The sequence below is a fragment of the Streptomyces colonosanans genome (assembly GCF_001866645.1).
Taxonomy (GTDB): Bacteria; Actinomycetota; Actinomycetes; order Streptomycetales; family Streptomycetaceae; genus Streptomyces; species Streptomyces colonosanans.
Window position 1 is genome coordinate 1 of sequence record NZ_MLYP01000025.1, and the last position, 49,904, is coordinate 49,904.

The following is a 49,904-nucleotide window of genomic DNA, read 5'->3' on the forward strand; positions in this document are numbered from 1 at the left end:
GTCTCCTCCGGAGACATGACGCGCCGTCACTACGTGACGGAGCGTTGCACCGTCGCTCCGCGACGGCCTGTAACGCCGCAAAGCGGCGTTACAGAGCTGGCTAGGAAGGCGTAGGGCGCCACTCCGTGCTGGCCGTTACATAATTGTGGAGTGGCCGCATCGTTCTCTGATGTGTCGTCAGGCTGGATTTGGTGTCCTTTAAGCCTCTGAGCTTCGATTATATCTCTATCTTGGCTCTCGGCTGCTGGTGGAGATGGAGCCGCCTTGCGCTGAAGTGCTCTCCGGGCATCTCCCTGCCTTAAATGTGTACCCATTATGTAACGCACCTGGGTCGGAAGCTTAATTACGTAACGACTACTCTTCGTGTTCAAAGTACGTGGTCTGGACCTCTTATGAAACACTAGATGTCTGAAAAGACCGACACAAACCTCCCGAAGGGGTTAGGTTACTCGTCAAGAGAGTGACCTACATTTTTGGTGCATTCACTCGCGTTACATTATCTGTGGTGGAGGTGTTGGATATTCTGTACCGATTCTCTCCGGATGGTGTTCTCCAAAGGCGTGAATCGTTGTGTCGCAAAGCAGAATATCAGGCCTGATTCGGGGCTCGTTTTTCTTGTGCTCGGGCTTCTTTGGTCGGTTCTCGGGAGGTGTGTGTGGGAGCTGGTGGGAGGCAGTAGCGCCTTTGTGTCATCCGCCGGTTTCGTCGCCGTGGTACCCCCCAACGGTGCTTTCGAGCAGTCTGGCGGTCGGCATGAGACGGAACCGTCATCGCCATCACCACCCCCGCATCTGACCGCGCTCGCGTTCCGGACGCGCTGCCGGCGCCGCGGCACGGTCGTACGGGTCGTCGTGCCCGGTGCCGCAGGCTCCCACCCGACACACTGGTCCAAGCCGTCCTGGCCCCGAGGCGGACCACGCTCTTTGTAACTCTCTCGCCGAGGTCACCCGGGCTGACCTGGGCCGGAAGGGTTACCGCCCGCGGAAACCGCCCGCCTTCCCCCGCCCCTGCGGGCCGTGGTCAGTGCCCTGGGGGTACCGCACCCACGACCGCGCTGCAGCCTCACCACCCGTTCGTCGACGGGGAGTTGAGTACCCGGGCGCTACCGGTGGCGGCGGCGGTCTCGCCACCAGGCGAGCCGGTGCGCGGACTCCTGGGGGAAGACCGACTGCAGGGCCACGACCCCCAGGCCGAGCGCGAGGCAGCCGAACGCGGTGGCGGCCAGCCACCACGGGGCGCCAGTCAGCGCCACTACTAGGCCAGTGACGCCGGCGGCCAGCAGTAAGATCAGCGGTCGTGCATTCATTGCGAGGGCTCCCCCCATTTCAGACGGGCACCCCGATGGGGGTGCGAATACCGTGCCCGGATTGTGCGCTGACCGTGCGTCCGCTTCACAGGCGAGAGGGTCGTTTTGTGTATCGGTGGGTGTCACACACGGAATCCGTACTGGTCGAAGGCGCGCTGCCAGGCCGTCTCCATCGCCTGCTCCAGGAGCAGGGAGCTGCGCCTGTGGGCCGCGCCGACCAACCACCGGAGCAGCTCGGGCGGGGCGCCCACGACGAGTTCGGCGACCACCGACCGGCCGGGCCATGTCCAAGAGGCCCGGGGAACAATGAACTCTTGTGCGAGGGATAGCTCCGGGTGAGGCGGTAAAACGCGCGGGCGCTGCCGCGGGCCTCCCGCAGCTTGTGGAGGTAGTTCTCGCTGGCCCCGTCGTCCGCGGCCCCGGCGGCCGCGGCGGCGATGCGTTCGAAGCCCAGCATGGGCTGGCGCCTGGGTGCGCCCTCGCACTGCAGGTGCGGCCAGAAGGCCAGCCGGTTGCGGTAGAGGAAGGCCAGAAGCCGGCCCTTCGCAGCCCAGGCGGCGTACGGTCCGGAGGCGGACGGGGCGGGGGCGTGAGCCAGGCGGGCAGGATGCGCAACAGCCAGCCTGGCGAGACGGGTCCCTCCATCACGCCGGCGGCCGGATCGTTCCGCGTGCGCTCGACCAGCCAGTCCTCGAAGTACTCAAGGTCCACCCGGCTCTGGGCCCGCCAGACCGCCGTGCCGCCCCGGCCTGTCCAGTCGTAGCTCGTGCTCCCCCGCTGCCTGCGCCAGCGCCGTTCTTCCCTGTCGTCGACCTCTAGGAGACCCTGGTACGGCTTGTCCGACGGCTTGTCTTGCTCCCACAGGGCCTGCTCCCGCTCCTGGGCTCGGGGACCGGTCAGGAAGCGGCGGGCAAGGCCGGTTGCCGTCTCAAAACGCGTCAACGCGTGCCATGACTCCTCCCGTTCCAGGGCTTCCGCGACGCGCAGGATGTGCCGGTCGTCGTAACCGAGCGGAGCGTCGGTCAGCCGGTATGCGGCCCGGACGGCCCTCGCTTCCAGCAGCCAGGCCTTCTCCGGCCGAGTGCTGGTGGCAGCCGCCGCCAGCCACCACAGACCGAGGGCGGCGCCGTGGCGCAGCAGGGGCAGCAGGCCGGTGAGGAAGTCGTCGTCGAAGGGCTCCGCGCGATGGCGGTTGTCACCGCGTCGGTGAGCATGCGGCCCTGGTAGTCGCGGTAGGCGCGCGGGTGCTGTCCCGGCAGCCGCAGGGAGACGGCGCGGGCCCGCTCCAGCAGGTCGGCGGGGGCCCTGACCCGCAGGGGCACGTCCGTGCGCGGATCTCCCCGCCAGCGCGGCGGGCGCGGGTAGCGCAGCACGGTGGAGATGTGGGTGAGCCGGTCCTCGGGGTGCTCCTGTTCCTGCGAGGCGACGTGCTCGGTCAGCAGCCGGCGGACCGTCTCATCGCGGGAGGTGCCCCGCCGGACCGTGATCCGGCTCAGGGCCTCCAGGGCGCAATGCGCACGTTGGTCTCTACGTTGCCGGACACCTCAAGCGTCGTCTCCTGGCTGCGCGACGGCAGGCGGCCCCGCCCCCGGCTGTTCGTTCTGTCTCGATGGCCTCGCCACCGGCATAGCCGATGTGCGAGAGGACCGGTCCCGTGATCGGGGCCGGTCCTCGTGTCCGCGGGCACGCGTCACCGTGACGTGCGGAAGGTGTCCCTGTCGCGTCGGTTTGCGGCCAGTAGCGGGTCAGGGAACCCGGAGGTCGGTGCTGCGTTGGGGGCCCGGACCATCCGGTCCGGGCCCCCAACGCCGCGCCGACGACCGGGTTGTGACGCAGCATCAACGGGCGGCGGGCTGCGGGCAAGACATGCTGGAACGCCCACGGACCGGGGCAGTCGGAGCGCGGCGGACAACATGCTGGTCGCGGCAGATAAGGACGCGAGTCGCCCGGGGACGGCGGCCGGAGGTGTGCTGGAACACCCGCAGACCAGCAAACGGACATCACGCGCACATGGCATTTTCCTGGCGAGCGGTGCGGGGCGGGACGTGCCATTCTCTTCCGCACCGGAGGACGGCAGCCGTCAACTGCCGCCCGCCACACCGGTTTTTGCGGCCAGTAGCACCTCATCCCCACAGCCGCCGGATCCCGTTCGCGGACCGGCGGCTTGGGCACACCCTCAGGGAGGATCCACCGTCGTGTCCACGCACCACCCCGGCGCGCCCGCGCCCCAGCCGTCGCGCGCTGTAGCCCGTCCACTCACCGCCGCGCAGATCTGCGGCATCGTCGTCTTCCCGCTCCTGGGCGCCGGTCTCGCGCTCGCTGGCATGCCCGTGGCCGCCGTCCTCACCCTGCTCGCCGGGTGCGGCGCGATCGGTGCGGCCACCATCGCCTCCGCCGGCGGAGGACGCCGCCTGCTCACCGCACTCGCCACCACCGCCGTCCGCGCGGCCGCCGGCACCGACCTCGGCGCCAAGTAGGAGGCGGCTTCGATGACTTCACCGGCTCCGTCCCCGCACGCCCGCCGCACCGGCCGGCGCCATACCCACCTCATCGGCCTCCTGACCGCACTCAAAGTCCGCAGCCGGCTCACCTACGCGCAGCTGGCCGCCCGCGCCGCCGGGCTCGAGGACACCGTCGCCGTCTCCGCGAGCACCCTCAAGCGCGCTGTCGACCCCCGCACCGTGCCCCAGGAGCACGTCGTGACCGCCTTCGTCCGCGCCTGCGGCGCCGCGATCGAGGACGAGCGCGACGCGCTGAAGGTGTGGCGGGCCGCCCGTGCCGAGGACCGCGGCATCCTCGCCGCGCTGCGGGCCCCGTCCGTCTCCTCCACCCGCACCCGCGCCGACTTCCGAGCGGTCCTAGTCGCCGCCTACGAACGCGCCGGCGCCCCGCCCCTGCGCGTCCTGCAGGACCGCGCCGGCACCGACGAGGCCGACGGCGCATTGCTGCTGCCACTGACCACCGCCTGGCGCATCACCCGCCGCGAGGGCCAAGGCCCCGCCAACTGGACCCAGTGCGAGGCTTTCCTGCGCGGCTGCGGCGTCCACCCCCGCCGCATGGGCCCCTGGCAGGACGCCTGGAAACGCACCCGGACGCTTCCGCGGGCCGAGCTCGGCTCCACCGCCGCCGACATCCGCCGGACCACCCGCGGCGGACCAGACACCGTCGCCCGCCACGACGCCGCCCGGCTCGCCGCAGGCATCAGACCAGTCGTAGAAGCACTCGCCGCAGACCCCGGCATCCGCAACGCCCCCGCCACACTGGCCGCAGGCGTCCAGGTGCTCGCGGACGCCCTCGTCGTCATGTACCGGTCGGCCAGCCGGGAGGCACACCGCAACGGCACCACCCCACCCGACTGGATCACCGCCACCAACCTAGTCCCAGAACCGCCACCACCCGCAACCGCCGCCTGAACACCACGACGACGAGTAGCAGCCGACCGAACACCCCCCAGCGTGCCTGACCACAGGCCGTGTCACCGCCCCACAGCCCGGGCACCAGGAGGAAGGACATGAAGCCACTCACCCGTATCGCCGAGGCCTCGTACAGCGGCGAGCAGCAGACCAGCCCCTGAAGAACCAGGCTGCGACCTCACTGCCCAGTCAACGACGGGTAGTTGAGCACCCAGGCGCTACCGGTGGTGGCGGTCGCGCCACCAGGCGAGCCTGGTGGTCGGCGTGAGAATGACACACCCCTTCGTCACTCATGCCAGCAACGAGTGAGCCCCACCCGTCAGTGCCAACGACCAGGTCACTGCGCCTGCGCCAGTAGCGCTCAGACGACGACGTTCAACTGGGCCTCCCCTGCAGACCATCAGCGTTACGGGGCGCCGAGCGCCGCTGTGGGTCGGTCAGTTCGGCCACGGACGGTCGTGTCAGGCTCCGATGCCGATGTAGGAGACGTAGGTGTAGGCGCCCCAGTCGGAGTCGAGTTCGGCGATGACGTCGTCCCAGAGGTCTTCCATGGTGTTCAGGTCGCTGGCGACGAGCGCGTCGACGGCGTCGTCCCAGATGTAGCGGACCTGTCGGTGCTGGATTCTCAGGTTGCTGCGGCGACGCGGTTCATCGACGGCGGCCTGGTTGACGGGGTGGATCTCGATGCGGGTGCCTCGGCCGTTGCGGTTGAGGTGCTGTTTGAGGGCGCCAGGGTTGGCGAGGACGTTGTGGGCGCGCAGGTTCCAGTAGGCGGTGTCGATGGCTTCGAGGTTGGCCGGGCGCGGACGCCGGGTGCCGCGGGTCCAGGCGCGGATCGTGGCGGGGGTAGCGATGACGCCGGCGTCGGCCAGGGCTTGGGGGCCGCCTTTGGTGGTGGTGAGGTAGCGCATGCGGGCTTTCAGGCCGCGGCGGGTGTCAGCTGGGGATTTGATTCCACCGTCGATGATCATGCGTTCGAGGGCGTCTTCAAGGGCGCGGGCGAGGGCGATTTTGCCGTGGACGTTTCCGGGGTCGCGGTCTGCGCCGTAGTTGCCGAAGTTTTTCCATCCGTCGGTCGACATCTATCGGGCGCCCTTCCTCGGCAGGGGGTATTGGTCTTTTTGTTTCATCTGGGTGGTGAGGCGGCCTTCGGTGAAGACCGTGCGCCAGTCGCCGGCTACGTGGAGTTCGTCGGTGCCGCGGACGCGGACGACGGTCAGGCCGTTGCTGTGGGCGCGGTGGGATTTGTACCAGAGGTTGGCGAATGCCTGGGAGCGGATGATGTGCATCCAGTCGGGTCGGCGAATTTCGCGGTTGACGCTTGATTCTCCGATGGTGGACGTGAATTTTGAATACATTGCCTTGATGTATTCGACGGTCACTGTGTCGTCGGTTTCGATGGATTTTGCGCGGGCCTCGGTCAGGACGCGGCGGAATTTTTCCAGGAGGCCTTCGCTGGCGCCGGAGGTCCAGCATTCGGTGATGTGCGGGGCCTCGCACAGGCCGAGGCGGGCGCAGCGGATGAGGAGGCGAATGGTGGCGTCGTCGAGGAGGACGGGGCCGTCTTCGCGGCGGTTGCCGATGGGGTCGGGCAGGTGGGAGTGGTGCCAGGTGGGGCGGGTGGGGAGGCGGTAGATGCCGGAGCGTTTGGGGTCGAAGCCGCCGTCGGGGTCGTGGATCAGGGCGCCGATGGGCAGGTGAGTCTTGAAGGCGGACAGGAAGCTGGCGTTGGTGTCGAGGGCGTTGACGGTGATTGGGGGGTGGGTGCCGTTTTGGAGGGCGTCCATGAGGTGGGTGTTGGTCCAGTTATGGCGGCCTTCCCAGATTTCGTCGGCGCCGTCCTTGGTTTTCTTCCGGAGGAATTCGAGGGTTTCCGGGTAGACGGTGTGCTCGTAATTCCCTCCGACGCGGGTTGCTTCGAACAGGGCCATGGCGTTCGGTACGGCCTTTTTCACCAGGGCTTCGGTTGTGGCAGTGATGTCGCCGTCGTGGTCGTGGAGGGCTTCGTCGACGGCGCGGGTGATCATGCCGGTGAAGTAGCTGTAGTCCCGGTTTGCATAGCCGCCCTCGGAAGGAGGTGGAGCGGCGGAGCGGCGGTGCGATGGCCTGCGTGGGGCGGCGGTGTGGCCTGTCGGGGCGGGCTCGGTGGGCGTGGGGTCCGGGGACGGGCTGGTGGGGGTTTGGAGAGGCGCCTGCGGGGTCTGTGCGGGGGTGTGCAGGCTCGCGGTCGGTGGCGGCGCTGGGGTGGTGGGGCTGGTGTAGGGATTGGTGAGGTCGGTGATGCGGGCGTGGGCGAGGTCGGCGTGGAGGGTGAGGGTGGCCTGCGGACCGAGGTCGCGTTCGGTGATGGTGGCGTGGATCTGGTCGGCGTCGCGGGTCAGGGTGATGGTGATGTCGAGGCTGAGGGCGGCGATCAGCTGGGGGTCGTCGGTGTCGACGGCGGCGAGGACGGGGAGATCGTGGGTGCGGGCCAGGTGGGCGAGGGCCTGGGCGGCGTCGGTGATCTGGGGCGGGCCAGACAGCGGCAGCCGGGGGTCCTCGGTGGTTTGCAGGCGGTCGACCACGACGAGGGCCAGGCCGGGCAGGTCCGGGACGCTCTCGGCGATCGCGTCGGTGGTCAGGTCGGTGCCATCGTCGATGTACAGCGGGGCTTGGGCCAGGTGGTGGTGGAAAGCTGTGGTGTCGTCCCGTTCGGTGGGGGTGAGGCGGCCGGCTCGCAGGCGGCGGTAGTCGACGGGCAGGTGTGCGGCGACGATGCGTGCGGCGATGTCGGCGCGGGTGAGTCCGGAGGCGGCGTACAGGACGGGTTGGTGCTGGTCGAGGGCGCTGGTGCGCGCGGCGGTCGTGGCGATCAGGCTGGATCCGGCGCCCGGGGCGGCGGCGACGAGATAGAAGCGGCCGTGCTGGAGGCCGCCGAGGGCCTCGTCCAGGGTGCGGATGCCTGTCGGCAGGCCCATCAGGGGGGTGGGTGTGGTGGTGTCACCGGTCGGGGCGGTGTTGGGGAGGACGGTGTCCAGGGCTTGGGCAAGTGCGGCCAGGCGTCGCGGGGTGCGCGGCGCAGTGATGGCTGGTGGGCCGCTGGCCGGGATGGCGGTCTCGTGGCCGGTACCGGGCGTCGCTGGAGTGAAGGCCGGCGGGCCCGGCTCGGACGGGGCCGAGAGGGGTGTGGGGAGGGCGGTCGGCGCTGTGGCCGGCTGCTGGAGTGCCAGGGTGCTGGGTGTGGGGGTGGCGGGGGTTGGAGCGGTAGCGGCTGGCGAGCCGGTACGGGTGGCTGGGGTGGTGCCGGGTGAGGCGGGGGGTGTGTTGGCAGGTGCAGGCGCGTCTTGGGCTGCTGGCGCCGATTCCGGCTGTGGTTCCGCGGGCATGGTGGCTGCAACGGCCGCTTCGGCAGGGATAGTTGTCGGCGCGGGTGCGAGGTCTTTGGCGGCCTCGGCTGCTGCTGTGGCCGGAAGGGGATTCTGGACCGCTTGCTGGCCCTCAGGAGGTGTGGCGGAGTCCGGGGCTGCTGTGCCGGGTGCGGGTTCGGCTTGAGGTGCGGGCGGGGTGGGGGCGCTGTCCGCGGCTGCGGGGAGCAGTACGGCGACGGGGGTCTTGTGGCGGCACAGCACCTGAGGATGGCCCTCGGCGCCGTACTGGATCAGATCCCCGAGCTTTTTGCGGGCATCCGCGAAGCTGTGGGCTGGGGCTTGAGTGAGGTCCCAGCCCAGCTCGGTTGCGTGGGCGGGGGTGGTGAGCAGTGCATGGTGCGGGCCGCGCGTCAGGGGTGTGGGTTGTCCTTCGATGGCGGCGTCGATCATCTGCTTGAGCGTGCTGCGGGCCTCGTGCAGCGTCGCCGGGCCGGTGCGTGCCTGGGCATGTGGTGTTTCCGCGTCAGGGGCAGCCGAGGTTGTTCCCGGCTCGTCCTCCGGGCCCTCAACTGACTCGGGTTGACTGTCCTCGCCGTGCCGGCGGCCGGCTTCTTCGGAGGCCGCCTTGGCCACTGCGGACGGGGTGAGGGGTGTCGGGAAACTCAGCGGCCAGTTGCCCGCCCAGCGCGGAGCCGGGTCGGACGGCTCCCTCAGGGCTGCGTGGGCGGGGTAGTCCGGTACGTCAGCGGCGGAAGCTGCCTCACCGGCGGGGTGGGACGAACGCGAGGAAGACACCTGAGGACTCCAGGGCAGAAGCGGCAAGCGGGTTCGCGGGGAAGGTCGAGTTTCGACTTGGCTGCGGCCGTCAGCAGGCGCGGCGCACCGCGCCACCAAAACGTAACGCTACCGCCCAGCTTAGCTGACGTTACATCACACTGTCCAAGGTTACGTAACGTCGAGGACGGGATTATGTAACGTCGGAGTCGAGGGTGATCACGAGTCCGGCCCTGCCTTGCAGGAGGAACGCCGGCGGGCGGCAGGCAGTCGGCCCGGGGAACCGTCAAGGCCGTTCGGTAGCCGGCTCCGCGGGACTGTCGGGTTCCACAAGGGCCTTGATCCGGGCGCGGAAGGCGGCGTGCTCGGCGGCCCGCGCCTGCTTCTCGGCCTCGTCCTCCGGCTCGCCGTTGTTCTCGGGTTCCTCGTAGTACTCGTACAGCCACTCGTCCTCGGCCTGCCGCTGCGCCCTCTCGTACATCCGTTCCTCGTAGTCCTCGTACGTCTCGTCCGGATGAATCTGCCCGGTGCGGCGCTTGATCTCCTCGTCGCGGTCCCGGCGTTCGAGGTACTCCTGCACGGCCGGGTTGTCGTCCGCGCACGTGTAGCCTCCCCGTCCGGGCGGCGGGGGCGGCTGCCGGCGGTGCTCAATGCGGTCGAGGACCGCGTGCCACTCGACGGCCTCCGCGGCGGTCACGTCGAAGGCGTTCAGGAGCGCGGCCAACTGCTCGCGGCTGGGCAGGACGTCCCCGCCCAGGATCAGATGGGCCGTCGATCGCGGCACGCGATGCCCGCTGGCGTCGGTCGCCCGCTCGACGGCGCTGTATGAGGGCTGGCCGGCCCGCACGCGCAGCCGCGTGAGGGCCTGGCCCAGGAAGGCCGTGGTGCGGATCTTCCGGGTCCGCGGGCCGCGGCCGACCAGCTGCGGTCGGGCCTTCTCGATCGCAGCCGCCTTCCACAGCTTCTGGGCTGTCGCTTCCCGCTGCTGCACGGCCCGGCTGCCGGGGTCGCCAGCAGCGCGGGCATAGGCGAGGACGGTCCCGAGCGGGGGCAGTTGGGTGCCGCGGGCGGCCTGGCTGAGGGTGGAGGCTCCGCGGTACCCGGGCATGTTCGGTGGGCCGGTGCGCTCGGACAGGGTGGTGTAGGTGGTGCAGGTCTCGTCCTTGAGCTGACGCAGATACACGGCCAGGGCCCGCAGTCGGGGGCGGGCACGGGCTGCGACCGGTTTGGTGGGGCGGCCCATCGTCACCGGCCGCGGCCGCGGGAGGGCCTGGCGGCGTCGCTGGGGCGTCGGCCGGTGATCAGGTCGGCCGCGGCGGCGGCCACCACGACCAGCGCGGCCGGAACGGGCCGACTGCCGGCGGCCAGCGCGGCCGATGCCAGGACAACCACGACGATGACCACGACCTCGGGGATGCCCAGCCGACTCGGCTGGGTGCGGGCGGGGAGGTGGCTGGAGCATGACGCCGGCGGCTCGGGGCTGGCGGCGGACAGGGCGGACATGAGCGACTCCAGGCAGGTCAGGGTACGGCACCCAACTCGGGTGCTTAGGAGAGGGATTGGTGCGGGTTCTTGCCCCGCTGCTGAGGCCTCATGGTGCCCGTGCAGATGCCCTCACGGCCAGTCGGACCGTTGCCCGTCCACGCCGACGTCTTCACCGGCCTGGAACGCGGATACCTCGTTCGTCCCTGCTCAGGGCACATGAAAAATCGAGTTAACCCGAAACCGTCCAGAGCGTGCGCCGTCCCGAGTGCAGCTGGCCGGGAGCGTGTTCGTCGTCTTGTGCGCGCTGCCAGACGACGGCGGGTGAACCGGGGTCCACCGGCTGCATGAGCTTGTGCAGGGGTGGGGAACCAGCTGGCGATCTTGGTGCCCCGCGGCCCGGGCAACGTACTGGTTGTCGCGCGAACTGGCACCTGCCCCGCCTTGCGTGCGCCGCGCCGGCGGGTGCAGCGCATGAGGCCCCCCGCAACCGAGGCCACCGCATGGCTATCGGCAGGGCCGGCCGTGGGTGCCTGTTCCGGTCACGTAGCCGAGGTGCAGCGGGCACGAGGGTGCCTGGTTTCCGGTCCTTGGCTGGCCCGGGGTTGGGTGACGGGGAGCGGAGTACCTCGGCCTTTCAAGTACCGTCCTTGCCCCGCACAAGGCAGGATGGTCTTCGCACAGTAAGGCCGGGGGAGGCTCGTGGTGGGGACGGCGAATCCGCAGCTCGTGTTCGTTCACGGGATCGGCGGACTCCGCAACGCGGAGGCGGAACGAGAGCAATGGCTTCGCGCATTGGCCACCGGTGTGCGGGCCGCCGGGCAGGCGGAGTTGGTCTCGGCACTCACCCAAGGCTGGCTGGCCGAGGTGCGTTTCGCCGACTACAGCGATCTGTTCAACACGCGGGGAGCCCAGGGAGGCGCGCTGGGCAGTGAGTTGGACCCGTCCGACGAGCAGGTGCTCTCCGGCTTGCTGGAGGCGATGGTGGATGAGCTCACCGAGCAGTATCCGCCGGATTCCGGTACACGCGACGCCACGGTCATCGAACAGGCCCGGCACCATGTCGATGCGCTCTCATCCGGCAGCCATGCGCAGGGCGTGGGCGAGTTCGCACGGCGACTGGTCTGGGTGACCACGACGCTGCTCCAGCTGCCCGGTCTTCGCCAGGGTGCGCAATGGGCGAACGGTCGGGCGTTCGCGTTGTATCTCTCCCAAGTCGCACGCTACTTGAACCGGCACGGGGACAGGGCCGCGCTGGGTTCGGCCATCCGCTCCCGGGTGCTGGAGGGACTGGATCCCGCTCGTCCCCTCGTCGTGGTCTCACACTCTCTGGGCACGGTCGTGGCCTACGAAGCCCTGCACGATTACGAGGGCCCGGTGGCCCTGTGGGTGACGCTCGGCTCCCCTCTCGCGCTCGGCGGCGTGGTCCTGCAGCGGTTGGTGCCGCGGCCGCCGTCCTGCCCGGAAGGGGTAGGGGTGTGGCACAACTTCTGGGACCGCAACGACGTGGTAGTCGGACGTCCACAGCTGGCGGACTGGATCGCGCCGAGCAGCAGGGGGGTGAAGGCTCAGACCGCGCCCGTGAAGTCCGGTGGGGTGTGGACCCATACAGCTACCAGGTACCTGGAACACGCGGAGGTGGCCGGGCCGATCGTTAAGGCTCTTGTGCCGTGACAGGCCTCGTCATATCAGCGGTACGCCGCCATGTGCTGGTGGTCGGCGCCCAGTGCAGCGGCGCGGAGGAACTGCCGGGCCTGGAAGGCGCGGCACGCCGTCTCCACAGGGCGCTGGTGGACCCGGATCTCGGTGCCTGTCTGGACCGGGGTGAGGGCGAAACAGGGTCATTGCTCGTGGGCACCGCCCTGGGCAAAGAGGCTGTCGGAAAGGCGATCACCGCTGCAGCCGACCGGGCGAAGGAGGACCGCGGCCCGCTCGTCCTGGCGTTGCTGGGCCATGGAACAGGCGGCTGCGGTGGCCCGCTGTACTTCGTCACCTCGGGCAGCACGCAGGACGGAGCGATCCACCAACTGGACGTGGCGTCCACAATCGGTGCGGTGGCGAACGAGCCAGGAGTCGATGGCGTGATAGCAATCGTCGACACCTGCCACGCGGCCGCCGCGCTGGTGAATCCGCAGTCCGCGACGGCCGGGCTCCAGCAGGGCAGTCTGCATCTGTCGGTTCTGTTCGCCGCTTCCGCTCACCTGCCGGCATGGGACATGAATCTGAGTGTCCAGCTTGCCGAGCTGCTGGAGAACGGGGTGGCGAATGCCGGGGAGCTCTTGGCCGTCGACGCCCAGCTGATCAAGGAGCTGCGCAGCCGTATCCGCGGCCAGGAGCCCGGCGGCTTCGTGTTCGACGGCGCTCCTGTGTCCGGTGAATCACTGTGGCTGGCCCGCAACGCCCAGGCAGCCGTGAGACGCTCCGCCGGCTCTCTCGGCGCCGTGGCGTGCGACAGGCTGCGCAAGCTGCTGCGTCCACTGGAAGGCACGGAAGGCATCCACAGCAGGGAACAGCTCGCGGACTGGCTCGGCGGGCCGGGGCAGGAACATCTCGGCCACCCCGCGCTCCAACGCGTCCTGGAGTTCGATCGCGATCTGGATATCTGCACGTACGCCGTCGCCGTCCTCGAGGAGACCTTCGGGGGCGCTCTGACCGACGATTTGCTCCGCAAGGCGGCGGCGCGCGCCGGGTTCCCCCTGGAAGTGGTGGTCCGGGTGCCCTGCCCTTCCCTGCGTGACCTGGTGGAGCACGCGGTCCTCGACCAATCGGCCGTCACTGCTGCAGGACAGCACCGGACGCTGGTGCATTTCGTCGCCGCACTTGCCCACCTGATCGGTCCACCAGGCGTTCTTCCGCAGCAACTGGCCGTCTGGGCGGCTAAATCGGGAGCCACCATCGCTCTGAACAGCCGGCTGAAGGAACTGGGCGGGGCGACACCCTGCCTGGTCCTGGTGGCCGCCGACGACGGCAGTGAGGACGTCGTCCGTGTGGAGGCATCGCTTCTCTACGGCTCGGCCGTGGTGCACACCGCAGAATTCCCGTGCGAGCCCGGGTCGGGCACCCTGGTGTCCGCACTGGATAAGGCCCGCCTGTGGGCACTGTCCTGGCTGGGGACAGCGGGCGAGCGGCTGGTGCAGGTCGATGTGTCGGTTCCGACCTTTCTGCTGCTGGATTCCCCGCCGGAGGAATGGCGGGTGATCCGGGGCAAACGCATGCTGGGCGTCGACTACGACGTCACAACCCGCTGGTCGGGTCTGCTCACACCCCCGTCCGGTGTCCCCCTCGACGACATGCTGCACACCGGCAGCCAGTTGCTGTCGTCCTTGAAGACCAAGGCTCAAACCGGGCCGTCGTGGCTCGGCTCCGGTGATCTCAGCAGCATTGAGGCACTGCAGGTTGTGCTCGACCGTCGTCGTATGGGCGACTGCGTATGGGGAATGAGCACCCTGCCGGAGAAGGACTTCGACCTCATGCTCGAGGAACTTCTCATCCACACCCCGGCCTTGATCTGGCCCCGGCGTGGGAGCGTCCCCGACACGCAGGCGCTTCAGGATGCGGTCGCGGAGCACTGGGAGTCTCTGCCGGACAAACTCGTCCGCGCCTTCCAGGAGCGGCCGGAGAACAGCCCTGGCGAGGGCGTTCCCGGTCATCTGGCTGATATCCGCACGACATGGCACGACGTGCACTGGCAGGACTTCTGCCAGCGCCGCGCCGGCCGGGCGGTCGTCGCCCCACAAGACGTGACGCCGAAGGAGCAAGCATGAACTGGACGCCGTACTACACGGGTACGGGGAGCATCCCCGAGCGGCCTCGGACGCTGCCTCCCCCGCCTCCGTGGCGCGCGCCGACGGGCAACGCCGGCGCGACAGCCGCAGCACAGTCACCTTCCCCGGCGAGCACCTACCGGGCGGATCCCGGACTGGTCGACGCGGTCAACGCCGCACTCCATCTGCGTCGGCCCCTGCTGCTGACCGGGCCGGCGGGCTCCGGGAAGTCCTCCGTCATCGAGCAGATCGCCACCGAACTCGGTCTCGGGAGTGTGCTGCGCTGGCACATCACCTCCCGCAGCACCCTCGCCGACGCGCTCTACCGCTACGACGCCCTGGGCCGCATCCACGCCTACAACCTCCGCGCCGTCGACCGTCCCGCCGTCTCCGCGAACGGGCGGGCTGCGCGCCGCGCCACCCGAGCCGCGCGCGACGACATCGGGGACTTCGTCCAACTCGGCCCTCTCGGGACTGCCTTGGTGCCTGCCTGTCTCCCCCGCGCCCTGCTGATCGACGAGATCGACAAGAGCGATCTCGACCTGCCGAGCGACCTCCTCGACGTTCTGGAACGCGGCCGTTTCGAAATTCCGGAACTCGCCCGGCACTCAAGGAGGCACGTCACCGTCCGCACCGCCGATCCGGGCGTCCGGCATGAAATCGAAGACGGCCTGGTGGAGTGCGAGGAGTTTCCGGTCATCGTCCTCACCAGCAACGGTGAACGCGACTTCCCCGCCCCGTTTCTGCGGCGCTGTGTACGGTTTGACATGCCCGCCCTCACGGTCCCGACCCTCACGAGCATCGTCGAGGCCCACTTGGAGAAGGTCGAGGAAGACACCACGCATATCCTGGTGAACGCTTTCGTGGACCGGCTGAACCGCGGCGAGAACCTCGCTGTCGACCAGTTGCTGAGCGCCGTCCATCTCCTGCGCGGCAACCGCATCCAGGACGACGAGCAGCGGTCACGGCTGCAGGAGCTGCTGCTCCAAGGGCTCGGGCGTGGCTGAGAACCGGGCCGCACAGCTGCTGGCCGCCCTGGCCCATGCCGGCCTGGGCGACCTCAGCGGCAGCACGGAGGGCGACATCCGCGATGCCCTCGACACTCTTCTCCTCGCCGCCGCCAGATCCGGCACCAGCCGGACCTGTGGCCTCCCCACCGATCCGCCTCCGGCCGACGAAGAGGCGCCTGACGAGGCGTTCCTTCAGCCCGAATCAGCAGCAGACGACTCCTGTGACGATCCACCGGCCCCTGAAGCCGGTCCGGAGGGGAACGCTCCCGGGACCGCCTCGGTCTGGCTGAAGGACGACAGCAGCAGCCACTCGGTCCCCGGCCGGCCCTTGAGCATCGGCCGCGCCCCGGCCCTGCCGAACGCGCTCGACATCGGCCGTGCACTGCGCCCGCTGCGCCGCTTTCGGCCGTCCCGGGTTCACCGGCGTCTCGACCTGGGTGCCACCATTGATCACTACACCCGAACTGGCGTCCTCGTCCCCCAGCTCGCGCCAGCCGCGGAGCCCTGGCTGGAGGTCGTCGTGGTCGTGGATCGCGGCACCTCCATGGCAGTCTGGGACGACACCTCACTCGCACTCACCAAGGTGCTGCGCACCCTGTCCGCCTTCCGCAGCGTCCACGTTTGGCACCTCGAGCATCCGCCGGAGGCTGCACCCGTACTCCGCAACCACCACGACCGGCCCCTCCCCCTGGATCAGTCCGACCCCCGACATATCCAGCCGGCCCACCGGCTCCTGCTCGTCGTTTCCGACTGCGCGGCTCCCGCCTGGCGCCAGAACGACCTGTGGCAGACGCTCCACACGTGGGGCCGAACGGCTCCCGTGGCCTTGATCAACCCGCTTCCCAAACGCCTCTGGCAACGCTCCGGCCTCGACCTGCCCCGGACTACCGCAACCGCCTCCACCCCGGCATCCCCCGGCCGACTCCTCGCCTACCGCCGTCCCCGCCTCTTTCGCGACGACGCCCCAGAGACGCGGCCCTGGCAGGCATTGCCGGTGCTGCAGGTGGATGCCCACCAGATCCTCGCCTGGGCACGCGCCATGATGCGCACTGATCCGAGCGGCTGCGAGGCCGTCCTCGTCCCGGCCTCAGGGCGAGTGCCCTCCAGGAACCGCAGTCCGCGACCGCGTGCCGCCTCGCTCGGTGCGCCAGCGACCGACACACAAGTCACAGCCGCCGCGGAGGCCTTCACGGACAACCTGCGCTCCCCCGCCGTCCGACTGGCGATCGCTGCCTCGTCGCTCGACGCGTTCACCCTCCCCGTTCTCGACGTGATCCGTGAGCGCATCGTCCCGGACGCCGCCCTGGCCGACACCGCGGAGTTCCTCACCGCCGGACTGCTCACAGCTGCACGCCACGAGGACGCAGACATCGTGTACCGGTTCCACCCGGCTGCGGCGGAACATCTGCGCGGGCTGCTGAGCCGCGACCAGGTGTGGGACACCCACTTCGCCCTCACCGAGCATCTCGCAGCCCACCCTCAGGCCCCGCACGGAATCGTTGCCGCACTTCACTCGCCCACAAGTCAGGAAATGCTGCCCACCGGGCTCCAGCCTGTCGCCCAAGCGGCTGCGGCAACGGCGCGGCTCCTCGGGATCAAGTCCACCGAGCCTCGCTCCGGCCCCAACGAACAGGCCAGCCTCCCAGTCGAGTCCTCCGATGACGAGAACGACGACACCCAGCAGGCTCCTGCCCCAGCTATCCCAGACGATCCCTCAGAGCCGGAACCGGACAGGGAGGTCGCCCCGGACGGCCCCCAGATCGACGGGGCGGTCATGTTGCATGTCCACCAGCGCGACATGCTTGATCGTCTGCACGCTGAGCGCGAGATCCACGGCCGGCACCGCAACCTCCTCGTCGCTCCCCCCGGCACCGGCAAGACTTTCATGGCCGCCTTCGACTACAGGCACCTGCGCGAGCAGCACCAGCGGGACCTGCGCCTTCTCTTTATCGCGGGCACCATGGAAGCACTGCACCGGGCGCACCGGACCTACCAGGGCGTCCTCTTGACGCCAGAGTTCGGAGAGCGCCTGTACAGCGGAGGGATCCCGGGGCGTTGGAATCATGTGTTCGCCACTTGGCACTCCCTCGAACGGGTCCCGGACGAGCTGCCACCCGATCACTTCGATGTGATCGTAATCGACGAGTTCCACGGGGCAGGATCGCCGACTTTCACCAACGTCCTAGAGCGCTTCGCGCCGATGGAGTTGCTCGGTCTCTCGTCGGCCCCCGAGCGGACGGACGGCCCGAGCATCCACGATGCGTTCTTCGACGGTCGTATCGCTGCAGAGATGCGGCTTCGGGACGCGCTGGCCAGTGATCTCTTGTGCCCCCTCCACTACTTCGGCATTGCAGACGGCACCGACCTTCAACCACTGGGCTGGGAGCAGGGAACGTACGACGCGGCTTCGCTGAAAGCCGTGCTAACCGGCAACGACGCACGAGCGCGGCTGATCGTCAACGCTATCCGGGACACGGTCCCTGATGTGAAGGCCATGCGAGCCGTGGGCTTCTGCGTGTCCGTGGCACACGCCGAATTCATGGCTCAGTTCTTCCGCTCCGCCGGCTTCCACGCCATGGCTCTCACGTCGGCGAATCCCGCGACAGAGCGTGAGGCAGCACTTTCTTCTCTCAGGAACGGCGACTTGCAGGTCATCTTCAGCGTCGAAATGCTCAGCCACGGCTTCAGCATCCCTGAGGTGGACACGCTGCTCCTGCTACGCCCAACGTCGAGCGGCATGCGGTTCCTGCAGCAGCTGGGTGTCGGCCTTGCTCACTCCCCGGGCAAGCGCGTACTCACCGTTCTCGACTTCATCGGGCACCACCGAAAGGAGTTCCGCCTCGATATCCAGTTCCGGGCAATGACGCATCTGACCGGTAAGCGGCTACTCAACCACGTCGAGCACGACTTCCCCCGACTCCCCAGCGGCTGCATGATCAGCCTTGACGAGAAGGCCAAGATCCTCGTCATCGAAAACCTCAGGGAGCAGATGCAGAGCACCGTCACCGACACAGCCCGCGAAGTCGCCCAGTACGGAGAGCTGGGCCTGAGGCAATACCTGCAGGAGAGCGGGCGGGAACTCAGTGACCTCTATCGCGGCGTCGGCACATGGACCAGGGCCTTACGCCGTGCCGGTGTACTCGAAGGCGAGGCTCCCGAAGGAGAGACAGCGCTGCTCAGGCGTGTACGTTCCTTTCTCCATGTGGACGACCCGGAGCGCGTGCAGGCGTACACCCGCATGCTGGAGGACGACGCTCCCCTCTACAACGATCTTGACGAGCGGAGCCAGACATACGCTCGGATGCTCTTCTTCCAGCTATGGCCCCACGGAGGCGTTGAGCACGCAGGGTTCAGCAGCTACGAAGACGGATTCGCGACTCTGCACCAACAGCAAGCGGTACGGAGCGAGCTGCGTCAGGTACTGGCACACAACCTGGAAAACGCCGCGCGCGTCCCGATCCCTCTGACCGGAATCGGCGACGGGCACAACGTCCCCCTCACTATCCATTCTTCATACACCCGGGCGGAGATGTTGTCCGCACTCGGACTGGCCCAAGTCGGTGGACACGCCCCGGCCAAATTCGCTCAAGGCGTAGCGTGGTGCGACTCCGTGAAGACTGACGCACTGTTCATCACGTTAGAGGAAGACGACGAACCAGTCTTTTCACCCCAGAGCCGCCTGCACGACTACGCATTGAGCAGGACGCTGTTTCATTGGGAGTCCCAGAGCACGACTTCCGAGACCTCATCCACAGGGCTCCGGTACCGGAACCACGTCGAGATGGGTACCAGCGTGCTTCTCTTCATACGCCAGTACAGGAGCAGCGACATCGGGAGCTCTCAACCCTGGGTTCTTCTCGGGCCAGCTGAGTACGTCGAGCACACAGGCAGCAGGCCGATGGCCATCTGGTGGAAGCTGAGGCACGAACTCCCTGCGGACGTCTGGTCCTACGCCGGCATTTCTTGATCTGAGACGCAGCCCCGCAAGGACGTGGCTGGATTCCCGGCCTGGGGCCCTTTCCGAACTCAAGGAGCTGCGCATCCACCAGGGCGGCCCAGCACCGGTGCTGGGCCGCGGCCTCGGCAACCGCCGGCGCCTGGGGGCCGCCGCGGACAGGGTTTCTGACGTCGGCCCCCGGGGTCACAGCGCCCTTGGATCAATGAGCTTCTTCAGCGTTGCCGCTCCAGTGTGAGGATGGCTTTGGCGATTGACGTCATGCGGTTGGGGCTGCATCGGGACCTGCGGAAGATGCGCCAGGACTTCAGTCTCGCGACGCCGCGCTCGACGGGCGCTCGCGCTGCGGCCAGTGCCCGATTGCGGGACTTTTCGGTGGGGCTGAGTTCCTGCAGGGGCCTGCGCTTGATGCCGGTGGTCAGCCACGGGCCGGCGCCCTGGTAGGCGAGGTCGGCCAGGATGGGAACGCCCTGGCGCTCGCAGATTCGGATGATCTTGTGCGTGCGAGCGGCGGTCAGGTCATGGGTGCGGCCCGGCAGGGCGGGCGAGAGCCACAGCAGCCGGCGTTCGGGGTCGGTGACGACCTGCACGTTCACGCCGTGACGCCGGTGCTTGTGGGAGTAGTCGACCCGACCGTCGCCGACCCGGTCGCACTCGGCGAGGGTGCCGTCGAGCAGGACGAAGTCGGGTTCGTGTTCGCGCAGCGTTTTCAGCAGGCCCGGGGCACGTTCAGCAAGCAGGTCGATGACCGCGTTGGTGTAGGCGTGAGCGGTGGACTCGCTGATCCGGAACCCGGCGGCGATCTTCGCGAGAGTGATGTGTTCGCGCAGGTACACCAGTGCCACCATCGCGCGCTGGGACGGATGGAGCTTGCAGCGCCGGTCGCCCTCACGGGTGACGATCAGCATGGTGACCCACTCCACCAGTGCGTGAGGCAGGTCGAGTGCGCCAGGATGGATGACCAACGAGGCCCCCGAGCAACGTGATGGAGACGTCAGACATCTCGATCAATAGTCCGGGGGCCTCGCTCGTTGCGCTTCACAGTCCATCACCCGATCAGTGGCCAACTCGAAGAAGCTCAATGCTGAGGGCGAACCTGGTCGCGTCTGTCTCCGGGGGAAGCAGGTCAGGCGCGTCCTCGATCAGGGGTCGTGTCACCTTCCGGGGCCGGCCAGCCAAACGGGTCCGTGTGCTCGATGTCGTCCGTCCAGTAGCCGTACCGCTCACCGAGTACCGACAACAGTGCCTGAGGGTGGAGCGGGCCGGGGCGGACGGCGAGGCCGAGGCCGCGCGCGGTGCTCACCGCAGCCACGACGAGGTGTGAGCGCAGGGCAGGTTCGGTGAATGCCTCTGCAGGAACAGGCGGGTCGTCGGGACGCTCGGGTGCCTGCATGGCGGCGAGGATGCGGGCTCGGTGCTCCGGGGAATCGCCCGGCGAGGGGCGCAGGCCCTGCTGCTGGGCGCGATGGTTTCCAACCGCGTTGGCGATGGCGGTCAGCAGGTGCCAGTCGCGCCATCCTTCCTGCCTCAACTGCGTGGCCGTATGCCGGAAGCCAGGGTCCGCGGCCAGGCGGGGAAGGGTGTAGCGCACGATGGGGAGCATGACCGTATAGCGGTTGCGGACAGTGTCGAGGGCTGTCTCGTGCTCGTAGCTGGACCCAGGCCCGGTCCGGGCCGGCAGGGCAGCCGGTTTCGCCTGGCCGCGCGGCGTGCCTGCTCCGACGGCCGGGTCGGCGAGCGCAGCCATCGTCTGGTAGTCGTCGGCTCTCAGGAAGTCGGCCAGTTCGTCGTAAGGGCGGCCGACGAAGAGCTTGTGCCAGAGGCCGCTGGCGAGCGCCTGCTCAACGAGGTGCATAAAGGATTCATCGGAGAGCAGCGACTGGGAGAGCATCACCTTGATCAGGGCGGTGAGCAGACGGGACGGTTCTGTTTCCAGGTCTGCGGGAGCGGTTGTGGGCAGGCGCAGCCTCCACCGGTTGGTGTCCCGGTCGGTGCTCTGGTCGCAGACAGCGGGCTGGTCGTGGGGCACGGTGGCGTCTGCGCGGATCTCGACGCTCAGGCTGCCGGGCAGGAACAGCGGGTCTCCTAGGGCGAGTTCACCGAGGAACACCTGGAGTGCTGCGGTGTAGCGTTCCGCGGCCAGCACCGACAGTCGTTCGTTCGGGCAGGTGATCTCCCAGTCGACGCCGAGCGCGTTCCAGGCATAGCGGCGTGTGGGGCCGGCATCGCTGAAGGGCCGCCCCATTCCGTGGGTATCGGCCTCCTCGGCGCACGCCTCTTCGGTTGTCGTGGGGACGTCGGCAATCGGGGTGAGCATCTCGTCGATAACGGTGTCGATGCCCACCGAGGCGGTGATTGTGCGGAGCAGGGGGACGAATCCGGGCCGCACCGCGCCGGCCACGCGCAGGGTGAGCGCCTGGTCGGCCATCATCTCCCAGACATAGGGGTAGCGTTCGCTGTTGTACGGCTCGTCGCAGTAGTCGGTTTGTGCCATGAGGCCGATGCAGAACAGGCGGGTAGCGGAGATCCAGTTTCCGGCTTGGCGGTCGTACTGGGCGGCGTGGATGATGCCGCGGGGGACGAAGCGGCTGAGTTCGGGGTTAGGCGCGGACTTTGCGGCGGTGGCGGCTGCGAGCGCGTACTGCTTGGCGGCGATGGGCAGGCCGAGTTCGCTGTAAAGGCGTGCGCACAGCAGCAGCATGATCAGGCCGCCCTCGAGGGTGTCGCCGCGCAGCCAGTTGGCCTTGGCTTCGTGGATCTCCTGGAGTGCTTGCGGGATGCGGCCGCTCTTGATCAGGGCGTGGCCCCGGGACTGGGCGCGTTCGCCGCGTGCGGTCTGGCCGGTTACCCGGTCGGTTGCCTGATCGAGCAGGTCACGGACCTCCCGGTACAGCGGATGGTCCACCAGTACGGGGGTGAGGTAGTCGAAGAGGTCGGCGGTGTGCTCGATGGGGAACAGCGGCGCGTTGTCCAGGTGGTGGCCCAGCCGGAGCAGGATGTTCATGGCGGTGTCGAGGTCCGTGAGTGGCGGCCGCGTCTGGAGAGCAGGTACCGGTTCACCGGCTTCCACCGCTTCGAGGACGGATGCGGTGGCCTCCGCGACGGTCGGCAGGTCCTCGGGCAGGGATACGGGGTCGGCGGTCATGTCGGTGTGCAGGGCCAGGCGGGCCCGCATGGCCAGCAGATGGGCCATGGCGTTGGCCGGCGGGCCCACGTCCAGCAGGCGGTCGATCTTGTCGGCCAGCAGGCGCTGCCAGCCGCACAAGTCGTCTGCAGTCAGCGCGGTGAGATTGCGCAGCAGTGCCCCGAATCCGTATCCGAGGAGCACGACGGCGTCCTCGAGGATTCCCGGCTCGGTGAGGGTGTCGTCGGCAGTGACCGTGTCGAAGAAGTCGCGGGCCAGCTGGTCCGCCGGGCGCATGTCGCCGAGGCCGCGCAGGGTTGCCACGACGATCTCGTAGCGGGCCCGCAGTGCGGTGTGCTCCCCTGCAGCGGCGGCCAGCAGAGCACGTGCGTGGCCGATCCACTCCGGCAGGTCGGCTCTCGCCTCTTCGTGGAAGGTGGCGTGGCGCAGCGGGCCCCGCAGGTCCACCAGGTCGCCCAGGGTGCGGGCCGGCTCGTCGTTGGCCTGCCATCGCCGGCGGGCTTCGGCATACCAGTCGGGCAGTTCACCGGCTCCGTCCGGGCGCGGTGGAGCGAGGTCGGAGGGCAGGTGGAGGTACTGGACGGCGAGGTAGAACAGGTCGTAGTCGGCGAGGTGGAGGGCGAGGGCGGCCGCGTCCCAGATCTCCAGGTCGACCTGGTGCGTCCGGGCGGCTTCTTCGATCAGGTCGTGCCGCTTCCTGGTGGGCACGGCGGTCACCGTGAAGTAGATGACGCGGTCAACGGGGGTTCCCTGCCCGCAGATCGATGCCAGGTCCTTTCGGATCTTGCCGGGGATGTCGGTGCTTTGGATGGTGCAGGCCATCACCACCCGCTGGGTGGAGGCCAGCGACGCGAACAGGGACGTGTCGGGCAACTCCCGGGGAATGTTGCTCCAGTGGCTTTCGGCGTCCCGGCCCTGGTCCCCGCCGCCGCTGACGGGGCCGGTCGCCGGCAGCAGATTGCTGGTGATCCTCCGGCGGGCCAGGCCCAGGCACAGGGCCTCGAACTCGTGGTGGCTGTTGCTCTCGCCGAGGGTGCTCAAGGCGAAGCGGATACGCTTCTCGAGCTGGACGGCATCGTCACTCACGTCGTTCCCCCTGGTCTCACTGCCGCAGTTACGCACGACCAGTGTCCAGTACCCCACTGACATCCCAGGGCCATGCACGCGTCTGCGGTGCTGAGTGAACACGGGTTCAGCCGCCGGGCGCTTGCTCATGCGCATCATGTACCGGCACCCCTTGTGGGCTGAGCCTCGGCAACGCGCGGTGCGCGAGGATGGGGCAATGGCTGACGACCCCGCTGCCCCTGATGCGCGCCCGGTACAGATCCCTGCGCGGATCCACGCAGTAGGTCCGGGCTGGCGGGGGCTGCTGGAGCGTCTGCATGAACAGATTCGCGCGGCCTTTCGCGGCTACCGCCTGCTCGATCTCAAAGAGAAGCTCAGCGGCCTGCGCGTCTACGTGGAAGGGCCGCCGGGCAGCGGCGACAGGCTGCGGAGCCTGATCGCCCCCGCCGAGGAGGAGGCGGAGCGCACCTGTGAGTTCTGCGGCGCACCCGGCCGTATCCGCACCCGCGACAACTGGCCGGGAGGATGGCGCAAGACCGTATGCGACACCTGCCACAGCAACTGGTCGACACGCCGCATCATGATCGTTTGTGGTGTGGTGCGCGGCCGCGGGTGAGGCCACCAGCCTGGCGGCGCCCCGGACAGGCGGTTTGACCAGGCACAGCGAGAACCTGTTGGCCTGTCCTGCCGCCTTCACGAACCACCGATCAGGGCATCGCTGCGCTTCGGCGTCTGCAGTGCACAAACGGGAACGGGCGGCTCGTACGTGCTCTTTACACCGAACCCGGTTGCTCTCACCATCAATGGCCAAGGGGTGCGGCCGGCACATGCTCGCCCATCGACCTGGAGGGGGCCGGGATGGGTGTGTTATGGAAGCTGGAACCGGCGACAGCCGCCAAACACCGCCTGTACCAGCGCTACTTGGATGCCTGGTGGCCCATTCTGCTGCAGACGTCCCAGCGCACTGGTTATGCCCGCCCCCGCGTCACACTCCTTGACGCCTTCGCCGGTCCCGGCCGCTACCAGGACAGCGAACCGGGCTCGCCGGTCTTTCTCCTCGAACGTCTGCTGAACCACAGCGCGGTCGACCGCATGCACCTCAGTCCTCGGCGCGTGCACCTGATCTTCATCGAGAAGGACCCTGCCCGGCACAAGCATCTGATGGGCGAACTCCACGCCCGCTTCGGGCCGTTGCGTGACCTGCCAGTCCACCTCGAAGTCCAGCGCGGCGACGCCGGCACCGACAGCATGCCCCTACTGACCCGGCTGGGTGCCTGGGGCCACCCCATCCTCGGCATCTTCGACAGCTGGGGCAGTGTCAATGTTCCGCTGGACGTGATGAGGCGCATCGCCCGCAATCCCTCCAGCGAGGTCGTAACCACCTTCGGCCCCAACTGGTTCAGCCGTCGTGAGAACCTCAACCTGGACGTCCTCGACACCGTCTTCGGCGGCCGGGCGTTTTGGACGCCCGCGGATGCTGAACTGCGCCCCGACGAGCGGTGGCGCGTGTGGCTGTCGACCTACCGGGATGCCCTGCGCCGGTCGGGCTTCCCCGACCAGCTGCAGTTCGAACTCGTCCCCCGCACCGGACAGCCTCTCTACCTCGTCTTCGGCACCGGCAGCACGGCCGGCCTGAAAGCGATGAAGGACGCCATGTGGAAGGTCGACGACCGGGACGGCGAAAGCTTCCGCGACCCGCGCACGCGCGGGGCCATCCCTGACGGCCAGATCGACCTTTTCCAGGCGGCAGGGCTCGCCGACACCGAACTTCTGGAGCTGGTCGCGCAGCGCCTGTCGATGGGACCGGCCACGGTGGAGACGAGTGGTGAGTGGCTGCTGCCCAAGCACGCGCTGCAAGCCATACGTGAGATGCGGCAAAACGGCCAGGTGACCCTGCTCTCCAGCGGGAAACTCACGACGAAGAGCCAGGTCAGCCTGCCCGCCTGAAACGGCATCCCCTCAAGGGCGCCTGCTGCGCGGATCAGACGCGGACGCGTTCCTCGGGGTATTCGCGAACCCGCAGAGCGGCAGGGAACTGGCTGATCTCCTTGTGTTCCTTGCCCCAACGGGAACCGAGCTGCTTCACGAACGGGGCGCAGCCGGACTGGCGGGGCCTGGCCACCACGTCCGCTGCCCAGGCCAGGTCCATGGGGCGGGCCCCCGGCCCGGATTCGCCGCCCACGATCACCCAGTCGATGCCCGTCAGATCCAGGCCGTCGAGGGGACCGAGCAACGGCTCGCACGACAAGAACCTCACCGTGGCCGGCACCTGCCGCAGATCCTCGATGCGGGGCAGTTCCTGCGCGCTCTCCACCGAGACCCCCATCCACAGATTCGCTGGCCACTCCAACCGCCCGGCGATCTGCCGCAGGCGCCGGGCCCGTTTGGTGAGGACCTGGTAGGTGTGCTGCGGCGTCTCAGCGATCACCTCGAAGACCTGCTGGACGTAGTCGAGTGGCACCCGGCGTGGAATAAGTCGCTCATCGAGTTCACGAACACTGTCCGCGGGCTCTTCCACCCGTACGGCACCCGCAGCGTGTCCGGATGCAGCGTCAGTGCGAAGCCCGGCCCGGAAGTACGCGGATCACCGTCGGCCTGGTACTTGGGAGAGCCCATGGCCTTCAGCCGCTTCGCCAGCGTCAGCGCATAGCAGTGATCGCATCCGGCGGAGATGCGGTCGCAGCCCGTCGTCGGGTTCCACGTCGCCTCGGTCCACTCGATCGCGCTGCGGTCACTCACTGGCCGGCGCTCCATCCCCTCGAACCGCACCTCACCCCGGCGGCCCGGTCACAGTCGCTGCATCCCCAACGACGTGTCGCATCACCGGACACCGTCATCCAACCATCTGACCGGCGCACCGTAGCCGCTAACCCGATAATAGAACACGTGTCTGAATTTTCGGAGTTGGCAGGCCGGTGCAAACCAGCCACCCTGCCAGCCGCCGCAAGCAGTTCCGGCTTGCTGACGGCGTTTCCCACGGCTGGAACGCACAGCGCCCGCAGCCCGGCCGATGCGCGCATTGCGTGCGTGGTGCCGCGTGCTGCTCATCCGCGTCGGCGGCCGTACTGTGCCCGGGCGTCGATGGTGTGCCCGGCCAGGTGGGCGAGGACGGCGTGGTTGGCCTCCCAGCCGTCGGCAACCTTGGAGGCGGCTCCGGGGTGTACGGGGTCGTTCGAGGGGTGAGCGTCGAGGAGTTCGGCGATGCCGACGCGGGCCACGACGATGCAGGCATGGCGGTGTCGTGAAGTGAGGACGCACAGGCGGCCGGCTTCCAGGTGGAAGGCGGAGGCATCGCCGCGGCCGGAGAGGGGATGCAGGACGATGGTGACGCGGAATTCGCAGCCCTGGAGTCGGTTGGCGGTGTCGACGGTGATGCCGTGCAGTTGAGGGTAGTGGCGGGCCAGGAGCGCGCGGATGTGGTGGGCCTGGCTGCGGTGGGCAGTGCCGATGGCGACGTCACCCGGCAGCAGGACGTGGGCTTCGGGGGTTTCCCCGCAGGTGGTGATGGCGCGCCGGGCCAGCAGCCGCTCGGCGATGCCGAGGACGGCCTGGAAGGCTTCGATGTCGTGCGGGCCGGTGATGCGGGCGGGCAGTTCGAACAGTGCCCATCCGGTTCGGGCGGCGTGTTCGATGACCTCGTCGGTGGGGGTACGCATGCCGCGGATGGAGAACGTGAGGGTGCGGTCGGCTTCACGGCTTCCGGCGTGGAAGGGCGTGAAGGGGTAGAAGGCGTCGCTGATCAGGGGGACGGCTGAGGGCGGCAGGCGCCAGGACACGGGCAGGGAGTGGACGGGCAGGTCGCGGTTGTTGGCGAGCAGGACGGCGACCGCGCTGTTCATGGGGTCATGGAACAGGCCTTGGAAGCGGTCGGTTTCGACCGCGGAGAAGGGGTCGAGTTGGCCGGGATCTCCGACGAAGAGTGCCCGGTCAAAGAGGCCGGCGGTCCACAAAAGCATGTCGGAGCGCATCTGGTAGGCCTCGTCGATGATCGCCCATGGCCATCGGCGGTCGGTGACCGTGGCCCATTTCATGGCGGTTCCCACGATGACGTCGGCCGTCTTTTCGAGGGCTTCGATGCGGGTGCCGATCTGGATGCCCGGATGTGCCTGTAGGTCGTGCGGGACTGTGTGTTCCGTTGCGGTGAGCCGGGCGGTGCGCAGATGCGGGTGGTGCCGGGCGAATCGCCGCACGAGATGGTCGACCTGGCTGTTGGTCTGGGCGATGACGGGGCAGGGGGCGCTGGACTGCGCGAGGGCGTCGGCAGCTCGGGCGACCAGGGTGGATTTGCCGGCGCCGGGCGGGGAGTCCACGACGATTCCGCGGTGGGTGAGCGTGGGGAGCTGCTCCAGGATGGCGCGGGTGGCTTGGTCCATCTGCTGCGGCGGCGATGGGGGCTGGTGGGGAGGTGTCACTGTTCTTCCTCGCCCTCGCCCTCGTTGCTGTGGTCCGGATGGTCGGCGGGAGGCCCGCCGTGGGTCCAGGGTGTCTGGTCTCGTGCGGGGAATTCCGGCATCCGGTAGGGGTCCGGTGCGATGGTGAACACGAGGAAGGCACCGGCTTCGGGCAGGACGTCGTAGTTGGGACGGTCGGCGTGGCCCATGCCCGCGGTGATCTCGAGTTCGACGAGAGTGTCGTCGTCGGCGGGAGTGATCTCGCAGATCTTGTAGCCGGCCTTGCGGTAGGCGTGGCAGGCCAGGAGCTGGCCGGGTTCCATGCGCAGCAGGTCCGTGGTGGACACGGTGAACCGGGGCCGCCATTGCGGCCGTCCGGTGGGCCCGCGAAGGGTGTGCTTCGAGTCGATCGCGGTGACGGTGCCGCCGAAGGCTTCGCCGGTGGTGCGCAGTTCGGCTCGTGCGAAGGGGTCGTCGGCGGCGCGTTCCGCGGCGAAGGCGGCAGCTCCGTGTTCCATGCGGGCCAGGCGGACGGCGGCGGCGACGGCTTGGTCGCGGGCCGGCCGGGGGCGCCCGTCCTGGGCCAGGTAGACGCATTCGTCGGTGAACACGGTGCGCTCGTGGTCCCAGCGGCGTGTGCTGCTCTTGGCTTCGGGGAGGGCCTGCAGGAGTGTGTAGGCCTGCCACATCAGATCCCATGTGGGGTGCAGGTAGGCGGCCAGCAAGCGTTCGAGTTCTTCCAGGGTGCGGGCCTGGTCCTGCCCTTGGGCCCGGGCACGGGCGTAGGCATCGAACAGGGGCGCCAGGTGGTCGTTGTCGAAGGCGGCGTCGGTGGCTGGTCCCGCCGGGCGGTGGGTGGCCGGGTCTTCTGCCTCGTATGCGGCATCGCGTCCCGAGGCTGCGTGACGGGGCGGGTCGATCCAGGCCAGCAGAGTGGCCAGATCCTCGTCCTCCTGGGGGCTTTGGCCGGTGACCCAGTGCATGCTGAGGAAGCTGGTCATGGGGATGAGGGCGGCTGAGCCGGGGATGTCGGCGCGGTCGGTGAGATAGGTGAGCCAGTGTCCCAGGCGCTGGACGGCTCGGGAGTCGGGGTTCTGGTCGTCGACGCGGCGGAATCGCAGGTCGTCTCCGAGGACTTTTAGGTGCTGCACGGTCTGGGGGTTGGGAACGAGGATCTGAGGGGCGTCGGTGTAGCGCCGCCGTGCTGGCTTGTTGTTGATGGCGGGCAGGTGTTCGCTGTGCCGCTGGCAGGCGTCGATGTATGCGGTGACGGCGTCTGCCAGGGTGGCGAGCATAGAGGTGGTGCTTCCTGAGGGCGGAGCGACCAGGAGCTGAGGGCGGTGCGGGTCGGTGCCCAGCATGACGGCCAGTGGTCGTGCGGCGGGGCCGGTTCGCGTCATCGCCAGCAGCATCAGCGGCTGGTCGCTGAGGTGGAGGTGGCGCAGTTGGCTGGCGCGTAGGGCGTTGCCGGTGTCGGCGGCTCGCATCTTCAGCAGTGAGGTGAGCAGGCTCATGCGATGCCTGTTTGAAGTTCTGCGTAAATGCGCTGTGCTTGCTGCAGGGCCTGGGTGATGTCCTTCTGGTCCCGTGCCGGGTGCAGTTGGCCGTCGGTGAGGGCCAGGGCCGTGTCGATGGTGTCGATTCCTGCCAGGTCGTCGCGGACTTTGGTGCCCAGGGCCGCGGTCCTGCGCTGGTTGCGGGCCTCGGTGCGGCAGTGGAAGGCCAGGTCGCAGTGGTGGCGGCAGCCTGGGGTGTAGCGGGCTGGCACGGTGGCGAGTGCGGCAGCGAGTTCACCGCGGGGCCGGGTCGGTTTCCCGTCGGGGCCGGGGGCCAGGTCGAGGGTGGTGTGGGGCGGGAGCTTGTCCAGCAGTTCGGGCAGGCGCCTCAGTCTGCCGAGGTGGCGGCTCAGGGACTTGATCTGCTGGTAGGCCTTGTAGGGCGTGGCGGTGGGGTGCTGGGTGAAGTTGCGGGGGTTGACCAGGATCACGGTGTCGGAGACACGCTCTGGTGGGAGACCGTCGTCGGCGAGGAGTTCACGCAGGGCCAGGACGTAGGCGGCGGCCTGGGTCAGCGCTGCGTCGACCTTGAGGGGGTCGGACTGTCCGTGGATGACCGGGAAGGATTTGATCTCCACGACGTGGAAGACGCCGTCGCGATGAAAGGCGATGATGTCGGGCTCGAGGTAGGCCTGGTGGCCGGCGACGGTCAGGTGCAGTACGGGGTGGTCGAGCAGGGTGCGGTGCTGGCTTGGCCTGCGGTGTGCTGCGCTGAGGATGCGGGACCGGGTGTGGGCGTGGCGTAGCTGCAGGGAAGACTTGTCGTCGTCGCTGCCGACGCTGTTGACGTCCTGGTAGGACGCCTCGGGCAGGGTCAGGGCCAGGGCCTGGCGGAGCAGCGGCACGAGGGGTGCTCCGGCTTGGGCGGTGACCTTGTGTTCGAAGGCGAGGCCGTAGTCGAGGGCGAGCTGGGATTTTCTCAGCGGCTGCGGCAGGTTGAGGTGGGCGGCGAGGGCGGCTTTGTCGATGCCGGCGGCGTCTATCAGGGAGCGGCGGTCGCAGGTCGGGTTGGCGGTCAGCGCTGCCAGGGTTCGTGCACTGTGCGGGATGGGCGGGGCGGTTCCGCGTAATACGCCCAGTCGTGCGTCGAGCGAACTCACTGTTCTTCCTTGGAGGGGCAGGGCACAGCCGTGCAGGTCGTAGGAGCGGGTTTACGAAGTACGGCGCAGGCGAGAGACGTTGCGCAGGATGTTGCCGAAAATCTGCTCCGCGTCGCCGAGTTGCTGGCGCGCGCGCCGGGCCGCTTCGGCGCGGGTGTCGGCGTCGTCGTCGGCGTGGATCTCCAGTTCCGCTGCAGCGGCCCGGCGGAGCGCGTCCAGGTCGAGCGGGCCCCGGGTGGTGTCGCCGTGAATGTTGCGGCTGTAGTGCAGCAGGAGCTGCTGGAGTGGCTGGGGCAACTCGGTTTCGCCGACGAGGTGTTCCGCGGCGTCCGCGAGCCGCAGGGCCGAGGTGAGGAAGTGGACGCGCTGGGTGAGTGGTCCCACTAGGCGCTGCTCCAGCGGCCAGGTGCTCAGGGCGAGCAGTGCGCGGGCCGGGGAGAGCAGGTCGAAGGTCAGTGCGGGACAGATGTAGTAGGCGCGGGCGTAGGGGGCGGAGCGGAAGGAGCGCTCCTCGTCGCGGCGCAGGGTGGTCAAGCGTGCGGTGTTCAGCGGGCCGGAGAAGAACGCATGGTGGACCTGGCTGAGCAGTTTGGGCGAGGCGGGGACGGTGAGCAGGGTCAGTGCCTGGTGGACCTGGTCGCGTACGGTCAGGCCGCTCGGGACAGTCTCGGCGTCGGTCGGGGCGGGCGCCGACTGGACCGTGTCCGGGCTGCCGCTGTCGCTGATCCCGCACAGAACGTTCCAGGCGCGTTGAGTACGCGTCAATTCCTCACCCAAGAGGTCGACTTGGGCGGAGTCGTGTTGCGTGAGCGCCTGCCGGATCGCTTCCTGCAGCTGTTGCATGTGTTTCTCGAGAGCGACCAGATGCTCGTCCATGCTCGCATGCTAGCAGGGTTCCGATGGCGCCCAGTTTTCTTCCAGTGATTTTGGTGTAGTGTCCCGGGCTCGTAAGGCACCACCGGTGCCCTCCTACGCCTCGCTTCCCAGAAGGGCGCATGAAGGCATGAGACTGCTCCACACCTCCGACTGGCATTTAGGCCACATCTTTCACGGGCACCCGCGCGAAGAGGACTTCGACGCCGTGCTGGCCGAGATCGTGGCCATCGCCCAGGAAAGCCGGCCGGATCTGATCGTCCACAGCGGCGATCTGTTCCACCACTCCCGTCCCACCATCCGGGCCATGTCGCGCGCCATGGGCACCCTGGTCGAACTCGCCGCCATCGCCCCCACCGTGGTCCTGGCCGGCAACCACGACTCCCCCGCGTACTTCGAGTTCTTCGGCTCCATGAATGGCCCCTCCCGGGGCCGGGGCCTGTTCTTCGCCGACCGGTTCCGCCCGGCGGAGGACGGCGGTGTCCTCACCTTCGACGCCTGCGGCGGTGAGCAGCGAATCCGCCTGGCGGTCCTGCCGTTCGTGCATCCGAACCGCTTCTGGCAGCACTCCGCGACCGGCACGTCGTACGCCGACTACGCCGAGGGGATGCGCGAGCTGCAGGCGGAGCTGATGAGGGCAATGCACGAGGGGTACCACCCCGACCGGGACATCTTGCTGTTCGCGGCTCACGTGTACGTCACCGGCGCCAAACGCTCCCCGAGCGAACGGGCCGTGGACGACGGCTTCGAAACCGGCCCCGAGAATCTTCCGGAGGTCTCCTACGCCGCCCTCGGGCACATCCATCGCCCGCAAACGGTGCGGGGCGCCAAGTGCACCGCCCGCTACGCCGGGAGTCCGCTCGCCATGGACTTCGGCGAAGCAGACGAATCCAAGAGTGTCGTGATCGTCGACGCCGATCCCGGGCGACCGGTCAGGGCCCTGCCTCGCCGGCTCTCGAGCGGACAGCGCCTGACGCGCTTCACCGGAACCCTCGACGAACTCAGGGCCTCAGCTGCCCAGTACGACGGGACCTTCCTCAAACCGGTGATCACCGGCGAGGAACCCGACGGAGTCCTCAGCCACAAGATCGCCGAGATCGTCCCGGACGCAATCCTCATCAACCCCGCACCGGCACGAGAGGCGGCCGCCGAGGCTGTCATGGACGGTGACCCCGGCGATGAGCCGGAGCTCCCCGACGCCTTCCGCGCCTACCTGGCATCCGAGGGGCTGAGCGGCGCTACCGCAGAATCCACCGTCACCGCATTCACCCACCTTCTCAACGAGCTCGACGACGAGACGCTGCCCCCGGTCCTGGCCGAGGAAATGCTCCGCGCTGCGCTGGAAAACACCTGGACGGAGGCGTCGTGAAGCCCAGCCGGCTCATCGTCAGCGGAATGCGCAGCTACCCCGGCACCTGCACCATCGACTTCACCGGGAAGCGCCTGTTCGCCATCCTGGGCCCTACCGGCGCCGGCAAGTCCACTCTCCTCGAGGGGATCACCTTCGGCCTGTACGGCGCGAGCTCATGGTCGAACAAACCCGAGGAAGCCTACGAGCTGATCAGCACCGGCTGCCCCAGCATGCACGTGACGTTCGAGTTCTCTGTGAACGGCCGCCCGTGGCGGGTGCGGCGCACCCTGTATGCAAACCGCAAGAAGCCGCAGGCTGTTCTGGAGTCCATGACCGAAGGCAGCGCCGACCTGCGGGTCGACAACATGCGCGCGGTGACAGAAGCCGTCACCCAGCTCATCGGGCTGGACTGGAAGGGCTTTGTCAGCACGGTCCTGCTGCCTCAGGGGAAGTTCGACACCCTGCTCAAGGCGAACAGGGGCGACCGTGCCGACATCCTGCGGCACGTCTTCGGCATCAACGAACTGGAACGTGTCCGCAAGCACGCCAGCGTTCGGCTGGACCGCTTGAGCGCGGGCATCCTCGACGCCAGGAGCGCCCGGGCGGACCTCCTGCGATATCCCCAGGATGTCGCCACACAGGCGGCGCTGGATGTGGAGCGTACTCGTGGCGTCGCGGCAAGCCGGCGCGAGCGGCTGGCCGCTCTGCGCGCGGCACAAGGGCGGGCCGTCGCACACAAGCACCGCAAGGCCGGTCTGGACAAGGCGGCACGGCTGCTGCGTGAGCGCAGCGTCCCGGATGCGGCTGTCACGCTGGCCACGCTGGCCAAGGTGAAGACGGAGCTCGATGCCGAAGCCGCAACGCAGGAAGAGACCGGACGCGATCTGAGCCTGAAGCTGGACTCGGCGCAGGCCGCCCTGGAGGCGGCCACGCAGGCCGGTGACACGGTCCGGTCCCTGTCCAGTGCGGTGACTGTGCTGTCCCACCTGCCGGGCCGTACAACCGAGTTGGACGCCCTGCTGCAGCGGCTTGAACAGGAGCAGCTGCAGCACGGCGAACATGAGCAGGAGCACACGCAAGCACAGCAGGAGCTGGCCGAACACGAGCAGCGCCTAGCGGTCCTCGTCGAGGAAGCCGACCTGGCACAGCACGCCGTCACCCAGGCCCGCGCACACACCGACCAGATCCAGGAGGCCGTCCGGGGCCCGCTGCAGGAAGCCACCGCCGCGGCGACACATCTGCAGTCGGCCAACACGACGCTCGAGACAGTCGAGGAGCAGCGCGGCCGCGTCGACAGGCTGGAAGCTGAGCTGCGCGAACTGCGCAGGGCACGGAAAGAAGCTGAGGAAGCTCTTGCTGCAGTGCAGCGCGGCGAAGCAGCCCACACGGCAGGTTGCGCTCTGGCGCCAGGAGACGCCTGCCCGGTCTGCATCCGACCCCTCCCAAGCAACTTCACTCCCCCGTCCCCGTTGGACGGCAAGGCGCTTGGGAAAGCCAAAGGCAAGCTCACCAAATCCTCAAAAGCCGTGAACACAGCCGTAACCGCCGCGGCGGAGGCAACAGCCCAGCTGAGCACGGCCGAGCAGACGGCCCAGAAGCACCAGCGCGCACACCTGGCCGCTCTCGAGCGCATGGACACTTCACTGCTTCAGCTGCAGGAGCTGGTGGACGCGATGCGGTCGAACGTCGTGCCGGGCGTGGCCACAACTCTGGACACGCTGAGCCGGCAGACGGCCGTGCAGGCGCGTGCCCTCGCGGGCAGCGACCCCAAGATTGGGGTCCAGATCACCCGTGCGGTCAAGGCACTCGTCCAGCCGCTGCGCGATACGGAAGCAGAAACGCTCGCGGCCCACACGAGCGCTCAGGCAGAGCTGGCGACGGCGCAGGCCGAGAAGGAGGCGGCCCGGGCCGACCTCAAACGCCAGCGCGGCCGCTTGCAGCGTGAACGCAAACGGCTGGAGAAGACCCAACTGCAGTATGAGAGCGGCCTGCAGACACTGCTGACCGAGGTTACCGGCCTCCCGGCCTCGATACGACCCGCCCAGGACACACCGCAGGACCTCCCCTCCCCAAAGGACATCGCCTCATCGCTGGAGACAGCCGGTCAGCGCCTCGCACAGCTCGAACAGACGGCACAGGCTCGCGACGAGGCACAGCAGGCCCTCACCGAGCACGCCGAGCACCGGCAGGCCCTGGACGGACGCCGCCAGCGCAAGGTTGAGACTCCCACCCGGAATCTCATCAAAAAGCTGGAGCGTTGGGCGGACGCCGCCACCGATGCCGAAAGTCTCCTTGGCTGCGAGGCGCCCAAGGAACTACCTCCTGCCCCCGACGGATCCGACCTGGCCTTTGTCGACGCCTACTACCTGGCCCTCGCCTCGCTGAGTCAGCAACTGGCGGGCGCACTGAAACAATCCGGGCAGCGGGCCATGGACGAGATCCACGCGTTCGAGAAGGAACTCACCCTCCAAGCCGGGGCCGCCGCCGACGAAACCGACCATGACCCGGGCTTCCCGGTGCCGGAAAAGAGCGACCTGCTGGCACCCGCCGTTCTCGACCCGCTCAGCCGCAAGACAAGCGACGCGGAAACGGCGCACGACAAGGCCAAGTCCGACCTGCGTACCGCGCAGTCCCAAATCCCCTACGCCGAGGCACTGGACGCTGCCATCACCGCCGCGGAGGAGCAGGCCGTAGCGTGGAGGAGAGTGAGCGAACAGCTCACCGACACGAAGTTCCTCACCTATCTCACAAAGCAGCGCACCCATTCGCTGCTCCGCTACGGAAGCAGAATCCTCCAGCAGATCTCCCCAGGGCTCTATGCGTTCACCGAGGACTTCAAGATCGTGGAGTCCGCCACGAATCTCACGCGCGGCCCAGAGACCCTCTCTGGCGGGGAGAAATTCCAGACCTCCCTCGCGCTGGCACTGGCACTCGTGGAACTTCACAACCGCAGCAACAGCAAGCTGGAGAGCCTGTTTTTGGACGAAGGGTTCGGCTCGCTGGACTCCGACCGCCTGGACACCACCCTTCCCGTCCTGAGCGGCACTGCGATCCGGGACAAGACCCTCGCGGTCATCAGCCACCTGTATCCAGTGGCCGACGCCGTCGAAGACGTGCTGTTCGTCGAAAAGACCGCCAAGGGCTCCACTGCCACCTGGCTCACAGAGCAAGAACGCGCCGCAGTCATCCGCGACGGGATCCGGCGCCTGCTGGAACACACCTGAGCAACACCGGGTCGGCCAGCAGTAACGCCAGGAGCCCATCCGCCCTCGGGACAGCCTCTTTGGAAACCGGTGGCTCTCCTTCCTTCCCTGCGCCCGGCCAATCCCGTGCTTCCTCCCGGCGCATCCGGACACCCTGGAAGCCCTGCGGCCGGCGCTGACAGGCATGCAGCTCAGCGCCGACCGCGGTCATCCGCCCCATGGCGCCATAGCAGGACCGGCCGGCGCCGGGCCGTCTTTGATGTCCCGGCGCAAGAGTCTCCTTGGAGCAGCCGGGCCATCAAGGAGCACGCCCCGTCTCGCAAAGTCCCCGACGTTCGTACCCGGCGCGGGCTTACGGCTCTGCCGTGCCCGCCTTCCCTGGCATGACGCCGTGTCACGGCGATGACGACGGCCGGGGAATGCCCGTGCCGTCCACCCTCTGTCACCGCCAACGCCCGGGGTAGGCACGGCACTTCTGACCCTTCCACGATGCGTATCCATGTAAGGAGCAGACCCGCATGAGTGACTCTTCTGCCAGCACGCAGGGTGCCTACAAACCGGTGTTCACCGCCCGCTCGGGGCGGCTGGCCGCGCTGCCGCGGCTGCTGTCGCTGGACCAGAGCGGCGAGCTGACCAGCGCGCACGTGAAGCTGGTCGCCACGGCCGTGGGCCGCTCGGAGCGGGCGGTGTGGCGGTGGGTAGCCACCGCGCGCACCACCGGCCACGTCGATGCGGCGTCCCGGACACGGTTCAGCGTCACCCCGGAGCTGCGGCGGCTGCTGGTGGTGTGGGGAGGCAACGCCTCCGCCGTGCACCGTGAGTTGCAGCAGCGGGCCCTGGCCGATCCCCGGCTGCCTGCGGCCCCGTCGCTGTCGACGATCCACCGGGCGCTGCGCCGGGACCTGACGCCCGGGGAGCGGGCCGGGCTCGCCAAGGGGGAGGCCGCCCGGCGGGCCTTCGACGTGTTCGGGCAGCGCCCTCCCACGCACCGCAACGCCGCCTGGGAGGGCGACCACAAGTGTGTGCCCGTGCGGGTGTTGCTCGAGGACCAGCTCGTGCAGCCCTGGGTGACCTGGTTCATCGACTGCCACACCAAAGTCGTCACGGGGGTGGCAGTGACGCCTCACGCACCCAGCGCGGATGCGGTGCTGGCGGCCCTGCGGATGGCCCTGGACCGTGCCGAGCCCTTCGGGCCGGCCGGCGGCCTGCCGGGCCTGATCCGGGTGGACCGCGGCAAGGAGTTCCTGTGTGCCACCGTGGCCTCGGCCCTGGGCGCCTTCGCCGTGCCCGTCGTTGATCTCCCGGCCTACAGCCCGCATCTGAAGGGCACCATCGAGGCGCTCAACGGTGCGGTCGAGGACATGCTGTTCGTCTCCATGCCGCGCTACGTGCACCGGCAGACGCTCACCGGCGGCCGCACCGCGGATCCGGACGAGCCCGCGCTCTCCTTTGAGGCGTTCGTGGAGCTGCTGCTGAAGTGGGTGCACTGGTGGAACACCGAGCACCAGCCTAGGGCGCTGGGCGGCCGCACCCCGATGGAGGCGTGGCGCTGCGACCCCACTCCCCTGCACAACGTTGCCGCCGAACAGCTGGCCCATTTCGGGCTCGAGGACGACGGACGCACCCGCACCATCACCACGCAGGGCGTGCGGTGGCGCAACCGCCACTACATCGCCCCCTGGATGGTCGGCCAGGCCGGCGTCCGTGTCGCGGTGCGCCACCTGCCCCATCACGACATGACCATCGAGGTCTTCGGCCTGGACGGCGCGTACCTGGGCAGCGCCGTCCTGGCCGAGGCGGCCAGCGAGGAGCAGGTCCGCAAGGTCCGCAACGCCCGCACCGCCAAGGCGCGGCGGCTTCGCGCGGACATGAAGGCCGCGGCGCGGCTGCGCCGCGAGCGCTTCGAGGCCGTCACCACCGCCGCCCCGCCCGAGCGGCTGGGTGCGCTGACCGAGGCGGAGGCCGAGGCAGAACTTGCCGACTCGGCCGCCACGGACCTGCGGCGGGCCGATCCCGACTACATCCCGCACCAGCCCGTCCCGGACGGCTGGGCCCGCCCGATCCCACCGGCCGCGGACGGGCCGGAAAACGACACCCCCGAGGAGAATGCGTGAGCGGCGACATGGACTACGGCAGGCTGCCCGCAGAGGACGAGGACCACTTCCACCGCCTCGATGCGCATCTGGTGGCCACCGACACGCTCATGACGACACTGGACGACGTCCAGGCGACGATCGACGCCAAGGCCATGATGGTCGCCTACGGAGCGGCCGGATACGGCAAGACGATGTCGGTGAACTCGGCGCTGCGCAAGATCGCCCCCGACAACACCTACCGCCTGGAGCTGCGTTCGGGGCCGACCCCCCGCGACATCCGCCACGGGCTGTTCCACGCCCTGGGGCTGCCCGGGGAACCGCCGACCCGGCCGATCGAATTCGACACCCTCCTGAAGGAGACGCTGTCGCAGACGTTCCGCGTGCTGGTGTGCGACGAGGCCCAGTGGATGGGCCGCAGCTCGTTCGAGTACTGGCGCCACCTGTGGGACGACCGCAACACCGACATCGCGGTGATCTTCGCCGGCGGCGACAACTGCTACAAGGTCCTCAAGCGTGAACCGATGCTGGCGTCACGGATCTTCATCTGGCAGAAGTTCACGCGCATGCCCGAGGACGAGGTCGTCGCCACGCTGCCGGCGTTCCACTCCCTGTGGGCCAAGGTTGCCCCGCAGATGATCCGCAACATTGACCGGGCCGCGGCCCACGGCAACTTCCGCAACTGGGCCACCATCACCAAGCACATGCTCAACGGCATGAAGATGAAAGGCCTGACCGAGGTCAAGCAGGACCTCGTCAACTGGGTGTACAGCAAGCTGGGCGGCATGTAGCAACGGCCGCGCATGCGCGGCGGCCCGGCGAGCCCGGGCCGCCGCCACAACCTTGCGCGCCGTACGGACCAGCCTGGCGCCTGGCCGGTCCGGGGCGGTGTGGCGGCGCGCGGCCGGGAGAGGGCGGTGGCAGTGGCGTACAGCGACGTGACGATCGTGGTGGACGAGCCGGACGACCTGTTCTACACCCGGGCGGCGCTGCACGCCCACCGGCCCGCAGAAGGCCGCATCACCGTGCAGCCGACACCGGCCAGCGCAAGTCCGGCCGCGCTGGCGCACGACATGCTGTACGCGCTGGGCAAGCGGCTGGCCCCCGGGCCCAACTCCCCCGATGTGTGGCTGGACTCGGTGAACGCGGCCTGGCTCGCCGCGGCTGCCTGGGGTGTCGCGATGGGGGTGCGGCACGTTGTCGTGCCCCGGGCCCACCTGCTGACCATCCGGCGCATCGACCAGCTGCTCGCCTGGCATGAGTCGACGGGGGCCCAGCTGACCCTGCTGTGGCAGAAGGCCCCGCGCGGACTGCCGCCGGCGCTGGCCCGCGTGGAGCGCCGTATCAGCGGCCGGGACCGGTTCGAGGCGCTCCTCGCCGAGCCGGGACCGATACCCGCGCCCCCGTCCTTGCCTCCCGCTCTCCCAGCGACGGCGATGGCGGTGGCTGCGAGGCAGTCATCCGCCCCGCAGCCGCGTGGGACCCGGGCGGCGCCGAAGAGGCCTCACCCCTGTGCCGGTGCACTGGCGACGGCTCAGTTGGTCCAAGCCGTCCCTGCCATCGGGGTCGCATCTGAGGGGTCCGCCGCTCTGGCCGCTCTCGTGCACCCGCTTATCGCTGGAGCGCTGAGTGTGCTGGCCTTCACCCAGACCGGCCTGGGCAGCCTGCGCTTCACCCGCGACCTCGACATCTCCGGCGACGTCTGCGTCATCAAGCTCCACGGGGCTGGCCATCGGCACTGCCCTTTGCATGCCGTGCCTGCCTGGGCACGCCCGCTACTGGCCGGCGCCCGCGCCCACCACCGGCTGATGGCCCGCTCGCCTAGGGAGAGCGTGTTCTCCCCTGTCATGCTGGCCGAAGCCCGGCATCTGCGCGCGCACGCCGGACGTCTGCCTCAGCTCGACTTGTCCCTGCTCGCCGGCATCCTCGTCCCTTGAGCCGTGCGCAGCAGTCGCCCTGCGCCAAAGACGCGGCAGCGTGTTGATGCCGTGTTCGCAGCAGGCCACCGGCTGGAGCAGGAAGGCCGGGGGCCGGGCACGCCCGGCCCGACCCGAACCTACCTGCTGGCCGCTGCCCGCTTCTGGGAGGTCAGGAACTGCCGGACACGTGCACGGCTTTCAGCAGACCGGGGAGTGCGGGGAGGACTTCGTCGTAGAGCGTCTCCTGTTCGCAGCCGTGCCCGTCGGTCCGGGCGATCTCTTCGGCCAGGTCGCGCAGGGCCTCGATGCCGTCGCACGCCAGCTGGGCGGCGAGCTTGCGGTTCTCCTTCAGTTTCGTGGGCTCCTGGCGGTACTTGGTGCCGCCCCGGTAGAGGTCGACGCTCATCGCGACGGGTGTGACGGGCCGCCCGATGCGGTCGGCGAGGTTGCCGATGATGCGGATGCCGTGGGCGTCGAGGTCGCCCCATGCCGCAAGGGGCAGGCCGTCGAGGCCGCGGAGGAATTCGGCCAGGCCGTCGGTCGCATAGCCCTTGCCCCAGATGCACAGCCAGGTGTCGGCGATCTCCGGGATCTTGCAGACCTGTTCGAAGGTGTCCTCGTTCTCGACCAGGAAGACGCCTCGGGCGTCGCAGGAGATCATGCCGAGGGCGCGGACACCGCGGGCGGGAAGCGCGAGCCAGGGGTGGCAGGCTGCCGCGTCGGCGATGACGGTACCGACGCGCCACTGCAGGGGGCCACGGATGCGTAGTTCGGTGTCGGCCTTGTCGACGGCCTGGTCGAAGGGGATGCCGATCAAGTTGGAGAAGGCCTGCTGCCGAGCGGGGGTCCAGGCGCTCTTGGTGTCGCGCAGGCTGCGTCCGGCGAGCTCCTTCGCGGTGATCTTGCGTGGTGCGCCTTGGGCGGGCCACCAGACGCCGGCGGCCCGGATGGCGATCTCGTATACCCGCCAGTCCTCGGCCCTGGTGGCGGTGTCTTCGGGGATCTTCAGGACCCGGCCGGGCGGGGTCGTGGCCAGCAGGGCGTGCTCATGGGCGAGCTCAGGGATGCCGGACATGATGTCGAGGAGCTCGCGGTGCAGGTCCTCGGGGTGCTGGCGGCCCTGGAGTTCGGCGAGTTTGTCCTCGGCGAGTTCGGCCCATGACCGGGTCAGGGTCCATGAGCGCGGACTGTAGCCGGTGGCGTTGACGACGTCGCAGCGCAGGATGACGGCGCCGCAGCGGATGAGGTCGGCCACGATCTGCCAGGCGTTGTCGCCGAGGTCGGCCTGGATGGTGGGCCAGCGTTTGGCGGTCTTGGTCTGCAGGACTTTGATCAGTTGTCGGGTGGTCAGGGTGGGTGGCGGGTCGTAGGGGCTGACGGGATGGTCGGCGACAAGGTCGACCTGCCGGGGGCTGACACGTCGTCGGCGGTCTCGGGGGACGCGCACGCGGATCGTGTCGTCGCTGTCCTTGGTGATGCGCGGCAGGGTGACGGCGGTGATGCCTGGCGGCAGGTTGCGCAGGGGAACGGTCTCGCGGCCGTGTGCCTCGCCGATGAGGAGTGGAGGTTGGGGGGTGAGGTCAGGCATGGGCGCGTCCTGCGGTGATCCAGTCTTCGGTGACTTGGGTGCGGGCGCCGTTGCTGTCGAAGGCCCATGCGCTGGTGGGCTGGTTGATGATGTCGGCTGCTGATGCGTGGACGAACCACAGCAGTTCCCCGCAGACGTCGGCGGCGTCGGCGAGGACGCTGTCCTGGCAGGTGCCGAGGATGGTCAGGTGCTGGTCGCGTGCGACGTCGCGCAGGGCGGTGAGCATGTCCTTGCGGTTGACTTCCCCGAGGCTGTTGCCGAGTTCGTCCAGGATCAGGACTCTGCCCTGGGTGTGGGAGTCGGCCAGGAGCGCCGCGAGGACGAGCAGGATGGCGTGCACCTTGACCTGGGCGCTGTTGGCGTTTTCTCGGTAGGAGACGTATCCGCCGCTGCGGGAGCGTTTCCATCGCGGGATGACCTGCCACTGCCAGTCCCCGGCGCCCTGGGGGCGGACGCTGATGTGCTCGAGTTTGGCTCCGTGGCCGTCGCTGCGCAGGTCGAGGTCGTGGAATGCGGCGCTGATCTGAGCGAAGAGGCCGTCGAGGTGCTTTTCGATCATGTCCTGGAGGGTTTCCAGGTTGCGGGCGCTGGTGGCGACGCCGTCGGTGAGTTCTGCGATCGCCTGCTGTCGGGCGTGCTGGTCGTGGGTGATGCGCGCTGCGGCGACCTCGTCCTGGTCCCGATGGCCGGCGAGGCGGTTGTCCAGCGGGGCTGCCACGTCGGCGAAGGTGAGGGAGGGGAGGCTGGCGGGATCGGTGTCGGCGAAGGACTGCATCATTTCCTGGCCCGTGCGGAGGTCTTGGCTGACATCCGCGCCCGGGGTGCCGTCGACGCCGTAGTGCTCGTAGGCCCGGCGCAATTGGTCTTCCGATTGTCGGCGCAGGGCTGCCGGCCGGGAGGAACGGGTCTGGTCCGATGCCTGGTCCAGGAGGCGGGTGGCGTCTTCGAGGGTTGCGCCCCACTGCTGCTGCCACTGGGATGCGGCGACCTGCTCGCGCTGGCGTTCGAGGGCGGCCAGGTTGCGCTGGCGTTCCTTGAGCGCCTTGCCGGCCCCTTCCAGGGTGAGCTTTGCGCTGGTGAGGAGCTGCTTGTGGGAGGCGTGCCGGGCCACGGCGTCCTGCCAGACCTGCTGGAGCTCCTGCTCGTCGCGAGCGGCGTTGGCGGAACGGCCGGCGAGATCGTCAATCTTGGTCTGGAGGCCGATCTCCTGGGTGCCAAGGTGCGCGAGTTCTTCAGCCGCCTGGGCAGCTGCGTGCAGGGTCTGGGCCAGGGTGAGGGCAGCGGTGGCCGCGGTCATGGCTTCGGTGGCCGCGGTGCAGGCGTGCTCGGCGGCTGCGAGGTCGGCACGAGCCTGCCGGAGTTGGGCTTCGCGTCCGGCCAGGGCAGTGGGGAAGCCGCCGGTCACGGTCAGCGCCAGTGCCTGGTCACGGACGGCCAAACCGTCGGACGAGGGAATCAGGCGCTGTTGGAGGGTGGCGAGGAAGCGGGTCACGTTCAGGATGCTGTGAATGCCCTCAGGCAGGGCTTTCTGCCCGGTGTCGGAGGAGATGATCTGGGCGCCGGGCAGAGCGGCATGCAGCAGGCGGCGGGCCGTGTCTTCATGCTCGGGTTCGACGACGATCGCGTCCTGCCAGGGGGCCAGACGCGGTTCCCACTCCGGGCGGGCGGCCTCGTCCACGTTGAGCTGGTCGAGCAGGCCGTGCGCACGGATGCGGTGTTCGCCCAGCAGATCGATGGCGCGGCCGGCTTGACCGCTGCGGCCCTGCTCGACGTCGTGCAGGTGGGTGCGAGCACGGGTGACGGCGATCTCGGCTTCGTCGCATTGCAGCTCTGCCTTGGCGTGCTCGCGTTGGCGTTGGTCCAGGCGGGCGGCCGTGGCGGTGCAGTCGCTGCCGTCCCAGCCCTGCACCGCAGGCAGCAGGGTGGCTCGCCGACTCCGCAGCATCGCCTGTTGCGTAGTCAACTCCGTCATTTTCCTGGACAGTTCGCCGACAAGTTGTCGGGCGTCGGACCATGCCTGGTGGGCTGCGCCTCTTTGGGTGGCAAGTTCTTCGGCGGACCCGAGCAAGTTCAGACGGTCCTCGGCGTCCTGCACCAGGACCGCGGCTGTCTCGGCGGCCTGCCTCTCCTCCTCCACGAGCGCGGCAACGCGCTGGTCACTGTGGTGGGCGTCGCGGTAGGAGGCCGCGAGGTAGCGGTGCCATACCTCGTGGCCGCGCTGGAGGGCGAGGCGGGCGGTCTCGCGGGCGCGCACACCGCTCATCACCTGTTCTTCGGCGAGCAGTGCCTGGGTGTGCTCGGTCTGGGCCTTCTCGAGGCTGATCCGATGCTGCAGGGCCTGGCCGCGCAGGTCGTCTTCCTCCTCCAGCAGGGGGGTCATGCCTGACAGGGCGATCAGGGACCGGCCGATGTCGTGGGGCTCCATCTCGGTCAGCTGCTGGCTGAGCAGTGAGGGCACGGGCGGGCGCAGGGCGGTGTCGAGGTAGGTGAGGCAGCGCGGGGCGGTGCCGTAGAGCTTCTCGGCCATGGCGCGGGCGGACAGGAGCTGGCGGGTGCCCAGCTCGCGCCACAGGGCGTCGGCCTGGATGCTGCGCTCGTGATCGGTGGGGGCGTCGGCGACGTGCAGGCCTTCGGTCCAATTGGCCTGCAGGTAGGGGGTGGTGGTCGCGATGCGGACCCAGACGGTCAAGGGGTTCGCGGCCGGTTCGTTAGGGTGGGCGAAGACGCCGACGATGTAGCCGTGGGTGACCGGGGACGCCTGGTGAGCCTGGTCGACGCCTGCTGCGTCGGGGCGGAACAGGATGCCGCTGGCGTGCCGGCCCCCGTTGGTCTCCAGGCGCCACTGCGGATCGGCCAGCAGCAGGGAGACCGCGATGAGGAAGCTGGTCTTGCCGGAGCCGTTCGAGTCGTCTTTGGGGCCGAGACCGGAGACGGCGATGAAGGTCTCCGGGACGATCGGGACGGCGTGTGCCGTGAGCCGGGCGATGTCGAAGGCCTGGACAGCGATGAGCTGGCGGTCGCCGACGATGCCCCGGGACGGGTCGGAGGTGGGCGGGGGGGTCATGATCTGTCATGCACCTCGTGATCAAGAGCAGTGGCCGTCGGCGCGGTGGGGCGGGCGCGGCGCCGGCGGATCGATTCGGCGAGAGCACTGTCGGGATCGGCGAGCAGGATCAGCTGTTCGAACAGTTCGGCGCCCACAGCCGGCGTCAGCCGCAGGAACTGGTGGCCCAGGACGTAGCCCGTTCTGGTCCGGCGGACCAGGTCGGCGTCGGTGAGGCGCTGCAGCGCGCTGGTGAGAACGACGTCGGACACCTGGCAGCCCCTTAGCTGGTCCCTGGGCACGGGGGTGCCCTGGGTCCACAGCTGCTCGGGCAGGGCGGTGCCGGACGCTCGGGGAATGGCGACGCTGAACAGCAGGATCAAAGTGAGGACGGCGCGGTCGTCGCGCGGCAGGACTCCGATTCCTTCGTGCGCCAGACGTTGTCTGATCTCGTCGGTGTAACCGGAGAGGTAGCCGCCGCCGACCGCGAGCAGGGTGCGTCCGGATGCGGCCAGGACCTGTTCCACCACGATGCGCAGCGGGATCTCGGCGAGGGCACGGTAGTGGACGGATGGTACGGGGATCACGGCGGTCTCCACGGCGCAGACCGCCGCTCGGACATCGGCCCGCCGGTTGTGGGACAGGGCTTGCAGTGCCGGTACGTCCACGGGCTCACCCCTTCCTCGGAGCGGGCAGGATGTCGTAGCCATTGCGCAGTTCGGCCACATCGCGCTCGGACCACAGCGCGACCATGGGGCCGAGGCGGATCATGCCGTCGCCGACGTCTGCCGCGAGGTGTCCGCAGGCGCGCAGGAACCGCAGGGCCGTCAGGAAGTGCCCGGTCTGCCCCAGCACGGCCGCGCCGTCGCGGGGCGCGAGGGTGTCCTGGAGAGGAGTCAGGGCGGCGAGGACGTCCTGCTGCGAGGCGGGTTGTCCCGGGTACAGCGGCTGGCTGGGGTCGGGCCAGCAGTGGCGGATGCAGCAGGCCAGGGTGAGCAGGCGGACGGGCGAGGCGGTTCGGTGGACGTCGCTGTCGCCCAGCGAGCCACTTGCCGGTTCCACATCGGGAGCCCAGCCGGTCATCAGCTCCTGGGTCCCGTCGGGGGTGACGACATCGACCAGCTGGCGCTCCACATCGTCGGCGGCGCAGCGCAGCTGGGTGAGTTCTGCGCGGTCCGCCGGGACAGGGACCGTGCGCAGGGCTCGGGCCCGTGCCAGCAGGTAGGGGTCACTCATGGGGGCTCTGCGGTGCGGCTTCGGTGTCGTCGTTCACGTCTTGTGGGCTGTCGGGAATGCGGTACACGGTCACCGGCGAGGCGTAGGTGACCGGTCCTGCGGCGTCCACGATGACCTCGCGGGAGATGTCGAGCATGAGTGGGATGGCGGGGTCGGCTGCAGCGCGCAGCATGTCGACCAGGTGCTTGACCGCTGCCTGCCAGGGCAGGGCACGCAGGCGGGCGGTGACGTCGGCTTCGTCCTTTCCGGCCATGAGCAGGGTCACGGTGGCCTCTCGCCGCTGCCGTGCGAGCGCGGCCTTGGCGCGTGCGGTCTCGACCGGATCCGGGCCGAGCGGCTGCGTCGGGGGGCGCGGCAGGCGCTGCCGCGGCGGCGGGGGCTGGTGGTCGGCTGCGGCGGTGAGGATCTGGCCCGTGGTGATCTGGACGTGGGGCGGATCGAATACGGTCGTGGCGAACACCTGCGCGAGCGTTTCCGTGGAGGAGCGAAGGGCCGCAGTCAGGTACTGCTCGGGTAGGAGCATGCTGAAGTCGCGCCGGGTGGTGGCTTGTTGCATGAGCCGGTCGTGGAACTCGTGGACGGCTCCTGTGTAGCGCAGGGCTTCCCGGATCAGGCGGGTGCCGCCGGAACGCAGTGCGGGGTACTGCTCGGCGACGGCATGGACGAGGTGCTTCGCTTCCTCGAGCGATGTGGTGTGGGCGTGGTGGTGACGCTGGCCGAGCAGTTCTTCGATGGGCCTGGTGCGCACCAACCGCAGCAGGTGGTTGGTGTAGTTCGCAAGGCTCCGCCGGGCCTGGGCGATCTTGGCGGCCAGTTGTTCCTCGGTCAGGGAGCCGTTCAGGAGGCCTTCGCGGGCCCGGTCCAGCAGCATGGTGATCTCCTGGACACCGCCGGCCTCCCCCAGGCGCTCGTACACGAGCAGTGCGGCACCACTGGTCGGGTTGAACACATACCGCTGGTCGTATGACTTGCCGTGCAGCGATTCCAGCAGACGAAGTTTGATGAAGACCCGGAATCTTGAATCGAACTCGTCGGCGGAGGCCACCGCGGCGCAGGCCTGGGCTATCTCCCCGCGGCTCAGGCCGTGTTCGGAGCCGAAGTCGCCGAACACGTCCCGGACGGCCTCGGCGATGCGCAGTGCCACCGGATCGCGTGTCACTGCGCTCGGTGCAGCAGCGACCGGTGCCACGAATGGCGGTATGTGCTCTAGACCCTCCGCGTCGTCCTCCTGCTGCACGGAGAACAAGTCAGGCTGATCCGGCAAGTCCCCCTCCACTCCCGCATCACGTGCGTCCCTGGACCAGCATGACCGCTACCGGGCTCAAAAGGCCTGGAAACCACAAAACTTGTCTTTGTCCTTCCCCAGCCCCAGCCGCAGCAGTGAGCGTGTGTCAGGCGCATCGGGATCGCCAAGGTGTCTATCGTCCGTCGCGCTGGAGCGGGGCCTCGCGTCGAGCCTGGCCGTCCCGGAAGGGGTGCGGGCCGGCCGGCAGGCCGATTTGGCGGGCACCCGGCTTCATGTCCTGGCAGCGTCAGGAGGCTGTGGCAGCGCCGGTGGACGGGGGCGGTCGTGGCCGGCCGAGGGGCCGTCGGGATGGTCGTGGATCCAGGACAGTCCGCCCAGGTCCAGGCGTTGGCGGGTGCGGGTGACCGCTACATAGGCCAGGCGGGCTTCGGCGTCGTCGATGGGATCGGGTGTCGGCGGGGGGCCTGTCTGCTCGTCGGGCGTGTTGTCCTTGAGACGGGCGAAGTCGTCCGCGATGAGCACGCGGGACCATTCACGCCCTTTCGCCTTGTGGGCGGTGGAGACGGTGACCTGGGCGTGCGGCTCGGGGGCAAGGTTGGCGACGGCCGTGAGGATGGCCTCGGTGCCGTAGGTGTCAACAAGGTTGACCAGGGGCTGCAGATCGCGGCCAGCCGGGTCGTGGGCGGCGTAGTCCTGCAGATCGCCCCATGAGGGGAAGAGGATCAGTTCGGGGTGGTGGGTGCGGCGGCCTTCCTTCAGGTCGCGGGCCGCGAGCGCCAGGGCCTGCAGGCTGTCCCCTCCCCCGGCCAGGGCGACCCGGTAGCCGGCTGCCATGAGGGTCATGACCTGGGCCATGGCGCCGACGTTGGTGCGGCACAGCACGGCGTCCGGGTGGGTGACGGGGCCGAGTTCGGTGGGCACGACGGGGGTTCCGGTGAGGCGGATGGGGGCGTCGGCCAGGCGTAGCCAGCGGTTGGCTTCCGCGGCGAGGTCGGGGCCGAAGCGGAAGGACTGGGACAGCGTCAGGTGGGTGCCGTCGAAGCCGGTCATGACGTCTTGGGCGCCGCGCCAGTGGTAGATGGCCTGGGCGGAGTCGCCGACCATGATGAGCTGGGCGTGCTCGCGCTGGGCGAGGAAGATCTGTTCGACGACGGGGTTGGTGTCCTGGGCCTCGTCCAGCAGCAGGAAGTCGGCCGGGATGCGCGGCCGGGTGAGGGCCCAGATCTTGAGGTAGTGGTCGTGGTCGAAGCGGACGGCACCGTCGTCGGGGTGCTGCAGGTCGGCCCAGGCTTTGCAAGCGAACGGCACGAGGTGGGTGGCGAGTTGGGTGTGGAGGTCGGGGTCGTCCAGTCCGCGCAGGCGGGGGACGTGGTGGCGTGTAATGGTCTCATCTGCGGTATGGCAGAAGCGGGTGACGGTGCGCAGAGCGGCGTTGGACAGGGCGCGTTGGGAGATCTCTCGGTCTCCGATGCGGATGGCTTTGGTCAGGCCGAGGGCTTGTCCGGTCTGCCAGGCCGGGCGGCGGGGGGCGTTGAGGCGGCGGGTGTAGCGGTGGCCGACGGCGGCGTAGGCGAGCGCGTGGGCGGTCTTGCACTGCACGGTGTTCGGAAAGCGGGTGCGGGCGTCCTGGGCGATGGCCCGGTTGTAGGCGAGGTAGCGGCCGCGGCGGGTCGTGGCGCGGGCGAGGAAGGCGAGGGTGGTGGTCTTTCCGGTGCCGGCACCGGCCTGCAGGGCGAGGTGGTGGCCGGCGTGGAAGGCGTCGGCGGCTGCCGTCTGTTCGTCGGTGGGGTTCACGGGGTGGGCCTCTCGGGGAGCCGGGTGAGTGCGTGCCCGACGGCGGACAGCAGGTAGGCGGGGGTGGTGTGGGCCAGCAGTTGGGACACCGCGCGGTCGAGGCGGTCGGTCTCCCGGTCGGCGTGCTCGGCCAAGGCCTGGCGCACGGCCAGTTCCAGGAAGCGCTCGGGGTTCTGCCGGGCGCGGCGGGCGTCGGCGGTGAGGGCAGCGTGCACGGCGGGCGGGAAGGCGACGTTGAGCAGCACGCTGTGGTCGGCGTCCGGGTAGTGGGTAGTGATCACGTCGATGGGCAGCCGGGTGCCGAGGCGGTAGCACAGCCGGTGGGCGGCGCGCTGCGGTGTCTTGGCAGCGACGAGGGCCATCAGGCGGGCGGCGTCGTGGTTGGCGGCGAGCGGCAGCAGGCGGGCGGCACGGTGCAGGACGGGCGGGGGCAGGGGGCGGGTCAGTGTGATTTCCAGAGCATGATGGGGCACGAGTCATCCCCTTCGGTGCGGGCGGGGCGGGGGTGGGGCAGCCGGGTGTGGATGTGTGCCGCGTGCAGGAGGGGGTCGAAGGGTTCCCAGCAGGCCAGGCGAGGTCGGCGGCGCCGGGGACGGCGGCGTGTGCCGGACAGCGCTGGGTGCGCCAGCGCAGCTGTTCGCCGTAGGAGAGGTGGCTAAGGTCGTAGATGGCCATCAGGGCATCGGGCAAGGCAAGTTGGCCGTGCCGGGCGGTGGTGGGCAGCAGTTTCCACATCCCGGCCGGGCCGACGGAGGCGAGAACGGGGTTGGGGCAGCGGTGACGGTGGCGGGTCTGGGCCACGCAGCGCAGGTCCTCGAGCCGCTGCTGGGCGAGGTAGCGGCACAGCAGCAGCTGGACGACGGGGCGGTCGGGTCCCCCGGTCGGGGGGACGGGCTGCGGGGTCGCGGGTGGGGCGGGGGTGAGGACCCCAGTGTCGATGAGGCGGCGGGTGCGAACGGCGAGTTGGCGGCGGATCGCGTCGATGCGGGGGCCGGCCTGGCAGGTGGGGGTGCGGTGGGGGCAGAGCACGGCATGTGGGATGCGGCACCAGGCGCTGTTGTCGCCGTGCGGGTAGGCGATGCCGCCGCTGAGGTGCCAGCGGCAGGATTCCGGGACGTCGGCGGTGGCCAGTTCGGCAGGGTGCAGGGCGATGGGCCGCTCGTCGTGGCGCTGGTAGAGGTCGATGCGGTAGCCGCATCGGCGGCAGCGGCCGGTTTGGCCGGCGCGCAGCAAGCGGCTGGGGCTGGTGG

General features: G+C 69.1%; 32 protein-coding genes and 2 pseudogenes. 13 read left to right on the forward strand and 21 right to left on the reverse strand.

What is annotated here, in order from left to right; translation table 11 throughout:
• Window positions 1-1,102 precede the first annotated feature (1,102 nt).
• The gene (locus tag BIV24_RS09690; RefSeq protein ID WP_071365814.1) at window positions 1,103-1,306 is read right to left on the reverse strand and encodes a hypothetical protein; all 204 of its coding nucleotides are present in this window, start codon (window positions 1,304-1,306) and stop codon (window positions 1,103-1,105) included.
• Window positions 1,307-1,428: 122 nt separating this feature from the next.
• Window positions 1,429-1,575, reverse strand: a complete 147-nt coding sequence (locus tag BIV24_RS34275) for a hypothetical protein (RefSeq protein WP_177198666.1) — start codon at window positions 1,573-1,575, stop codon at window positions 1,429-1,431.
• Window positions 1,576-3,501: 1,926 nt separating this feature from the next.
• Between BIV24_RS34275 and BIV24_RS09695 the strand changes: the two genes are divergently transcribed.
• Together BIV24_RS09695 and BIV24_RS09700 are read left to right on the forward strand one after the other, a co-directional pair.
• The gene (locus tag BIV24_RS09695; RefSeq protein WP_071365815.1) at window positions 3,502-3,783 is read left to right on the forward strand and encodes a hypothetical protein; all 282 of its coding nucleotides are present in this window, start codon (window positions 3,502-3,504) and stop codon (window positions 3,781-3,783) included.
• A gap of 12 nt (window positions 3,784-3,795) precedes the next feature.
• On the forward strand, window positions 3,796-4,719 hold the full coding sequence (locus tag BIV24_RS09700; protein ID WP_071365816.1) for a helix-turn-helix domain-containing protein: 924 nt from the start codon (window positions 3,796-3,798) through the stop codon (window positions 4,717-4,719).
• 461 nt (window positions 4,720-5,180) lie between these two features.
• On the opposite strand, the gene BIV24_RS09705 is transcribed toward BIV24_RS09700, so the two are convergent.
• The 4 genes from BIV24_RS09705 to BIV24_RS09725 all read right to left on the reverse strand — a co-directional run bounded on the left by BIV24_RS09705 (window position 5,181) and on the right by BIV24_RS09725 (window position 10,343).
• Window positions 5,181-5,801, reverse strand: a complete 621-nt coding sequence (locus BIV24_RS09705; RefSeq protein WP_071365817.1) for a hypothetical protein — start codon at window positions 5,799-5,801, stop codon at window positions 5,181-5,183.
• A complete protein-coding gene (locus tag BIV24_RS33835) occupies window positions 5,802-8,861 on the reverse strand; it encodes a DnaB-like helicase C-terminal domain-containing protein (protein WP_143064579.1) in 3,060 nt (1,019 codons plus the stop codon). It lies immediately after the preceding gene.
• Between the two features lie 265 nt (window positions 8,862-9,126).
• A complete protein-coding gene (locus tag BIV24_RS09720; RefSeq protein WP_071365819.1) occupies window positions 9,127-10,083 on the reverse strand; it encodes a helix-turn-helix domain-containing protein in 957 nt (318 codons plus the stop codon).
• A 2-nt stretch (window positions 10,084-10,085) separates the two neighbouring features.
• Entirely contained in the window at window positions 10,086-10,343 is a 258-nt protein-coding gene (locus BIV24_RS09725; RefSeq protein ID WP_071365820.1) for a hypothetical protein, read from the reverse strand.
• A gap of 681 nt (window positions 10,344-11,024) precedes the next feature.
• Here BIV24_RS09725 and BIV24_RS09730 point away from each other — a divergent pair.
• The 4 genes from BIV24_RS09730 to BIV24_RS09745 are packed head-to-tail and all read left to right on the forward strand — an operon-like array spanning window position 11,025 to window position 19,063.
• Window positions 11,025-11,996 carry a magnesium transporter CorA family protein gene (locus tag BIV24_RS09730; protein WP_107459327.1) on the forward strand — a complete coding sequence of 324 codons (972 nt, stop codon included), beginning with the start codon at window positions 11,025-11,027 and terminating at the stop codon, window positions 11,994-11,996.
• Complete coding sequence (locus tag BIV24_RS09735) at window positions 11,993-14,086, forward strand: vWA-MoxR associated conflict system protein (protein WP_143064580.1); 2,094 nt, start codon at window positions 11,993-11,995, stop codon at window positions 14,084-14,086. Before BIV24_RS09730 ends, BIV24_RS09735 begins: the two co-directional genes overlap by 4 nt.
• Window positions 14,083-15,093: an AAA family ATPase gene (locus BIV24_RS09740; RefSeq protein WP_071365822.1), complete on the forward strand. Its 1,011-nt coding sequence runs from the start codon at window positions 14,083-14,085 to the stop codon at window positions 15,091-15,093. The genes BIV24_RS09735 and BIV24_RS09740 overlap by 4 nt, the downstream gene beginning before the upstream one ends.
• Window positions 15,086-19,063: a DUF3427 domain-containing protein gene (locus tag BIV24_RS09745; RefSeq protein ID WP_071365823.1), complete on the forward strand. Its 3,978-nt coding sequence runs from the start codon at window positions 15,086-15,088 to the stop codon at window positions 19,061-19,063. The genes BIV24_RS09740 and BIV24_RS09745 overlap by 8 nt, the downstream gene beginning before the upstream one ends.
• 203 nt (window positions 19,064-19,266) lie before the next feature.
• On the opposite strand, the gene BIV24_RS09750 is transcribed toward BIV24_RS09745, so the two are convergent.
• Together BIV24_RS09750 and BIV24_RS09755 are read right to left on the reverse strand one after the other, a co-directional pair.
• Window positions 19,267-20,016, reverse strand: coding sequence for an IS5/IS1182 family transposase (locus BIV24_RS09750; RefSeq protein WP_071365824.1), 750 nt, complete (start codon window positions 20,014-20,016; stop codon window positions 19,267-19,269).
• Between the two features lie 161 nt (window positions 20,017-20,177).
• On the reverse strand, window positions 20,178-23,282 hold the full coding sequence (locus BIV24_RS09755; protein WP_071365825.1) for an alpha/beta hydrolase: 3,105 nt from the start codon (window positions 23,280-23,282) through the stop codon (window positions 20,178-20,180).
• Window positions 23,283-23,478: 196 nt separating this feature from the next.
• Here BIV24_RS09755 and BIV24_RS09760 point away from each other — a divergent pair, with 196 nt between their 5' ends.
• Together BIV24_RS09760 and BIV24_RS09765 are read left to right on the forward strand one after the other, a co-directional pair.
• Window positions 23,479-23,877 (forward strand): hypothetical protein, encoded by a 399-nt coding sequence (locus BIV24_RS09760; RefSeq protein WP_071365826.1) that lies wholly within the window; start codon window positions 23,479-23,481, stop codon window positions 23,875-23,877.
• Window positions 23,878-24,119: 242 nt separating this feature from the next.
• Window positions 24,120-25,208: a three-Cys-motif partner protein TcmP gene (locus BIV24_RS09765; RefSeq protein ID WP_071365827.1), complete on the forward strand. Its 1,089-nt coding sequence runs from the start codon at window positions 24,120-24,122 to the stop codon at window positions 25,206-25,208.
• A gap of 34 nt (window positions 25,209-25,242) precedes the next feature.
• Here BIV24_RS09765 and BIV24_RS36380 read toward each other — a convergent pair.
• The 5 genes and pseudogenes from BIV24_RS36380 to BIV24_RS09790 form a co-directional block, all read right to left on the reverse strand.
• Window positions 25,243-26,015: pseudogene (locus BIV24_RS36380) on the reverse strand (DUF5131 family protein).
• A gap of 290 nt (window positions 26,016-26,305) precedes the next feature.
• Window positions 26,306-27,673 carry an AAA domain-containing protein gene (locus tag BIV24_RS09775; protein WP_079168122.1) on the reverse strand — a complete coding sequence of 456 codons (1,368 nt, stop codon included), beginning with the start codon at window positions 27,671-27,673 and terminating at the stop codon, window positions 26,306-26,308.
• Window positions 27,670-29,166: a hypothetical protein gene (locus BIV24_RS09780; protein WP_071365829.1), complete on the reverse strand. Its 1,497-nt coding sequence runs from the start codon at window positions 29,164-29,166 to the stop codon at window positions 27,670-27,672. The genes BIV24_RS09775 and BIV24_RS09780 overlap by 4 nt, the downstream gene beginning before the upstream one ends.
• Window positions 29,163-30,308 (reverse strand): nuclease-related domain-containing protein, encoded by a 1,146-nt coding sequence (locus BIV24_RS09785; RefSeq protein ID WP_071365830.1) that lies wholly within the window; start codon window positions 30,306-30,308, stop codon window positions 29,163-29,165. Before BIV24_RS09785 ends, BIV24_RS09780 begins: the two co-directional genes overlap by 4 nt.
• A 51-nt stretch (window positions 30,309-30,359) precedes the next feature.
• On the reverse strand, window positions 30,360-31,184 hold the full coding sequence (locus tag BIV24_RS09790) for a hypothetical protein (RefSeq protein ID WP_071365831.1): 825 nt from the start codon (window positions 31,182-31,184) through the stop codon (window positions 30,360-30,362).
• A 127-nt stretch (window positions 31,185-31,311) separates the two neighbouring features.
• Between BIV24_RS09790 and BIV24_RS09795 the strand changes: the two genes are divergently transcribed.
• The 5 genes from BIV24_RS09795 to BIV24_RS09815 all read left to right on the forward strand — a co-directional run bounded on the left by BIV24_RS09795 (window position 31,312) and on the right by BIV24_RS09815 (window position 39,765).
• Window positions 31,312-32,550: a metallophosphoesterase family protein gene (locus BIV24_RS09795; protein WP_071365832.1), complete on the forward strand. Its 1,239-nt coding sequence runs from the start codon at window positions 31,312-31,314 to the stop codon at window positions 32,548-32,550.
• Window positions 32,547-35,756 carry an AAA family ATPase gene (locus BIV24_RS09800; RefSeq protein ID WP_071365833.1) on the forward strand — a complete coding sequence of 1,070 codons (3,210 nt, stop codon included), beginning with the start codon at window positions 32,547-32,549 and terminating at the stop codon, window positions 35,754-35,756. Before BIV24_RS09795 ends, BIV24_RS09800 begins: the two co-directional genes overlap by 4 nt.
• A 497-nt stretch (window positions 35,757-36,253) precedes the next feature.
• Window positions 36,254-37,849: a Mu transposase C-terminal domain-containing protein gene (locus BIV24_RS09805; RefSeq protein ID WP_245766729.1), complete on the forward strand. Its 1,596-nt coding sequence runs from the start codon at window positions 36,254-36,256 to the stop codon at window positions 37,847-37,849.
• Entirely contained in the window at window positions 37,846-38,619 is a 774-nt protein-coding gene (locus tag BIV24_RS09810; protein ID WP_079168123.1) for an AAA family ATPase, read from the forward strand. The genes BIV24_RS09805 and BIV24_RS09810 overlap by 4 nt, the downstream gene beginning before the upstream one ends.
• 126 nt (window positions 38,620-38,745) lie before the next feature.
• Window positions 38,746-39,765, forward strand: a complete 1,020-nt coding sequence (locus BIV24_RS09815) for a hypothetical protein (RefSeq protein ID WP_143064581.1) — start codon at window positions 38,746-38,748, stop codon at window positions 39,763-39,765.
• A 151-nt stretch (window positions 39,766-39,916) separates the two neighbouring features.
• Here the strand turns inward: BIV24_RS09815 and BIV24_RS09820 are convergent, their stop codons facing one another.
• The 8 genes and pseudogenes from BIV24_RS09820 to BIV24_RS35175 all read right to left on the reverse strand — a co-directional run.
• Window positions 39,917-41,335, reverse strand: coding sequence for a Wadjet anti-phage system protein JetD domain-containing protein (locus BIV24_RS09820; RefSeq protein WP_071365835.1), 1,419 nt, complete (start codon window positions 41,333-41,335; stop codon window positions 39,917-39,919).
• Window positions 41,328-44,399: a coiled-coil domain-containing protein gene (locus BIV24_RS09825; protein WP_071365836.1), complete on the reverse strand. Its 3,072-nt coding sequence runs from the start codon at window positions 44,397-44,399 to the stop codon at window positions 41,328-41,330. The genes BIV24_RS09820 and BIV24_RS09825 overlap by 8 nt, the downstream gene beginning before the upstream one ends.
• Window positions 44,396-45,046 (reverse strand): hypothetical protein, encoded by a 651-nt coding sequence (locus tag BIV24_RS09830; protein ID WP_245766730.1) that lies wholly within the window; start codon window positions 45,044-45,046, stop codon window positions 44,396-44,398. The genes BIV24_RS09825 and BIV24_RS09830 overlap by 4 nt, the downstream gene beginning before the upstream one ends.
• A gap of 4 nt (window positions 45,047-45,050) precedes the next feature.
• A complete protein-coding gene (locus BIV24_RS09835) occupies window positions 45,051-45,614 on the reverse strand; it encodes a hypothetical protein (RefSeq protein ID WP_071365838.1) in 564 nt (187 codons plus the stop codon).
• Window positions 45,607-46,758, reverse strand: coding sequence for a hypothetical protein (locus tag BIV24_RS09840; protein WP_245766731.1), 1,152 nt, complete (start codon window positions 46,756-46,758; stop codon window positions 45,607-45,609). Before BIV24_RS09840 ends, BIV24_RS09835 begins: the two co-directional genes overlap by 8 nt.
• A 372-nt stretch (window positions 46,759-47,130) precedes the next feature.
• Window positions 47,131-48,654, reverse strand: a complete 1,524-nt coding sequence (locus tag BIV24_RS09845) for a UvrD-helicase domain-containing protein (protein ID WP_071365840.1) — start codon at window positions 48,652-48,654, stop codon at window positions 47,131-47,133.
• Window positions 48,651-49,127 carry a hypothetical protein gene (locus BIV24_RS09850; protein WP_071365841.1) on the reverse strand — a complete coding sequence of 159 codons (477 nt, stop codon included), beginning with the start codon at window positions 49,125-49,127 and terminating at the stop codon, window positions 48,651-48,653. The genes BIV24_RS09845 and BIV24_RS09850 overlap by 4 nt, the downstream gene beginning before the upstream one ends.
• 520 nt (window positions 49,128-49,647) lie before the next feature.
• A pseudogene (locus BIV24_RS35175) lies at window positions 49,648-49,887 on the reverse strand (DUF6083 domain-containing protein); the annotation flags it as partial.
• Between the last annotated feature and the right edge of the window lie 17 nt (window positions 49,888-49,904).

Bases quoted from the DNA above. Each gene is read 5' to 3' on its own strand.
- BIV24_RS09700 (WP_071365816.1), top strand. From the start codon at position 3,796: ATGACTTCACCGGCTCCGTCCCCGCACGCCCGCCGCACCGGCCGGCGC.
- BIV24_RS09760 (WP_071365826.1), top strand. From the start codon at position 23,479: ATGGCTGACGACCCCGCTGCCCCTGATGCGCGCCCGGTACAGATCCCT.
- BIV24_RS09690 (WP_071365814.1), bottom strand. From the start codon at position 1,306: ATGAATGCACGACCGCTGATCTTACTGCTGGCCGCCGGCGTCACTGGC.
- BIV24_RS09725 (WP_071365820.1), bottom strand. From the start codon at position 10,343: ATGTCCGCCCTGTCCGCCGCCAGCCCCGAGCCGCCGGCGTCATGCTCC.
- BIV24_RS09790 (WP_071365831.1), bottom strand. From the start codon at position 31,184: ATGGACGAGCATCTGGTCGCTCTCGAGAAACACATGCAACAGCTGCAG.
- BIV24_RS09720 (WP_071365819.1), bottom strand. From the start codon at position 10,083: ATGGGCCGCCCCACCAAACCGGTCGCAGCCCGTGCCCGCCCCCGACTG.
- BIV24_RS09795 (WP_071365832.1), top strand. From the start codon at position 31,312: ATGAGACTGCTCCACACCTCCGACTGGCATTTAGGCCACATCTTTCAC.
- BIV24_RS09835 (WP_071365838.1), bottom strand. From the start codon at position 45,614: ATGAGTGACCCCTACCTGCTGGCACGGGCCCGAGCCCTGCGCACGGTC.
- BIV24_RS09780 (WP_071365829.1), bottom strand. From the start codon at position 29,166: ATGAGCCTGCTCACCTCACTGCTGAAGATGCGAGCCGCCGACACCGGC.
- BIV24_RS09705 (WP_071365817.1), bottom strand. From the start codon at position 5,801: ATGTCGACCGACGGATGGAAAAACTTCGGCAACTACGGCGCAGACCGC.
- BIV24_RS09820 (WP_071365835.1), bottom strand. From the start codon at position 41,335: ATGCCTGACCTCACCCCCCAACCTCCACTCCTCATCGGCGAGGCACAC.
- BIV24_RS09825 (WP_071365836.1), bottom strand. From the start codon at position 44,399: ATGACCCCCCCGCCCACCTCCGACCCGTCCCGGGGCATCGTCGGCGAC.
- BIV24_RS09805 (WP_245766729.1), top strand. From the start codon at position 36,254: ATGAGTGACTCTTCTGCCAGCACGCAGGGTGCCTACAAACCGGTGTTC.
- BIV24_RS09765 (WP_071365827.1), top strand. From the start codon at position 24,120: ATGGGTGTGTTATGGAAGCTGGAACCGGCGACAGCCGCCAAACACCGC.
- BIV24_RS09740 (WP_071365822.1), top strand. From the start codon at position 14,083: ATGAACTGGACGCCGTACTACACGGGTACGGGGAGCATCCCCGAGCGG.